Source organism: Candidatus Nitrososphaera sp. 86-2, assembly GCF_056726185.1.
The window spans coordinates 768512-823413 of sequence record NZ_JBWZON010000001.1; the positions used below are offsets into that span (position 1 = coordinate 768512).

The following is a 54902-nucleotide window of genomic DNA, read 5'->3' on the forward strand; positions in this document are numbered from 1 at the left end:
GTACTATTCCTAATCTCTTGAATCCATCTAATCACGTGCGCTTCTTTTGCTTGATTGATGTATTCAGTATCTAGCAAATCATCAATTCTTCGGGCAACTTCAGTAATGATGCTTTCACTCATACCTGCTTTTTGAGCAGTCCTAATTATCATGCTAACTTTTGTCTTGATGTGAGGTGGGACATAGGGATTAAGATTAAGCATCTGAATATCTGCGCAAAACCCGAAGACAGTCTCAATGTCCACCTTAGGGAAAAGTAAAATCGAAAATAAGGCATGTAGATCGTGTATCAGATTTTGCCTGTAGTATTAATTCTCAGCTTCCTGCTGTATTCTCTTCTGATTTTCGACCTGATACGCCCAAATTGCGATATAGACTGTCAGCCAAACGGAACTAATCGTGACAAGGGTTCCAAAATATGTTAGTGGTGTTTCGCCACTATCATAGAATATTGCCACATATGCTATCAGGAAAATAACATACGTAGAAACAAAAGCGAGAATTGTCTTTCGGTCGCTAATAGATATGACAGAAAACGCTTCTTGTATAGCCAGCATGTCTGCAATCATCATAAATCCCGAATTGCAGATAATGAACCATCTTAATATAATTCACGAAAATTGTTCTAGACTCGCATCTTAATCCAACAGCTATCCTTACCGTTTGCCAGCCAGCTAAAACCCTGTACTCTCAGAATGTCGTGAATTTCTACCCCGTCCTTCTTGTCCAGCCAGCCTTTCTGCCTGACCTTGATGCAGTCTTTTTCATTCAGGACTGTTACCTTGTGGATTCTAACACCTAGACCCTTTACAACCGGGCTAACTATCTCGTCTTTTGCATGAACTGCTGCTTGCCTCATTAGCGATTCCGTCTTGTTTTCTTTCAAATTCAGGTTGATGCTCGCTGCCTCTGCTGGTGTCTGGTCTCCTATGGCCTGATTCACGCGTATGTTAAAAAACATAATCTGTCAACGTCTGATCCCATTGAAAGGACAGAGACTCAAACGCCTTATCGTTACGCGGCAAGATAATTCAAATTGTTTATCAGTCCTGATGGAATCAGGACCAGACTTGGCAGCACCTGATTCCTGTGTTTCTTGAGAAGAATCGTTATCCTCTCTACGAAATCCAAAAGTTCGCTATCCGATGGATTGGAAAGCCGGATTGCTGACACATTGATGCCATAGCACCATAGCAAGACATACAAGCGTAAATGAAAACGCGTAGTCGCCTTGTCGTCCTGCATGGCAATGCATTAGTTAGCGGCGGATGTATTTCAATTCTTTGGAAAATAGTTACCTATCTTCTTTTACTGCTAGTTTGTTGCTCAAGTTCTTTGCAAAGGCTCTGGTTTTCTGGCAATTATGAACAGTTTTGTAAAATTGAATACCTTGCCCTGGGGCAGCTTTTCATGCTGGGAGACTATTTCAAACCCATTTTTTGATAGTAAACCAAAAATCTCTTCTTTGGCGAATATGTTGAGGAATACCTGATCACCTGGAATCAAAGGGTGAGAAAAAAATCCTTGCGTGGAATTGCCAGACTGGACGGACAGATAGATTATCCCGCCCGGCCTTAGGATTTCATAGAGTCTTGCCAATACCGAAGCAACCGCGTCTTTTGTCAGGTGTATCAAGGAATACGAAGCAAGTATGCCGTCAAAGCTGCTGGCTGGAAATGGCAGCTTTGTCATGTCACCTAATCGAAATTCAATATTGGGATACCTGCTTTTTGCATACTCGACCATCTTTTCGGACAGGTCTATCCCGATGACTTGCAAGTCCCTTGAATGCATGTATCCTGCGTTGACGCCCGGCCCGCTGCCGAGGTCAAGGACGACTTTGCCATTGCCATTCTGCAAGTATTCCAGAAATTCATCTATAAAGTCTGCCGGATTTTGATTGCTCTCCGAATAGCTCTGGGCATTTCTATCATAGTAGCTTGCAGACTTCTCCGCAACATCAGAGAACGAGGAGCTATCATTGTCGCCTTTCATGCTGTCACTGCCGCATGTTAAGGGTGAACTCGCTGTTTCTTATCTTTTCGAGTTTTCAAACCCTGTCGCGTACATGCTGCTGATAAAGATGCAAAGCTATGCCCTGAAACTTGGCGCTCCAAGGCCGTTAATTTCCAGCCCTACCTGTAGGGTAGCCCGTGTTATTGACCCCGAGAAGGCCAATGGTGCTGACGGCGGGGGGCATTCGAAGGCTGGCTGTGCATCAAGGGTACGACTGGGGCAAACAATAGAAAGAATACAAACGCGGCTACAGCCACAACCAAGAATTCTATCCGCATTAGTTGTTTCAGGATAGGCGAAACGTGCATTTTACCTTTTATCAGATTCTCTCACAGACGCAAACATGCAGTACTCTGCGAGAACCACCAGCTCTGCAGCAGAACTTTTCATTAGTTCTTCTGCAAACGCGGTGTGCGAAATGACGACCTTTTGCGCGTCGATTGCTACTGCCTTGTGGTTACTTTTATCTATGAAAAATGTGGTGATGTCATGCTTGCCAGCTTGGTTGGAAAAAACTGCCAAAGTTAATAGCTTTGATTTCTAAAGATTGGCATGAGCAAAGCGGCAGCTCATCAACCATCAGAGTTGTTGGAAAAGAACAAGCAGCTTGTGCGCGACTTTATCGAGGATACGTTGAACAGACACGACGTTGCAGGCGCTGACAAGTACTTTGGACAAAACCCGATAAGGAATAATCAAAATGTGATGAGAGTAGAGAGCTTTAAAGAACACCGGCAAAGATTCTTTCAGGAATTCCCAGATTCGCACACGACAATAGACCATATTGTTGCTGAAGATGACAGAGTGTTTGTCATGCTGACTACGACTGCTACTAGCAAGCAAACAGGCAAAAGAGTTACCACAAGATCTGCCGACCTGTACAGGATTGAGGACGGCAGGATTGCAGAGCACTGGGATGTAGTGGACAGATCGGGAATGGCCCAAGTTACCTCGCCGTTTTCTCCCAGAATCTAGGTTGATCCCTGCAGCTGCTTTCCGTACGTCTTTCTTTCTCTCTCTAAATCACGTACGGCAGCAGTATCGACGCCGCTACGATTGCCACCATCACTATCGTGAGCATCATGGCGGCGTTTCTGGCAAGCACCTGCGACTTGACCTTCTTTTCGATGAGCGAGCTGTAAAGCTGGCCACCGTCGAGCGGGCCAATAGGTAGCGCGTTGAATATGCCCACGTTAAAGTTGACGAACCACAGCCAGAACAGCATGTTTGCAAGCGGCGACCACACCGGGCCGATAGACGATTCGTACTTTGGCGTCATCAGGTCAGAGTACGGAACTATTCCTTCCTGTATCGTCGGCGGAAGGAGTATCGCAAGCGGGTTTGAGCTGAACGCGCCCTTGTACCTTTCCAGGACCGCGCCGGCATCAGGAGTAAGTATCGTCACGCCGACGCCCAAGATGCCCTTGCCCGGCTCGACAGAGTCGGGAAGCGTCACTGACTTTGTCACCGTCGTGGGAGCGGCAGCATTATTGTTGTTGACGCCTGTCCTTTCGACCCACGTGATGTCTATGGTCTTGCCCAGGTTTGCCCTCAGGACGTTTCCAAGGTCCTCAAGCTGCTTTACCTGCTGGCCTGCTACCTCCTGTATGACTGCGCCCTGCGGTAGTCCTATAGACTGGGCAAGCGAGCCGGGGCTGACACTGACTACCGCTATGCCGAACCGGGGCTCGCCGGGAGCCGGCGGGAGCGGAGTGAGGGTGGACATTACCAGGAAAAGCGCGACGAGACATGCGGCTGCAAGTATCATGTTGTTGAGAGGGCCGGCAGTCAAAACCGCGCTCTTTTGCTTGAGGGTCGCCCTGGCAAGCTCGTCCCTTTCAATGTTGACAAACGCGCCTATCGGTATGCCGAGCAACAGCACGAGCCCAGTCGAGTCCACGCGTATGTTGTATACCCGAGCGACGATGCCGTGGCCGGCTTCGTGGATTATGATTGTTATTACAAGCGCCGCCCACCCGTACGTTATGGGCAGGTACGGGTTGAGGCCCGGTATGAGCAGGTTTGCCTGCGGACCGACGCCGCGGATGCCTGCCCTTGCTTCAGAGTTTGCAAAGAGCACCGCAAGCGAGCCTATAATGAGGAAAATCGCAAGGACGGTTATCAGGGGCATAAAGTACGTGTTTACCTTGGCCCACGCCTTTGCGCCGGGCATCTTTGCCACCCTGTCAAAGAAATCCAGACCAAAGGGGGTGTGGATTAGTATGAGTGGCAGCTTGACCTCTGCGCGCACCTTACGCTCTTGTTTTTCCAAACAGCAGGTATACCGCTGAATGCGTATTTAAATTAAGGGTTCGCTCAGACGCCTGAAGATTCTACCTTCTGTACCTCGATCGTGACCTTGTCGCCCACCTTTATCCCCATGTCCTGATACTCCTTCATGCTGGCTTTTATGATCGGGGTGTCGGTCAGGCCGCCTCCCAACATGCCGGGCATACTTGCCATCACCTTTGGCATGTTCTTCATCATGTCCTCTATTGAGGAAAACGCCATGGTGTTCTGGCCAAAGGGGCTCATCGGCCTGTCGGGCTTGTAGTCCTTTGGGTCGTTGAACGTGACATATACGTACGGGCTGCCATCCGTGGAAGCTTCAATGCGGGCTACTACAAACTCTCGTTTCATTTTGTGTGGTACTAGTTGGGAAATCGGGGCTTATTTGTATATCGACAAAGAAGCCAGGAGGCACCCTGCCAGGGCGTGACAGGGGCATCCCGGGGATTGGTCTGGTCTTCTTTTCTACGTAGGGCAGATGATATGTGTCAGTAGTTGGTCCTGACAGAGACATCTTTTCACGCCTTTGCTTAAAAGTCTCGTCGATAACCTGTCTATTGGCCGGCTCTAGGGTCAAAACCTCTAGATAAGAGCAGCGTATATCATCCATTGCTGTGCTTGCGATAGAGGCCGAGCGCGTTACAAAGGTGTACAAGGGGTCCAGCCGCCCTGCGCTCTCTGAAGTGTCTTTGAAGGTAGAGTCGGGCAGGGTCTTTACACTGCTCGGCAGAAACGGCGCGGGCAAGACCACGTTTGTGAGGATGTGCGCGACTCAGCTCATGCCGACCTCCGGCTCGATAAAGGTGCTCGGCTACGACGTGGTAAAGCAGGCAAAGGAGGTACGCAATCTGGTGTCTATCGTGCCGCAGGAGGGCAGGCCGCTGCGCGCCCTGACGCCGTGGGACCACGTCTACAACTGGCTGCAGATAAGGGGCGAGAGCAAGGCGTCTGCGAGGGAAAAGACTGAGGAGTTTTTGCGCAAGCTGGAACTATGGGACGCCCGGGACAGGCCAGCGATGAACCTGTCCGGCGGCATGAAGCAAAAGATACTGGTTGCGATGGCGATGGCCGTTGACACGCAACTGTTGTTCCTCGACGAGCCTACAATCGGCCTTGACCCGGTGTCGAGAAGACAGGTCTGGTCGGCGATTAAGGACTGGAAGGCAAAGGGCCGGTCGATACTCTTGACTACCCACTACATGGACGAGGCAGAGATGCTCTCTGACCATATCGTGATTGTGGACAACGGGTCGATAATCGCGCAAGGAACGATACAGGAATTGCGCAAAGTCCTACCACACAACACGCGGGTTGACATTGCCAAGGATGGGCTCGACAGCGACGCGCTAAAGACGTACGGCTCGGTGGTGGACACGGGAGCCGGCATGCTGCGCGTGTTTGCATACGAGTCTGCAGTACGCGATCTGTCGGAACTTGCGATGCGCCGGAACCTGCCGTTCACCGTTTCGCCAGTCACGCTCGACGACGTCTTTGTGTTCCTTGTCGGCAAGGAGGCAGAAGAGGAAGAATGAGCAACGCCATGATGCTCCCAGTCCGGCAGGCGTGCCTGATTGCATACTCTACCGGCATCCTGTGGCTGCAGAGAAACCCGATGTCGCTTGTCTTTACCGCAATAAGCCCGTTCTCGCTCCTGTTCGTGCTGTTTGTAGTCAGCAACGGCCAGTACACGCACTACGCGGTTGCCGGGAGTCTCGTCATGGCCCTCGTCGGCTACGGCCTTGCGCTAGGGCAGGACATCTCGTTCTACAAGACAGAGTACAAGATACAAGACATCTTTGTGGCTTCGCCAGTTTCGCCCCTGACGTACATGATGGGCCTTGCGCTTTCAGAACTTCTGTTCGGCCTGCCGGCTCTGACCGTCCTTGCCGCACTCGTGGTGTATTTTGGAGCGCCACTTGCCGCGATGCCACTTTTGGTAGCGACTATTGTGCTTCTGTGGAGCTCAATGTCTGCGATGGGCTTCTTTTTGTCATCGCACATGCTTCACATGCGCAACGCGACGCAGGTCATATCGTTTGTAAACGTGGTGCTTGCAGTGCTTCCTCCGATATTCTACCCAGTCACAAACCTGCCAAGCGACAGCCTGCGCTACCTGTCGTACGTGGTGCCGACGACGCACGCGTCACTGATGTTCCAGAGCATCATGGGTCTGCCCACTCCCTCAGACTGGTCGCTTGGTCTGGGATTTGCGGTGCAGGTCGCGTACCTGGTGGGGTTTGTGACTCTGGCAAAGACAAAGGCAATCTGGCGGGAAGCATGACAGGGAAAAAAGGTCACGGTGGGATTTGGACCCACGACCTGCTGATTACAAGTCAGCCGCTCTGCCAGGCTGAGCTACGTGACCACTACTTACGTTAGGGCAATTTCAGAACATAATTAATAGCTTTGTGAGTCTCGAAGGTCGACATAAACTGCTTCTTTTTGCGCTCGATTATTTGTAAAAAAAGATGGATGGCGCGGTTATGGATGGTTTTGAGTTGTGTGCTATTGTCTGGCATCTTTTCAAAAGAACCTCGCCATCTGCCAAGACAGTTTTTGGAGGAGAGACACTGCGACAATGTTTTTCAGAAATGTAAGTCTTTACTAACTCGTATGCCGCCGCAGAGATGCGCCTGATATGCTGCTGCAGCAACTTGCTCCTCTTCTCGCATGTTCTCATCGGGATACGTACATACATACACAAGCGATAAGACGTAAGCGCAAACTTTGTTAATTCTTTGCTTTATGTATCATAAACTAACAAAATCAAGAAAATATGTTTTTAGAATCACAAAAGGTAGGAAATATGCTTATAACCAACTGCTGTAAAAATAAAGAGGAAGGCGGGCGAGCGCGGGAACAACTGAGGAAGAAAAGTCTAATTCGCATCATCATAATCATAATCGCCACCACCAGCGTAATCATAACCTCAATTCAAATCCTTACTTTAATCTTGACAACGAGTCGCATAACATACATGACTCTGTCTTTAACTGCAGGGCAATTATAATCAACGAAAGGTTCTGGTTCAGGATTCGCGCAGAGCTTCTTGACCTCTCAAGGGATTCTGGCCCCCTCATAATGTACCAGCTCGGCCTTAGCTACGGATGGGAAGTTGGCAATCAGAGCAAGTCCCTTACCAAGGACGCCGCGGCTGCAGTCAAGTTGCTGGAATATTACGGTTTGATGGCAGGCTGGGGACGCTTTGAAGCGCCCGACCTTGAAAAGAGCGTAAGAGAACAAGAGCTACTGCCGCCTAAAAATGTCATCGTAAAGGTGTTCAACAATTTCTTTGCACGCGCTGCCAAAAGCGAGACCGGCAACCCAAGTTGCTTCTTTTTTTTCAGGCATAATCGCAGGCGTAATGGACGGATTGTTTGGTGGCCATCATAATTGCTTGGAGAGCCAGTGCATCGGCTCCGGCTCTGAACACTGTGAGTTTGTTGTTGCACAAGTGACATCCTAAAAAAAGGAAGAGCCAATCTGCTAATAATAATAATAACAGTCAGGCAGCAGTGTTGCCGTATCTTCCGTAATATACTAGCTCGTTCAGAGGCACGCGACTCTTTTTGCCTGCCAGTTTCTTGGCGGGATATCCAAAGCCGATGACGACTGTGGCGTTCAGCTCTTTCGGAATCCCAAAATCCTTGCGCAGTTTTTCGTCCTTTACTCCTGTGAAAATCCCTGACGCTACGCCGTGATTCCATGCCGCAAGCTGCATGTTCTGGAGCACCCTTCCTGCGTCTATCATGTGGAACTTGTAATCGGGGTTCGTCAGGACGATGACTGCGAAATTTGCTCCTGCAACCCACTGCCCACTCGTGCTGTCCTCTGCAAGCGTCGCGAGGCGGTCCTTGCCTTCTACCATGAGGAACCGCCAGTGCTGGGTGTTAAGGCCGGTCCCAGTCAGCCGCGCGGCTTCAAGGACGCTCTGCTTTATTTCCGAAGCAACGTCTTGCGGGCTGTATTGCCGTACGTCAAGTTTTGTTGCAATGCCGTCAAAAATGTCCATGTCTCAATCATAACTGGTGCGGCTCCAAATTTCATAAAGCTTTTGTGTCCTGTCGAGAGTGCTTGAGAGTATTTAAATTACCGCCGGCATTACAGGCAGGCAATGGCGCGAGCTAGCAGCAACCACAAATTCTTGGTGCAGGTCATAATAGAAAACAAGCCCTACATCAACGACCCGGAAGGCGAGACCATCCACCGCGACCTTGTGGTAAAGGGCGGCTATTCGGACGTCAAGGGCGTCAGGGCCGCCAAAATGCTAAAGATGATGGTAAGCGCCGGCTCGGAAAAAGAGGCCGAAAAGACCGTGCAAAAGCTCTGCGAGGAGCTGCGCATATTCAATCCCATAGTCAGCAACTGCACCATAAAGGCGCAAAAGGCAGACTAGCTAGTGCTTTTCGTCGTGGCCCATCGTCGCTATCACGTCGTCGATGCTTTCAGTATCGCGTAGCGCGCCTTCAAGCAACAGCGTCGTGCGCAGGTGCTTGGCGAGGTCTGTGACCGTGATTATTCCGACGACCTTGTTCCCTTCCATTATTGGTAGCCTGCGAATCTTGTGATTTACCATGCGCTGCACCGCGACTTCGATTGCGGTATCTGGTCCCGCCGTCGTCAGGATTTTCGACATGATGTCGCCGACTTTGACCTGCGATATGACAAGCTCCTTGGCGCAGATCTTTTTTATGAAATCACGCTCGCTTACGATGCCGATCGGGTTTCCGTCCTTGTTGACAATGAAAACCGAGCTGATGCCCCGCTCGGTCATCAGTTTTGCCGCTTCAAGGGCGCTCCTGTCGGCGTCGATAGTGACTATCTCCTTTGTCATGATGTCGCGGACTACGCCGGCTACCACGAGCGCTACATTGGAAGGCTGAAAATTTAATCCTTGCCGTGGCGTGACATATAGAGTCTCTGTCCCGGGACTCCCCTCAAGATATTAATACGAGCAGCGACGAGTCTTTTTTAAAGAATACAAGAATGAAGATCGGCATCGCCGTTTTCCCCGGAAGCAACTGCGACCGCGACGTCCACCACGTCCTGAACAAGGTTGTCGGGATTCAGGCCGACTTTATCTGGCACACAAAGGACCGCATCTCCGGCTATGACGCCATGATAATCCCCGGCGGCTTTGCATTTGGCGACAGGCTGCGCGCCGGAATCATCGCCGCGCACAGCCCGATAGTTCAGGAAGTAAAGAGGATGGCCAAGGACGGCACGCCTGTGCTTGGCATCTGCAACGGCTTTCAGATACTCGTAGAATCGGGACTTTTGCCGGGCGCGCTCATGATGAACGACTCGCTACGCTTTGTCTGCCGTTGGACAAAAGTCCGGGTAGAGAATAACAGGACGCCTTTTACAGGCCAGTTTGCCAGAAAACAGGCGTTTGACATACCTGTCGCGCACGGCGAGGGGCGCTATGTTGCCGATGCTGCTATTTTGAAAGAATTAAAGAAAAAGAATCAGATAGTATTGCAGTATTCAAACGACGACCCGAATGGCTCTACCGACCTGATAGCGGCTATATGCAACGAGCAGGGAAACGTTATGGGAATGATGCCCCACCCCGAGAGGGCAAGCGAGAGCCTGCTTTCCGCCACGGGCGCAAACGACGCAATCACGGTTTTCAGGTCGCTTGCCGGCTACCTTCAAAAAGAAAAAGAGCAAAGGGCGGTTGCATAGAGTGGGCGTACTTACAGAGCAAGAACTGGCCTACCTTGAGGGCAAATTAAAGAGAAAGGCAAACGAGGTCGAGCAGGACATCGTCGGTGCCGAGTGGTCGGAGCACTGCTCGTACAAGTCGTCAAAGAAATTTCTGCGCCTCCTGCCCACAAAGGGCAGGCGCGTCCTGGTCGGCCCGGGCTATGACGCCGGCGTCCTTGACGTCGGCGACGGCTATGTGCTCACCGTTCACATTGAAAGCCACAACCACCCATCGGCAGTAGAGCCCTTTGGGGGCGCCGCCACGGGCGTCGGAGGCGTCATCAGGGACATCATGTCGATGGGCACGCGCCCGATAGCGGTGCTTGACGCGCTGCGTTTTGCGCCCATAGACGGCAAGGGCAGGTCCGTCCCAAAGTCAAAGTGGCTGTTCAAGAACGTGGTCAAGGGCATAGCGGACTATGGAAACTGCATCGGCATACCGACGGTGGGAGGTGAAATAGAGTTCGACCCGTCGTTTGAGGACTATTGCCTGGTCGACGTCGCGTCCATTGGCCACGGCAGAAAGGAGGGCGTCATTTCAAACCGCGCAGAGGCCGGCGACTATATCGTGCTTGCCGGAGGCTCTACTGGCAGGGACGGGATACACGGCGCGTCGTTTGCTTCACGCGCGCTGGAGGCCGAGAACCGCTCGGCGGTGCAGATACCCGACCCGTTCCTAGAGAAATTGTTGCTGGAAGCGACGATGGAGGCCGTGCAGCAAGGGTGTGTCAAGGCGATAAAGGACTTGGGCGGTGGCGGGCTTTCGTGCTGCCTTTCAGAGACCTCTGACAGCCTTGGCCGCGGCTTTAAGATCGAGCTGTCAAAGGTAAACGCAAAGGAGACCGGGATGACGCCGGCGGAACTGATGATATCAGAGTCGCAGGAGCGTATGCTCTACGTCACAGACGCAGAAAAGATGCCTCGGCTGCAGTCGATACTCGACAAGTACGAGATCAGGTACTCGATACTCGGCAGGGCAGAGGGGCATCAGGATCTTGTAATCACGCACAATGATTCCGTGGTGGCAAATATGCCTTCAAGTCTCGTCGCACACGCGCCGCTTGCCGACAGGGCCGCAAGGAGGCCGGCGTACCTTGACCAGCTCAAGAAGGTGCGCGCTCCAAAAGTGCCGGCAAGTCTCGGCAAGACTCTGCTCATGCTTCTCTCAAACCCGACAATTGCAAGCAAGAGGTGGGTCTACCAGCAGTACGACCATGAGGTGGGTGTGCGCACCGTGGCAAAGCCGGGCGCAGCGGATGCCGCCGTGATGCGTCTTGACAATGGCAAGTTCGCTGCTGTGAAACTGGACGGCAACTCGAAGCACTGCTATCTTGACCCGTACCAGGGGACGCTCGGCTGCCTGTCAGAGGGTTTCCGAAACGTCATCTGTACCGGCGCCGAGCCGGTGGGAGTCGTCGACCACCTGCAGTTTGGAAGCCCGGAGGACCCTGAAATCTTTTGGACTTTTTCGCAGGCGGTAAATGCCATAGTCGACTATTGCAACTTTATGGAGGTCCCCGTGGTAGGAGGCAAAGTCAGCTTTTACAACGAGACTGCCAAGGGGCCAATAAAGCCGTCGCCCGTGATGGGAACGCTGGGGCTCATCGATGATGAAAAATGGATAACCAAGTCGGCGCTCGGCCCCGGCCAGTCTATATTCTTGGTAGGCGAGACGCGCCCGGAGATGGGCGGTTCTGAATACTATGAATACGTACACGGCATAACAGGCGGGCAGCTCCCGGCAGTCGACCTTGCGACTGACAAGGCAAACGGCTCTGCCGTGCTAAAGCTGATACGGAATGGCCTTGCGTCGTGCGCCCACGACTGCAGCAAAGGCGGCCTTGCAGTTGCGCTTGCAGAGATGGCAGTCGCAGGAAACACCGGCTTTCGCGTGCAACTGGACTCTGTTCCGAGCACATGTACCAGACTTGACGACCTGCTGTTTTCAGAGTCGCACTCGCGCTACCTTATCGGCACAACCAAACCCGAGCAGGTTGCCCGGCTGCTGCAGTCAGAAGGAGTCAGGTTTGCCCAGATTGGCAGGTCTATCCGAAGCAAGGCAGAATTTGTACAGGGCAAGAAAATAAAGATCTCACTGCCATTGTCAAAGCTGGAAGGCGCCTTTGAGTCGCTTGCGGAGATAATGGGACAATGAAAATGAGAGGAAGCAAGATACGTTTTTTAACGCATGACGTTCATTTAATGCCGGTCATGAGCATGTCTTGCTCGGCCTGCTTGTGCTTGGGGGATGAAAAACAACATTGGTACATGAAAACTGTGGCGTAGTGGGAATCTTTTCGCTTGCCGGACACAACGTCATACCGTTTGCCGTCGACATGCTGCGCGCCCTTCAGCACCGCGGCCAGGAGGCGTGGGGCATTGCTGTCCCAAACAAGCCTCCGTTCAAGAGGATCGGGCTTGTCTCGCAGGCCGCTCCTGACTTCCAGAATATCGTCCGCAAATACAAGTCAAGCGCGGCAATCGGCCACGTGCGCTACTCCACCTTTGGTAAGAGCAACCTGGAAAACGCCCAGCCTCTCAAGGTAAAAGACCTGTGCATAGCCCACAACGGCACGATTGCAAACGTCGAGCAACTGTCCGGCATGGTGGGCGGCTGCACCTTTACCCCGCAGACCATGAGTGACACATTGGTTGCCGCCCAGCGCCTCGTGATGCACATTGCCGAAAAGGACGACATGGCGTCGGCGATGTCAATCCTGAAAAGCGAAATGGTCGGCTCGTTCTGCTTTACGTTTCTCACCGACGAAGGTTCTGTGTATGCTGCACGCGACACGCGGGGCTTTCGGCCACTCGTCCTTGGCTTCCACAAGGAGACTAGCACTTACATGGTTGCGTCGGAATCGTGCGCCCTCTCGGCAGTCGGGGCGCAGCTCGTACGCGACGTCCAGCCCGGCGAGCTGGTCAAGATGGGAAAAGCAGGGGTCGAGTCGCAGCAGTTTGCGACCGAAACGCCGCACGCACACTGCGCTTTTGAATACACGTATTTTGCGCACCCTTCAAGCATCATGGAGGGGATAAACGTCTATTCTGCAAGGAAAAAGATAGGCCAGTTTCTGGCAAAGAAATTCCCGATACAGGACGCAGACGTGGTCGTGCCAGTGCCAGATTCAGCGAGGCCCGCGGCGCTCGGCTACGCGCTAGAGTCCGGCCTGCCGTTTGAGGAGGGCCTTCTGAAGGACAGGTACAGCAAGAAGGGCTCGATGCGCAGTTTCATCGAGCCGTACCAGAACGACAGGGTCGAGATAAACAAGGGCATAATCCCGATACGCGAGGTAATAGAGGGCAAGCACGTGGTCGTCGTAGACGACAGCATTGTGAGAGGGACAAGCTCTGCCTCGATAATTAGCACGCTGCGCAGTGCAGGCGCAAGGAGGATTAGCCTGGTAGTCACGTACCCGCCCATACGCTACCCGTGCTATGCCGGAATCGACTTTCCGTCGCAGGAAGAGCTGATAGCGTACCAGCATGGCGCGGAGGAGCAGGCGAACGAAAAGGTTGCAGGCAAGGTCGCAAGGGTTATCGGCGCAGACTATGTCGCGTACAACGACACTGCAAACCTTGCAAGCGCAATCGGGATGCCAGAAGAAGAGCTGTGCTTTACGTGCTCGACAGGCAACTATGCGCCCCTTGGCATAAAGCCCGTCTTTAAGACGCGCGCCCAGATAAAGGGCGAATGATGAGCGATTAACGATCGCCCTTATATTTGCGGTCGCGGATCACCTCTTGTGCGGATCGCCTTTGTGGCCGCAATCGCAGGCGGCATCATTGTCGCCGCAGTGCTGGCCATGTACCTGTCGCAGGTGCCCACCAAGGACTATTCTCTCAGCGTCGACGCGCTGAAGGACGAACAGACGCTTTTTACCAACGCCCGCGTGGTCCTTTCAAACACGGGCAGGATGCCGCTCACAAACGTCGTGGTCAACTATGGCGGCAACGCGACAGATGTTGTTGGCACTATGGAGCCGGGGCACAAGACCACGGTGTCGCCGCCGGATGGGGCGCAGCTGTCTAGCGTGACGGTGACTGCTGACCCTGACATCAAGATAGTGCAACCGTACCGCGCGCCGATAAAACTGCCAGGGATGATAGGCTCCTGATTGCGTTTAAATAACAATCATCCGAAATCACATTGTGAACACGGACTCGTTCTCTGACTCTGAAATCCGGGAATTCTACAAGCTGAAAAACATCGCGGTGGTGGGCATGTCCAAGACCGACGGCAAGCCGGCAAACTATGTCCCGAGATACCTGATTGAGCAGGGCTACAATGTGATGCCCGTGAACCCGACTGCGCCAGAGATAATGGGCAGAAAGTCGTACCCGAACGTCTCTAGCGTCCCAGACCAGATAGACATCGTCGACGTTTTCAGGCCGTCAGACGACGTGCTTCCGGTGGTGATGGATGCCGTGAAAAAAGCCGGCATCAAGGTGGTGTGGATGCAGCTAGGAATCTACAACGAGCAGGCCGAAAAACTTGCCAGAGAAAAGGGCATCAAGGTGGTGTTCAACCGCTGCATGCTAGAAGAGCACCAGAGGCTCTTTGGCGACTGATACTATCCTATCTGCTATTGTTCGCAGTCATAGTACCGTAACTAAAGTCCGGATCACACTTAAATAGTCATTCTTGGAAACAACCCTGTGACGTTTTCCTTCGGAACAGTAGGGAAATCCGTCCTTTTGCTTGCGTTAATCGCTCTATCTATTGTAATCAGTGCCGATTTGGAAACAAAACAGCCTTTTATCGGCAGGGCGTTTGCCGACGGTTTCAGCACCGAGATAATACCAGGCGCGTCACTTGGAGACCGCAAACCTGCCCTTTTTGTACAGGTCAATCCGCCCGTCCTTACCAGCGAGTCTACGCAGGACACGTTCATGCGCTTTCGCTTTTTCGACCTGAACACAAACCAGACAATAACCCACACCAGCTACCTCTTGACCGTTACAAAGGACGACAAGACGCTGCTTCTGGACCAGTTCCATTCCCATAGCGGGCTTTTGACCATAAAGGTCCAGCCCAACAACGACCAGCAGGTCACGGTCTATGGGGATCAGGACCCATCGATACCGGAGACGTGGATTGCCGACCCTTCTGGCGTCATGAGCATCAGAGGGCCGCTCTTGCTTGAGGGTGGCATGTACCATTTCCATGTGGTGATCACCGGAATAGACAACGACAAGTACCTCTTTGTTTCCGGCACCGAGCCCACGTTTGATTCCTGGCTGAGCGTCGGCGACGTTTTTCACGAGAACCTGGCTTTCAACGGCCAGCCCTACAACGTGACCCTCGTTTCGTATTATGACAAGATCCGGGATTTCAAATTCGACACTTCTGCCAAGGCTGTCTCGTGGGCCATGCCTTTTGATTACAACACGACCCGCATAAACCAGCAGAACATCTTTGTGCACGAAGAGATCAAAATCCCCAAGTCGTTCCACGACTTTATCGACACCGGGTCTTTTGCAGGGACGGTAAACGGCTCGCCGATATCAAAAAGCAAGATTTCCATAGACCCGTACTCGTCAAACGATGCGCTCATCCTGCACTACCTTTTGAACAAGAACGACATACTCTCCATTGCCGGCAGGGCGCCTTCCGGAAAAACCGTGATGGACTTTACGCTGTCGCCGGATGAAAATCCCGTAGAGGAAACCAGCGGCGAAATGACAACGGACACGGGTAACATACTCGTCTCTGCAAGCTGGACTCCTGCGCAGCTGGGCGCCAATTCCGAATCGACGCTTGCAATGGCTTTTTTTGACGGGCTGTCCGGCAACAGAATCAACGACAACGTCAGGTACGACCTGAAAATTCTGGATGCAAAAGGAGGCGTCGTGTACGAAAAGTCTGACCTTCTGGCAAAAGGCGGGACCGGCAACCAGACCGTGACGTTTCCAAGAAACGAAACGTACCACGTCGAGGTGAATGTCAAGGCACTGATGAGGGACGGCCAGACCCCTGACACTGCCAGAAACGGCATTGCCCGGGGCATCGTGGTGGTGCCAGAATTCGGACCTGTCGCCGGAACAATCATGGCGCTGTCCTTTGTTGCTGCAATACTTTTGACCCGACGCAATTGCAGGCGGTAGGATTATTACTCCTATTGCCAAGAATTTCTCCATTAACTGGATGGCAAGGTTCTGTGTACGCCAGCCACAGAATCTCTGGCTACGCACCTTTACTTTCTCTTGTATTGTCCGAGTTCTTTGAGGGAAATGTCCAAGGCAACTTCCGCGCCATTAAACCCCTCGACCTTTGACTTGGGGATCACATATTCTGCCGTTGGTCCTCTCTCAAGGGTTATCGTGTCTTCCTCTACTTCAATTACGTTGCCGGCGTCCCCGCGGTCGCTTGTCCTCGCATTCTTGTGAATTATCGATTCCCAGTTTATTATAGTGTCAGACACTCCAATTCACTGCTCTATAATGCTGTGCGAAATAATTAAGCACTTGGTAAATTGGTTCCAGTAACTCTGTTATCGCTAATTCATTCGTAAAATGCATTTGGCTTTGGTTATATTTCTTTTAAGGCGCGACTGGGTGTGCATGGCAAGCTAAGCAATGTCGATCTTGCAAGCTGCAATGCACAATTATGCGCAGCCGTGCTCAAATTATGCATTTATGCACGCTCGAAAACAGCCTTATGCAACAGAGAGGCTTGCAAGAATAATAATATAATCATCATGCCTGCTGATCCGTAATGTCCGAGGAGCCAGACCGGAACGTTTCGCAGGTGGCAGAGAGAGTAAAGTCCGCGCTTTCCGACCTTGAAAAGGACGGCATAATGACAAAGATCGGCATAGACCGGGACGCCGGAATAGTCAAGGTCTATACAGAAAAATCCGACGCGCTGAAAAGAGCGTCTGCCGGCCTTGCAGAGATACTGGAACTTGCGTACACCACCGCCGAGCACCACCCGTACTGGGGGATGCTGTACCACGCCACGGAGGTCTCAAAGATACTGCTTGAAAAATGGGACTCGGATCTGTCGCAGGACAACGTGAGCGAGATAGGCTGGCGCCTCGACGAGATAAGGATGGCACTTTCCCGCGCCGGCGACATGCACCGGCATGATGACTAGAAACTTTATCCGCATGTTATGCGTCAATATATCTCATATGGCGCAAGTCCCGACGACAAAACGCGTCCAGGAAAAGAAAACAACACACAACTACTTGTTTGCCGTCCACCTGTCAATGCTCGGCGGCTTTGTCGGCCTCGTCGGCTATCTCGGCATGACGTGCCACCACATGCTGCACTGATCCAGAGTATATAAATAATAACAGGGGGAGGCTAGAGCATAATATGATCAAAATCGGCCTGATAGGCAAGACCAACACGGGCAAGACGACGTTCTTTAATTCTGCCACGCTTGCGTCGGCCGAAATATCGAACTACCCGTTCACGACCAAGCAGGCAAACATCGGCAACGCGCACGCAATCACCGTGTGCGTCCACAAAGAGTTTGGCGTGCAGGACAACCCGAAAAACTCGCGCTGCATAGACGGCTGGCGCTTTATCCCTATTGAACTCGTGGACCTTCCCGGGCTCATCAAGGGCGCATGGGAGGGAAAGGGCCTCGGCAACCAGTTCCTGTCGATAGCCGCACAGTCCGATGCGCTCTTGCATATCGTTGACGCGTCCGGCAGCATCGACGCGTCGGGCAGGATAGCCGAGCCGGGCTCCGGCGACCCGGTGGCAGACGTGGGCGACATTGAAGAAGAGCTCGTGATGTGGTATCTAAAGCTGTTCGAGGCAAACCGCGACAAGATATCGCGCAACATCGACTCTGGGATAGAGCCGGTCGCGGCCATAACGGAGGTGTTTCGCGGAATCGGCGTGAGGGAAGACCACGTGCAGATGGCCCTTGCGCAGAACAACCTTGCCAGCGTGCCTCTGGACGACTATGGGCCGCAGCAGAGCAAGGACTTTTGCTGGAGCCTGAGAGACATATCAAAGCCGACCCTGATAGTGGCAAACAAAGTCGACCTGCCGACTGCAACTGACAATTTCCGCCGGCTACGCGAAGAGTACAAGGACATGATAGTGGTTCCGTCAAGCGCGGATGCGGAACTAACACTTAGGCGCGCCCAGAGCCGCGGGCTCATCAGGTACATACCGGGCGACGAGCGCTTTGAGATAAACGAGCAGACACCACTGAACGACAAGCAAAAGTGGGCACTCAACTTTATCCGTAAAGACATCCTGGGCGAATACATGAGGACCGGCGTCCAGTTTGCGATGAACGTCGCTGTGTTCAAGCTGCTAAAGATGAACGCAGTCTACCCCGTAGCCGACGCCAAGAAGATGTCCGACAAGCACGGAAACGTGCTCCCGGATGTCTACCTGATGCGCTCCGGCTCGACGGTGGAGGACCTTGCAAGGGAAATACACAGCGAGCTGGCAAAGGGCCTGCTGTACGCGCTTGACGCCCGCGACGGCCTGCACCTGCCAACCAACTACCACCTTAAAGACCGAGACGTGCTTTCAATAGTGTCGGCAAAGAAAAAGAAATGACCAAGTCCAAACAAGCGTTGCAGCAAGAAATTCTAGAGATGCTGAAAAAGCATCCCGAAAGGATGTACTCCCGAGAGGAGATACTGAACCTGCTTTCTGAAAGCCAGAGCGACTCTGAGGTGGAAAAGCTTCTCGCAGAGCTTGAAGTCGCAAGCTCTATGAAAGAGTCAAAGTCAGACGTGTACGCCACCTGTAGGGGCGGGACCGTCTACTACAAGTGGAACCGGTGACAATGACGGCCCGTACCAGGCAGCAGCAGGACTATAGACGGCTGCAAGAATTCCTCGAACTGTTGAAAAAGTCGCCGGGTTTTGCCTCCGGCCAGTCGCTTGCGAAAAGTGCCAGAATATCAAGAAGCGCCGTGTGGAAGCACGTGCGCAAGCTGCGCCAGTGCGGCTATTCGATTGAATCCGTGCACGGCAAAGGCTACAGGCTTGCCGGCGGAACGACACACCCTGTGCCGTGGGAGCTGGGCAAGGTTTTAAAGACGTCGTTTGTGGGAAAGGGCAGGATTGTCTACCGTGACAGCGCCGACTCTACCCAGAGCATCGCCATTTTGCTTGCAGAAAAGAACAAAGAAGACGCCCACGGCGCGGTAGTAATTGCGGAGCAGCAGAGCAGCGGCCGGGGCCGCATAAAGAGAAAATGGCTCTCGCCGCGGGGCGGAATCTGGGTGTCTGTGGTTCTAAAGCCGTCGATACCTACTGCCGCAAGTACGATACTCCCATTTGTGGCGGCTCTTGCCGTGTGCGACGCGGTGCGCCAGGCTACCGGCCTTCCGGCAACCTTGAAGTGGCCAAACGACGTGATGGTAAAGGGCAAAAAGGCCGCTGGCATTCTGCTTGACCTGAGCGCCGAGGCAGAGACCGTAAACTATGCAGTCATCGGGATAGGGATAAACGCAAACGTAGACACGTCGCGGATGAATATCGACAGGGAGGGCAGGCCCGCCATAACCTCGTTAAGAGAAGAACTTGGCGGTCACGACGTCAACCGCCTTGAACTGACAGGATTGCTTCTTGAAAATCTGGAGCGGTTTTACAACGTGCTAGAAGAAAGCAGCGGGCCGGAAAAAATAGTCGCGGAGTGGCGCCGGCGCTCTGACATGCTCGGCAGGAAAGTATCAGTCGTGCTGCAGCAGCAGGGCAGGACAAGCGACGGCATAGCAGCCGACGTCAACGATGACGGCTCGCTATTGGTAAAGGCCAAATCCGGCGACGTAAACGTGGTATCCGGCGACGTCCACATCAGCTATTGAGCGAGCCTCAGCGCTATTGCAATGTCGTTTGCGTTAGTGCCTGTATAGCCCGTGAACACGAGGGATTCCATCTTTTTCAGCGCGCTATAGCTGTCGTGGCCGCGCAGGTGCCTGCGCGCATCAGCCGTATCTATCTTGGACTTGTCTGAAATTATAGCACCGGCAGCGTCGGAATTGCCGTCTATTCCGTCGGTCCCTACAAACGCCGCCGTTATGCCTTTTTGGTTTTTGAGCGCAAGGGCGCAGGCAAGGGCCGCTTCCTGGTTTCTCCCGCCCCTGCCGGCCGCATTTCCAAGCTTCACGGTCGTCTCCCCGCCTGCGACCAGCGCAAACGGGCCGGGCCTTCCAGACGCGACCTTTGCTATGAACCTGCCAAAGTCCTGCGCTTCTCCGCCAAATTCCGACCCGAGGCTCTCGACTGTCTGCACGTGCCGGGCAAGGTACCTGGCGGCGCCTTCGCAGGCGACGCGATTGTTTCCTATCAGGACATTTCTGATGCGGCGAAACAGGGGGTCGCCCGGCTTGGGCGTCTCTGCAATCTCGCCGGCCGCTCCTTTTGCAAGGTGCCTTGCTATCTTGGCGTTTCCAACCCTGTATCTTTTGACTATCTCTAGCGCGTCAGAGTACGTAGTCGGGTCTGGGAACGTGGGGCCGGACGCAATGACTGCAAGGTCGTCGCCGACTACGTCCGACAAGACGAGCGATACCGCCCTGCATCTTGCTCGCCGTACGAGCTGGCCCCCCTTGACTGCCGACAGATGTTTTCTCACCGCGTTTATTTCATGTATGGACGCGCCGGACGCAAGCAGGTCTTTGGTGACTTGTCGCTTGTCAAGAAGCGATATGCCCTCTGCAGGAAGCGGCAAGAGCGCCGAGCCGCCGCCGGATATGAGGATCAACGCAAGGTCGTCTTTGTCCGCTCTCTCTAACATCCTTGCTATTTTTGCCGCTCCTTTGACGCCACGCTCGTTGGGGACAGGGTGGGAAGCGTACGTGACAGAAACACTGTCGATTGCAGCTGCATGCGTTCCTCTGGGGACGTTTATCGCGCCTGCAGTTATCTTTCCCTTCAACATCTTTGACAGTGCCAAGGCCATCGGAGCTGCCGCCTTGCCGGCGCCAACAACATAGACGTCTTTGAAATCCTTTATCGTAAACGACCTGCCGTAAATGTCGGAAAACGTTATCGAGCTCTTGTTTGTCTTGACTGCGCGTCTTACAAGAGCGCCCGGCTCGACGCTTTTTATGGCGGCCTCGACTGCGCCAAGCGCAATCCTTGCACCCCTGCCGTGCACCCTTTCAAGGTCAGCGCGGTTTTTTATCAATTTGTGTATATGAGTATGAACAACGGACCTTTGCTATTTCTTCTTTGTTGATGATGACAAAGGAGGCGCTATAGTAAAAAAATCAAGTCCGTGCCCTAGATATAGACACTTTTTCTATCAAACAAAAATAGCTGGAAAACGAGATCTATGGTGAATAGAAAATGGCATCAGGTAAATATTTCAACAAGGGCGTAAAGGCACTGGACGCCCCGCACATTGGTCACGTAGTGAGAGAAACGGCCGACAAGGTGGTGGTATTTGGAGAAGGCGACGACAGGTATGATATTCCAAAGGACAAGATCCGCTTTGCGGCGGCCAACGTGCTTGTGGATCTTCCGTTCTACGAAATTGTAAAGAACTACAAAGTGAGCAGAAACGAACCTTTGCCGACTGACCGGGAACATGTCCACGCGACTGACCTGCCCGAACCCATAGACCTTGCGGCATACGAAGGCAAGTATCCGCGTTCGCTGTTCAACAAGGGCGTCAGGACGCAGGACGAAGAGCACGTCGGCCACGTGATGAGGGAGACCGACGACAAGGTGGTGATATGGGGCCACTATGACTGGCGCTTTGATGTCCCCAAGTCAAAGATAATCGCAGTCGGCAGGAACATCATCCTTGGAATGGACTACAAGGATGTGTTCAAGTACAAGGTCAGCAGGGACGCGCCGCTGCCGACAGGCGAGCCTGTGGAAAAGATCGCAGAAGGATAAGGCGCGTCCTTATCTCTTTATCGTGTAGAGGGTAAAGTCGCACTCTTGGCAGGTATAGTACAGGCTGTCAAAATCCGAGCACAGCGCCATCGAGTCGTGGCAGCGCGGACATTCAATGTCCTGTTCAAGTAGCGCCACGCTTTTCTTCTCTTTTACTTCTTCAAGCTCTTCAAGCTTAATATCTGCCACAAAGCTGTCGTACCATCTGCGGCATTTAAGGTGTGAAGCACCGCAGGGAGAGGGAGGGGTACTCTACTTTAGCCCGCCGTACCTGAAAAAGGTCTCGACCTTTTCTCGCAGGTTTTTCGCAAATTCCTCTATGGGGATGGTGCTTATTGGCTCCATGACGGGAAATTTCTTGCGGTAGTCGGGCTTTTTGTGCCCCTTTGTTGCGCCGGACATGTGCGCTATCTGGTCGTCAAGCCCTTCCTTGAGGTCAGGCGGGCATATCCTGCTCCCTGCTATTGTCGCAAGCGCGGCTTCGAGCATCTCGTTGAGGTGCGTCTTGCCCTTGTCCTCGTGAAAGTGCGGGTTGCGCGTCTCTATCTGGAATATCTCGACTCCCTTTTCTATGGCGTTTGGGTAGTTCGACGGCAAAAGGCCCCCGAACTTTTCAAAAATGTCGACAAACTCGTAGGGCTCTATAGAATATCCACTGGAGTAGTGGAGAGACTCTGCAAGCGGCATCGAAAGCGCGTGCTCGCCGGAATTGCCCGTCTTTATCACCTCAGTCTCAAAGCCCGTGATCCCAGAGAGCATCGAGTTGAGGTTCTTGTTTGTGACTTCAGACACGCGGCCCCACTTTGAGAATTGGAGCGAGTTGTTGCGCACCTTGGGCTTGAAGACCCACGAGACGCGGATGTTGCTGTATGGCGTGGCCGCCATGCCAAAGCCTGCCGCAAATATCTTTACGTACTCGTTGACGGCGCCGGGCACATAGTTGTCGCTGTCGATAAAGCCGACATAGTCCTTCTGGTACATCTTGGCGATCAACATGCCGATGACCATGCCCTCGGCCTTGCCGCTCCTCACGTTCCCGTCGGGGGCAAGGATAGAGTCATAGCCGAGCTTTTTGAAAATGTCGCCAAGCGCCGGGTCGCGCTGGTACACGACGACTATGCGCTTGTCCATGAACCGGCCCAGCTGCCTCACGGTCTCGGCCTCCATCGTGAACCTGTCGACTGGGGTTCTCGGGCTGTTTGATGTTATTATCACCAGGCACTCGTTTGGTATGCCCGAAAGGACACCTTCGAGCAGTTTCAACTTCTCGTCTTTCACCGGCACCACGATTGCCATGTCGTGGAGTATGTTGGATATCTCGTCGTAGTCGAATTTCTTTATCGTCTGGTGGGACGTGAGAAAACCCTTGGACTTGCCCGAATCAAGCTCGTAGATCCTCTGCACCCCGTGGATGCTCACGGCCCCGAGCCTCTCTGTGTATCTGGGAAAGTCCAGCTTCATGCCATGCGTATGGCTTGACTGTTTAAAATGGTTACGCAATCTCGGCCGAGTACGCGAAAAGGTTTCAAATATGCGTGCGTACTTTCAAGAAAGGACGCATGACGCGTGCACTTGACTCTATACATACGTCCCTTTCCTACGTCAAGGGCAGTCTAAAGAACACAACCGTAGTTGTCGGGGGCGAGGAACACAAGGCGTTCTCGTTTTCCCTCCTGAACCCACCTGTGCCCCTTGGAGGAAACGTCGTGTCGCTTGACGTCTTTGTCGACGACCTGCCGGTGCAGAAAAAGACCGTGTACGTGGCGACGCAGGAAAGCATAGTCAACGCCTCGTCGCTTTCAGACAGCCGGCCACTTGCGTTCAAGCCGTTTCAGAGCGCGAGGTTCCTAGTGATAAACGACTCGTGGCTCGGCAGGGGCAGGCACAGGATAACACTCGTGAGCAAGATGGAAGGGTTTGAATTAATAGCCATCCCGTTCACTTTTTCCGACACTGCTGGCCGGCAGAAAGAGCGAATAGTGCTCCCGTCGGACTTGTCGGTCGACCTTGTAGCAGTCTCTGACTCGGTCTTTCGCAATTTTTCTACGCCGCTTGCGCTTTCTGGCAAGAGGGCGTACATACTCTGCTCGTCAAACGGCTCGCTTTCGGCCCCCTGGGAATGGATGGGAGTAAAGTACGACAACGGCGGGCTATACGTCCCTCCCGCCCGCGTCTTTGGCAGGGTAATAGTCGAGATAAGCATGGATGACGGCGTGAGAAAGCGCCTGCCCAACTTTGTGGTGTGGTCAAGGCACGAAAACGGCGTGCTTACCACCCGGCACGAGATGGGTGGCCTCGAGGTCCAGCGCAAGCTGTTCGTGCCGCCGGAAAGCAGGGGCTTTGTCATTGCAATGGAGATGCGCATGAGCAGCGGCAGCAACCTTTCAAACGGCAGTCACAAAAAGCGCAAGCTGCGAATCCACTTCATCATCGACGGCAACATCACAAGCTACGGACTTGCGGCAGTCTCACAGAGCAATGTCACTCGCTTTGACGCCAAGAATCAGTGCCTGCACATCAGGACGGCTCATCAGAAGGCGGCGCAGTACTTTGGCACGATCGGCATAGCGCCAAAAAGGCTTGCGCCGTGTAACAGACTCGTCAACTCGTTTGACAACGACATTGAATTATCCTATGATGTCGAGGTCGGCGACAAGGAACCGATACAGGTCGCACTTGTAGGTACAGGCAGCTTTACAAGTGCAAGGAGTTCACTAGCTGAATTCTTGCATATGCGCCACCACTACCAAGAGCTATTGCAGGAAACTGAACAATCATTCCGGGACTATGCGTCGTCTACCGTGGTGGTTTCAAGGCAGTCCGGGCAAAAACAGGCAAGCGACATGGCGCGCCTTTTGGGCGCATACGAGAAGGCCAAGGCGTCGCTGCAGTATCTAAAGGGAGAGTACGACGGGCTCGGCGAGGGCATATGTGCCGGCCTGCCGCGCTTTCCAAACTACTGGGCCCGGGACACCGGCTGGTCGCTCCGGGGATACCTTGCAATCGGCGACCATTCCTTTGCCAGGGCTGCAATCGACAACTTTCTCTCACACCAAGCAAGAAACGTGCCGGGAGTCACGAGGGGCGAGCTTCCAATGATAATTAGCGGCAAGGCTTTTCTGCACTCTACCACCTACGGCTCGGCCGACTCAACCTTCCTCTTTCCCTGGGCCATCCGGGAGTACGTGCTTGCCACCGGCGACCTTGCGTACCTGAAGAGGCGCTGGAGGCAAATAGTAGACCTTGTCGACTGGGGCCTGCACAAGGACCTCGACCACGACGGCTTTGTCGAGCACGGCTTTTCCGGCACCGCCATGAAGCTTCCCATACAGGACTCTACCTGGATGGACCACATCGACAGGCGCAAGAGCGCAAACGACGTGCAGGGACTCTTTTACGAGAGCCTCGTGGTGGGAAGCGACCTTGCGCGTCTTGCCGGCGACTATGAAAGCGAGGGGAGGTGGTCAAAAAGGGCGGCAGAACTAAAGGCAAAGATAAACGAGGAGTACTGGAGGCCGGACGCCGGCTTTTACTTTGACACGATAAGAAAGGACTGGACCAAGGACGCAAGCATAAGGCCAAACGCGCTGGTGCTTGTCCTTGCCGGCGTGGCGGAGGAAGAGAGGGCAAGGCTGGTAGTGGAAAGGCTTGAAAAGGACGACATCACCACCCCGTGGGGCGTCAGGACGCTTTCAAGCATAGACCTGAAGTACCAGCCCACGCTCTACCACGACGGCGCGGTGTGGCCCCTTGTGACAGGGTGGATGGCGCTTTCTGAACTGCTCCTCGAACGCAGGGAGCAGGCGCACCGCTACGTCCGGATAATGGCCGACAGGATACTTGAGGAAAACGGCATGTTTGCCGAGACGTACAGGGGCGACAGGCCGGAGCCGTTCAACTCGTGCATACTGCAGGCTTGGTCCGCCGGCATGTACGTCAGGGCGTTTCTCGACATGGCACTTGGCATGAAGGTCGATGCGATTTCCAACACGGTCAGCATCAACCCGCAGATTCCCGACTCGCTAAAGGCTGGCTCCGGCAAGATGGAGTTTTCTAGCGCGCTTTATTCAGAAGGCAAGCCACACAGGTTTTCCGTGACAGTCGACGTTGAAAACGAGAAACTGTCGGTGGATTTTGGCAACAGCCTGCCCAAAAAACCGCAGGTGCAGAGCAGCAATTACAGCGTAATGTGAGTCCAGAAGAGTTATCTCACCCTAGCGCGGAAAAGAAAAAGCCGTGGCCGCGGAAGAGCTCTTTGTCAGCGTAATAGTCATACTCGTAGCGGCGAGGGTGCTTGGAGAGTTGTTCCAGCGCATAAAGCAGCCGCCGCTCATAGGAGAGATTCTTGCCGGCGTGCTGATAGGGCCCTCCGTCCTTGGAATAGTGCAGCACGGCCCAAGCCTTGACGTCCTATCCGACTTGGCAGTGTTTTTCCTGATGCTGCTTGCCGGGCTGGAGATGGACCCAAAGGAGATAAGAAAGGCAGGCAAGTACGCAATAGTCATCTCTCTCATCGCGTTTTTCATACCACTCGTGTCAGGAACCGTAGTGGCACAGGCGTTTGGCCTCGGACTTGCCCAGTCGCTCTTTATGGGCCTCTTGCTTTCAATAACCGCGGTGCCTGTGAGCGCCATAGTCCTGATGCAGTTTGGCATACTGAGAAGCAGGCTTGGCAACATCGTGATAACCGCGGCGGTCGTAAACGACATACTGTCGCTTGTCGTGCTCTCTATCGTCCTTCAGATAAGCGCCGAAGGCGCGTCGGCAGCAGGACAGCAGGCCATAGACATCGGGGCCATTGCGTGGTCGGGAGCAAAGATAGCCGCGTTCCTTGCGGGGATATTCCTGTTCGACCTGCTTTTACGCGGAACCAGCCACTGGCTTCCTGCCCGAGTTGAGCCCTACTTTAAAAAGCTGCAGACAAAGGAGGCGGCGTTTGGCATACTCTTAATAACCACGATAGCAGTGTCTCTCATCGCGCAGGACATCGGCCTGCACTTTGTAATAGGCACATTCTTTTCCGGCCTCATCATCTACAAGGAGATAATTGGCAGGCAGAACTTTGACAGGGTGTACGGCATCATTTCTGCCATCACATTTGGGTTTTTTGCACCCATCTTTTTTGCAATCATCGGCATCGACATCAACCTAAAGTCGCTTGCAAACGCGATACCTCTCTTTCTGGCGCTCCTTGCAGTGGCAGTCGCCGCCAAGATAGGCGGGAGCTACATTGGCGCGAGGCTCGTGCGGTTCCCAAAAGATACGAGCATCGCAATCGGCTTTCTGATGAACGGCAGGGGCATGGTGGAACTCGTTATAGCCTCTATAGGCTTTGCCGCTGGCATCATTGACATTACTTTGTTTTCCGTGGCAATCGCCATAGGCTTTGCGACTACGATAATGGCACCCATCACCGCCAAGCCGTTTGTCGCAAGGGCAAAGGAAAAGGACGCGGCATCTGTCAAGGTCGAAGGCGACGGCGACGGCAGCCACGCCACGTACGGCGTCTGACTGCTCTGCTGCTGACGACTGCGCTAGGCATAAATTAATGCTGGCTGCTCTCAAACACGAGAGAGAGATGTTTACGCTCTATACGCCCCAGACGGCTAACAAGGCATTGCCGGAAGTAAAGCGCATGTTCTCTGGCATCGTCGTGCAGAAAAACCGGGTGATGGTTCTGCAGCAAGAGCTCCAGGTAATAGTCGATTCGGGCAGCGATTTTGAGCGTTTTATGAAAAAAAAGCAGGAGCTGAACACCGCCGTCACGAACCTCTACAAGGCCATCGAGGCGCTGGAGGCGACAGGCGTGATGCTAAAGAGCGTGGACGAGGGGCTGCTCGACTTTCCTTCAAAGCGCTTTGACGAAGAAGTATGGCTCTGCTGGAAGGCCGGCGAAGACGAGATAAAATTCTGGCACGGCAAGGACGAAGGGTTCATGGGCCGCAAGCCGCTTGAAACTACCGGCGTAATAGAGCCATAAATCGGGGGTAGCCTGTAGAACTCCAATCGGGGGATTGGGAAAAGAGTTGGCAACGTTCTACAGGCAACAGATGCTTATTGAAACGTGTTTAAAAGAAGTAGAGCACGGTGGGGGGAGGAAGTGCTGCCTGCCTAATTGCCCTGCCCTTCTATTACCATCATGGTGAGGCTCGACTTGATGCCGTGGTGACCGCGGATCTTGCTGACGGCCTTTTTCAGCTCTTCGTCGTTGGACGCGTTCACTCTGGCGATAATGTCATAGACCCCAAAGACGCCCTTTACTTCCGAGACGCCCGATATTGCCTTCAGTTCCTTGATAACGTTGTCTTCAGAACCAAGTTCGCAATTGATGAGAATGTATGCCTCTGCCATCGGAAATGCTTGCAAGACTATCATTAATGAACCTTTTCAAAAGACATAGAAGGCGCCGCGTCCGCTCTAACCTGTAGTTAACATTGCTTTCCAGCTGGCTTCGGGCCATACGCATCAGGTTCCTGCTTGCGTCGGTCATTGCCGTGTCAAACGGCCTTGCGATTGCCTATTGGAAGTTTGGGACCATAAACCCGCTGTACGCCGGCCTGACGTACGCCGGCGTCGTGTGCCTGCACGCAAGCGTCGACCTACTCAACGACTACTGGGACCACAAGCGCGGAATCGACTCGGCGACGACTAGGACGAAATTCTCCGGCGGCACCGGCGTGCTACCTGAAAACATACTCGCCCCAAAGGCGGTCTATGCTGCCGGCATAATGTTCCTTGTGTTGGGGGGCGCAGTCGGCGCGTATTTTGTCGCAATACGCGGCGTGACAATCGCAGTCATACTCGGCTTTGCGGTTGTTGCCATTTACTTTTACTCGACTTCAATTGTCAACTCGGGCCTTGGCGAGCTGTTCGTGGCGATAAAGGGCGCCATGATAGTGCTGGGCACGTTCTTTGTGCAGACTGCACTAATCGACCCCGCCGCGATTTTTGTCGGCGTGATTGCCGGCCTCTTGTCGGCGACTGTCCTTTTCGTCAACTCTTTTCCAGACCACGACGCCGACAGGTCAAAGGGAAGAAGGACACTTGTCATACTGATGGGCAAGAAAAAGGCGGCCTCTGCATTTCCGTTTTTCATAATAGCGGCGTATGCCCTGATAGTCGCAGGCATTTTCCTTGGGTTTACAAAGGTCTGTTCCCTTGCAAGTTTCGTGTCATTGCCGTTTGCAGTCAAGGCAATTGCTGCAATTAGGAAAAACCCTGCTAGCGCGCAAGAGTTCGTGCCGGCCATGTCTTCTGCCGTGACGTACTCTCGCATAACCGGCTTTGTGCTTGCAGTCAGCCTCTTGTTCTAGAGGCCGGCGCTTTCTATGAGCCGCGTCAATTCGTCGTACTGCTCGACGAATTTTTTCCCCTTTGCAGTGATCGCGACTAGGCCGCTCACTCTGTGGATCATGCCCTTTTCCTCAAGTTCGGAAAAATGGTTCATCATCTTGTCGTACGAAAGCCGCGTCGAGTGCTGCACGTGGGTCGGCCTAGCGACCTCGTTGTGCGCCACGTCGTCCTCGATGGCGCAGAGGATCTCGTAGAACAGTTGCAACTTATGCCGCTTTTCTTGCCTCAATCTCCATCCTCCTCCTTGAAGTCGCGCTGTGCATGACATAAGCAAAGAGCGCAAGCCCCCCTATCCTTGCGATTATCGAGCCGGAAAACGCAAAGACGCTGTTGTCAAAATACGCCATCACCAGCGAATACTGCTCTAGCCACAGGAGCGCAAACGCGGCAGGCACGTACAGCATCTTGGCCATGCCGGACTTTACAAGAGACGACACGGTGTTTGTGAATATGTACGCAAGCACGGCCATGTTGAACACGCGCATGTAGAGGCTGAAATCCGCAAGCTTGGCGTAGTTAAAGTAGGGCTTGCTTGCAATCTCTGATGTTGGGAGCAGAAACGGCACCGCAACCATGACAAGCGGGAGCAGTATCATGCCTGCGTCCTTTATGCCGAACCTGTGGTGGCTACCCTGTTCGCCGGCGTTCTTGAAGTAGTACGAAATGGCAATGAGCGCAAGGGCTTCCGACTGGAGCGCCAGCTGCAGCCAGAAAAACGCAGGGTACAGGATAGGATCTGCGCTGTAGGCAAAGCCTGCCTGCTCAAACGCAAACGATGCAGCGAGAAACACGAATCCCGCCGGCAGGCCGAGCAGGTACCCAAACCCTGCAAACCTGTACGAGCGGAAAAAGTATCGAGATATGACGAGCGAAAGCGCAATGGATGCGGCAGTGAATACGGCGATGGCGACCGGCGAGACTGCCGGGTCCAAAAGCACGTACGGGTTCAGCACATTTGGGTCCAGCGCCACGTTTTGTATTAGCTCGATTGCGAAGATAAGGGTTGCTCCCCTGAAGGGAGCACATTTATTATTGCCGCAATGAGAAACAAGTGCGTGTCGTCTGACTTTAAGGTTATAGAAGGTCACGCCACGCCGGAAGGGACGAAAAAATACGCAAACTATGGCGTATCAAAGGGCCTGCCGGCAGCGCATTTCCGCGAGTTTTCTGGCCTGCACCTGTCAAGCATCGGAATGGGCACGTACCTCGGCGGCCTGACAAAGGAGGACGATATTGCTGTTGAAAACGCTGTGCACGATTCTGTCGCTTCGGGTGCGATAAACGTCATCGATACCGCGATAAACTACCGTGCCATGAAGTCGGAGAAAAGCATCGGCCGGGCGCTCCTGCGCCTTGCAAGCGAGGGCAAAATATCGCGTGACCAGATTTTCATATCCACAAAAAACGGCTACATCACAAACGACGGCGACTTTGCAAACGTCGACGTGATGGAATACCTGCATAGGATGTACATAGCCACCGGCGTCATGAGCGCAGATGACATCAGCTCCGGCTACAACGTGATGAACCCGAACTACCTCGCAAGGTGCATAGACAAGTCGCTTGCAAACATGCACCTTTCGACCATCGACCTTGTATACATTCACAACGCGTTTGAGAGCTGGCACGAAGACGTCGACAGAAAGACGTTTGCAGAGATGCTTGCCAAGGTCTTCGAGCTGTACGAAAAGTACCGCAAGGAAAACAAGCTGCGCTACTACGGCATGGCCACTTGGACGTGTTTCAGGGTTCCAAAGGGCGAAATGGAGCACTTTTCACTTGAAGACGCAGTCAATATAGCGCGCCAAGTCGGCGGAGAAAACAGCCACGGCTTTAGGTTCATCCAGCTACCGTATAACCTTGCCTACAGCGAGGCGCTCCTGCTAAAGAACCAGCAGGTGGGAACAGACACGATGATGACGATACTTGAAGCTGCCGGAAAACTTGGAATCGGCGTGTTCACCAGCGCGCCTCTGTTTCAGGGCAGGCTACTGCGCGCCCAGATACCAGACTATGCAGGAGTCACGGACAGCAACAAGGTGGCAAAACTCGTGCAGGTGATGCGCTCAAGCCCGGCAGTCGTTGCGCCGCTCTTGGGCCAGAAAAACCCCGAGCACGTGCAGGAGAACCTAAAGGTCGCCCACATTCCGCCTCTGACAAAGGACGAGTTTGCGCAGGCCGTCGACACGCTTGTCAACAGATCGATGTCTGGGTGAAAGAGTTGACCGATACCACGGACGTTGAGAAATTCGTTTTGCGGACGCCCGAGTCTGTAAGGGTGCTTGCGTTTTTCAGGGCCAAGCGTGGGAGCTCTTCTGAATTGCAGCGTATCCTATTGTCGCTTGTCGAGCCGACGAGAAAAGAGCAGGGAAACATTGCCTATGTCCTTCACGCGCACGAAGACGACCCGCACTACCTGGTGTTTGACGAGGTGTGGATTAACAGAAAGGCGCTGGAGGAGCACTTGCAGATGCCCTACATCCAGTCGCTTCACAAAAGAATCGAGCACCTGATAGAGGAGCCGCCTAGGATAGATGTCTACCGGGAAGTCCTTTCCTAGAGTTGCGCAATTGCCTCTTTGATGCTCTCTGCATCAAGGGCGCCCGGCGTCTGCTCTATGTATCTTGTCAGGTCTTCCTTTGCGCCGGCGTTGTTGCCGTTCTGCATCCTTGCCACCGCCCTGTTCTTGTATATTGGGCCGTAGCGGGCGGGATTGATGTTGATTGCTTTTGTATAATATGCCTCTGCAAGGGAGTAGTCCTTCTTTTTCAGGTAATAGTTGCCAAGGCCCCTGTACGCAAGGTAGTAGCGCGGGTTGGCCTTGACGGCGCGCTCGTAGCACGGCACCGCCTGCTCTGAGCCCTGCTCGTTATAGATGCCTGCAAGCTGCGACCAAGCCTGCGCGTTTTCCGGTTCTGCCTCGGCTGCCTGCCGCAGTTTTTCCACTGCCTTTTCGGCCTTGCCCTGCTGCCTGAGCCTCTCTGCCTCAAAACACGCCCTGTTGGACTCTGCAAATTTCAGGTCCTCATTTTTAAAGAGACCCTTCATGTCTGCAGGAATAAGGATAATCTCTGTCATGTCATCCTGCTCCCAGTCCTGCTCGAACTTTGGCTCTGGTATTGCGCCTATCGTGTCCGGCTCTGGCACGTATGTCAGGATTCTCCGCTCGTCAAGGTCGTACCCCGAAACTACTGTCGCGTGCTGGGCAATATCGTGGATGCCAGGCATCACCACTATCGGCGGTATGCCCTGGTCGATTCTTTTCTTGACGTCCTTGAGTGAGCCCTTGAAAATGTAGCAGGCAAGCCCGCGCCTTTCTGCAAGCTCGATTCCGTCTATCATGACGGTGCCCCTTGCTGACGATGCCTGCTCCTGGGACTCTGCTCCTATCAGGTCCTCGCCCCAGTATTTTGCGACTACGTTGACGGCAAGGGGAAGCCGCGGGCTTTCCTCGCTCTTGCTCACAAGCGGAAGCGAAATGAAATGTTCTGGCTGCGAAGACTCCAAACTACTGCCTTGTGCCAACCCTTGCAGGGCAAATAAATCATTCTACATTCTTGCGAATTTCTCAAGGAGGTCGAGGCCGTCGGGCCCGCTCTTTTCCGGGTGGAACTGCGTGCCGTAGATCTTTTTAGTGCCGTGCGCAAAAATCTCGTGATCGCAGTACTTGGACCCTGCGAGGCGCACAAAGCCCTCCGGCAGTCTGGCTATGCAAAAGCCGTGGCTTTCGTACACCGATATCGTGTTTTTTTCTGGGACGAGCGGGCTAGGCGATGTAACAACGTCTATCTGCCCGTGCAAATGCGAGGACATCCTGCGTATCGAGCCACCGAGAGTCAAGGCGATTATCTCTGCTCCGTAGCAGATGCCAAGCAGCGGAACATCCCTGTCGTGGCAGTACCTGACTATTCGCGAGTTTGCAGCGTTCACTGCCTGGTCGTTTTTGCGCCTCCCAGACAGGATGACCCGGTCGCATTTTTCAAGGTCGTCCCGAGTCACCTCAGAGTATTTCCTATAGACGCGTTCTGCGCCGAGCCTGTCAAGGCACGCAAGTATGTCCGGCGTGAATGGCGAAAGGTTGTCGACCACTAGCGTCGGCAAAATCATCAACTTACCTCGATTGCAATGTAGTGGTTCTCGACAATCCCGCCGGAGACCTTGAGCACGCCAAAGTTCACGTTGTTTCCATTCTGCCACTCGTACACTCTGCCGTTGTCCGGTGGGTTTGCCTGCACGAACTTGGCTATCGCGTCCTGCGCTAGTTTAAAGTCGGTGTCGGCCTTGTATGCGGCCCCTGCTTCTTGGAATTCTAGCGGCGCGGAAATGGCAGTAGGCTTTATCACCTGCAGGCCCGCGTCTGAAAAGACCCGCTCTACAGCGGCGATTCTGTCCTGCACATCCAGGGCCGGCGCCGGCGTGCCTCCAGTGCCCTGACTGGGCGTGACGTCGGTAGTCTGCTGGCCTGCGGCCTTTAGCAAATAGTTCTCAAACGCCTGCACGGGGTTGTCTCCGAGCCCGACGTTGAACGTGCCCGTGACGGACGCTCCGACTGCGGCAATGGTGCCTATCTGCGACACTACTCCTCCCGGGGTGTTTGCGGTGTACACGGGTATGAAATACACCTCCTGATCGCCTATTCTGTACAGTATGTTCTCGCCTACCCTCGGATTTCCCTGCAAGAGCGTCTTGACGTTCTTGTACTCTTTGTCCTTTTCAAGCGCCTCGCGGGCGGCCGAAGGTCCTATGAGTTTCGTCGCCGAGTCGAGCGGGACGGAATAGAACGTCATCTTGCCAAGCGCAGGCATGTCGTTTTCGACAATCATGTAGCCGACGAGGTTCTTTGTGGCAGAGCCGCTCAGTTCAAGCGACTGGAAACCCACGAACTGGGCGCTTTCAAAGCCCTGCGGCTTGGTCGTGATATAGTAGGGCGGTATGTCCTTTGAGCCGTCCTTTGGTATGTCGTAGAACTGCCTTGCCTCGATGAACGTCTTGGGGTCGGCGACGTGGTAGCGGTTGAATTTGGCTATCTTCCAGATGAACATCTCCTCTGGGTAGCGGATCTGCTTGTCGAGCCACTGCGGGACTTGCCGCGTCGCGCCGAGGCTCTTGTACTGGTCGTAGAACATGTCTGAAAACTTGTCGTTTCCAGTCACTATCACTTGCACGCTGCCGTTGTACGCGTCTATCAGCGAGTAGCCTACCAGTTTTAGCATGAACGGCGAGCCCCAAGGTACGTGCGACGTGTCGAGCGCTGCTATTAGCGGCATCAGCCAGTACGTGTTCTTGCCGTCGGTTACGGGCAATACTCCTACTTTCTGGAAGACTGGTGCGGCCGCATTGCTGTCGTTGCTGAACGCAAAGTCGTACACGAAATACGGGTACAGCAGGTCCATCCTGTCGTGTATGTCCTTGTACCTCATGATGTGGATCGGAGTGTCTGGGTACGACAGCATAAAGTTAGGCTCAAACATCCAGCTAAGCGGAGGCGCCACGTCGATGCCTCCGGTGCCGTTGTAAAAGAACTGGGATATTTCGTCGCTTGAAGTCCTCCCATCGGGATATGCGGCCCAGCTGCGGGAGAACAGACCCTCGTCGCCGCTTTCGCCGTAGTAGATGCGCTTTTGCGGGAAGAACTTGTCTTCGTTGACGACACTTCCTGTGTCTGCTTCTAGCATCTTGAAGCCGGGGTTTGCGTGCGTGTACACCAGGTGCTGGTTGAACCATTCAGTTCCCTGCGCGACCGTGTCTGGCAGTTTCGGGGTGGTCGCTCCCGTCCAGTACATCGTGCCGGAAAAGCGCAGCATGTCCGTGTCTGCAAAGGCGATGTCGTTTCTCTGGCCAAGCTCAGGCTTTAGTTTCTGACTTGCCGCATCTTTGTCCCACAGCCGTATGTTGTTCAAAGTGTCGCGGTTTGCGTTTACCATCTGCGGTATATTCGCCGGCGCGACAGAGGGCGGCTTGACATCATAGTTCACTACGCTCACCTTGTCAAGCTCTGCCATGTTGCGGTTGACTGCTATTTCCTGCGCTATGTACGGACCGCGCCACTCTACCTTTTTCGCCTCCGCTATGCTAGTGTTCACCGCTACTATCGAGCCGACGATTGCAACGACTGCGACGACTGTCATCAGGCGCAGGTAGACGTGCCTTTTTTGCGGGTAGATGATGACCCGGGCGCGCCTTTTATCCATGAACCCGTAAAACATGAGAGCTGCGCCAAGCGCAAGGGCGCCGGCTATCAGGTATTTCGTGTTAAAGTCAATTCCGGAGCTGAAAAACAAAGTAAAGCCGGCCCAGAATATCGCCGCGCCCACGATTACCTCTACTGTGGATATGTACGAGAGGAACTTGGGCTTGTGCTCTGCCGCATCGAGCATGTACTGCGACACGACGTTGACTGCGCCTGACACTCCCACGTAGAGAAGCAGGCGTATGCCGACGGCACTCAGGAGCGCCGGCATCAAGAGCGCAAGGGCGGGTATCGCCGGGACGACGTTTTCCTGCGCAAAAGCGCCGTCTGCCGGCACGGTGGCAAACGGGATGGAGAAGATGGAGCCGATGCTTGAAACGCCGACATCGTTTCCTTCCGCCATGTACGCGATTGCCATGCCAAAGCCGATGTTGGCAAAGAGCGGGGCAAGCACCACTACCTTTGTCGCCTGCCACAGCCCAAAGCTGAGCGGGCTCATGTGAAAGTCCGAGTAGCGACCCGCCGGCTTTGACTGCGCCTCAAAGTCGTTTCTCTTGACGAACCTGACTATTAGGCTGACTGCGTACCAGACCATGGAATGCCTGCTTGCGGCGTTTACGCGGACAAGCGCTATTGCGGCAAGCGCCAGCCCTGATACGATAGAGTAGTAGAGCGTCTTTGAATATGTGTTCCCAAATTCTGACAAGTTGAGGAGCAGGTTGACTGCCTGATTGCTTGCGACTGCAAATATCACGATGCCCATCGCTGCAAGGATGCCCCATTTTACGAGCCTGCCGAGGTCGGCGCGGGGTGCCTTGTCTTCACCACTGTACGTATCCCACAAGCAATTCTGACGTACGCGCTCGGGTCTTATAACATGTCAGGTCGCTTCTGCAAGGCCCTTGCAGATAAAATACGCGGCAGCGTAAGCCGGGAGCTCGGCCGTTTCCTTTGATATGTTGTAGTTCTCGCCCTTTAGCCGGACCTTGGCGTGCGCCTTTAGCCTTACCTTCAACTTGGAATCGCCAAGCAGGCAGGCGTCGGTAAACGGGTCAAACGACTCCAAGTCGCCGACTCTCACCTTTGCAAGGCCGCTCTTGCTGTTGAGCGTTCCAGGCATACGAAAGACGCGGTGGACGTCGGTCGTGACCTGAGGGTCTATCCTCACGCCCATCTCGCGGGTCATCGCGTCAAGCTCTGCCTTGAATCCCGCGTATCCGCCTTTTTCCTTGACAATGTTTGTCAGCCGCAAAGTCGAAGTCGTGTCTATCTTTAGTTTGTCGGCGACTTTTTTTCGCCACCCAGAGCCAAGGCCGCTCCTTGGGAACTTGACAAAGGCAAGGTCGCCGCCCCCGGGCGGCTTGCGCACGCCGACGCTTTCTGCGAGGAGACCGACGCCTGCAAGGTATCCCACAAGGTCAGAACGCGCCTGCGAGTCAAGCGGCCTGTACGCGTCGTCATGTACGTGGAAGTGAAAGCCGTTGTTCCCTGAAAAGTAGGTGTGGATATTCTGCCGGTCGATGCCAAGGTCGCCGGTCAGAAACTCGATAAGGCGTCTTGCCTCCTTTTTTGATCCGTCAATGCACTTGGCGCACGGGATGACGATGTGCTCCGCCTTTTTGTTGCCACATGCGCCGCATGCGTATTCGTTGTCTTTGTCTGATGAAAGGGGAGATGAAACGTTTCCACAGTTTGCGCAAACTGGGTACGAGTGCAACGGCACGCAGGGAAGATGCAGGTCCTTGCCGTCAATGTCAAATATCAGGTCGGCCCCGAGCCACTGCTTTTCCTGCATCGAAAGCGTGGGAAATCTGTAGAGCGCGTTTGAGCAATAGACGTCCGACGGGACCTGCGTGATGAGCGTGGCTATCAGCTCGCCCGTGCTCTTGAACGAGAGGTGGCGCACCATGCCGTGGCCCCCAAACTGCATGTAGCCAAACTCGCGCTTTTCAATGTCGCCGGGCGGCTCTATCATCCTAGCCTGCTTGAAGTAGTATTCACGGAAAGCGGCCCTTACCGCGTCTGCCGCTTTGCTCATTGTTGTTTCCTCCTCTTTCTGCCAAACTGCATTGGGTTGATTATGCCGTTGCAGTCAGCCGTCGCAAAGCACAGGTTCTCAGTACGCAGCTTTTCGCACGACGGCACCGAGTATTTTGTCCTGCTGCCCTTTGTCCCTGCGAGGTGTTCTACCTGATAGCGGGTTATGCGCTCATTGAAATCCGGCGCGTTTTTGAACATCTCTACTATCTCGTCTATCGGCTTGGCTATCGCAAGCATGTACGTCGCAAGCATGAGCCGGGCAGAGTGTGGCAGGTTTTCGCCCCTGCCCATAACCTCCAGCGCGTGCTTGACGCACGGAGGGTAGTCGGTCACTGCGACAGCCCTGTACTCGTAGCGCGGGGCAAGCTCTTCCCTCAATTCGTCGACTTTTTGCCTCACAGACTGCGGGAGCGCCGGCAGGTTCATGGCCCTCACCCTGCCGGTTATGAGGACTGCCAGCTCGTTTCGCACCAGCCTCACGGTCTCGTCGGCGTCGAGGAACACCTGGCCGTCCTGCACCAGCCTGTTTATCATCTTCCACTCTTGTTCGTGAAAGTGCGACGAGCGCGTCAAGTAATCGGTGACTCTGACCTGAAAGAGCCTGCCGTCTCTTGTCACGTCTATTTTCAGCTTGAAAAGGTCCTCAAATATCTTGGAAAATAGTGCGCGCTTTTGCGCGTCGCTCTGCCTCTTCAAGTCCTCAGTCAGGAACTTTTCTGCGCGCCTTGCTTCGGCAAGGGCGTATTTCCTCAGTACGTGCTCTAGGCCAACCGACTTTACCATTATCAGAGTGACTATAAAGGTCAGGATCTCTGTCTCGTACCGCTCCAGCTTTTCATAGACGTTTCCTGCCGCTGCCGTCCTAACCCGCTCTGCGGCCCTGTCGATTATGTCCTTGGCGTCTGGCCTGTCAAGCTCGTCCCAGCCAAACCCTGACTGGCGCAGGTACTCACCTGCCTCGTTAAGAAAGGGGTACTTGGCAAGATCGCCAGTGCCCATCTTGATGGACAACTCTATTACGGCTAGCTGTTTGCGGAACTGCAATAAAACGACATCGCAATAACTTTACTAGCCGGCGCACCGGACTAGCGGGCGTATATGCACATGAACGCCGGCTACAAGGTGGGCTTTCACGTCTCTATCGCAGGAGGTATTTCAAACTCCGTGGACAACGCCAAGGGCATTGGCTGCAGCGCGTTTCAGATATTCAGCAGAAACCCTCGCGGGTGGGTGGCAAAGCCGCTTGCATCTGACGACGTGGCCGCGTTCAAGAGCAAGATGGTGGCAAGCGGCATCGACAGAACATCAACGGTAGTTCACATGCCCTACCTGCCCAACCTGTCAGGACCTGCCGGCGAGATGTACACAAAATCCGTCGACACGCTTGCCGGCGAGATCCAGCGCGCAGGCGAGCTTGGCATCCCGTACCTTGTCATACACCTTGGAAGCCACCTTGGCAAGGGTCCAGAGGCCGGCGTAGACCAGCTGGTAAACGCCGTGAACACTGCTCGCGACAGGGCAGCAAAGAAAAAAGGCGAGGGCGTGACCGTTCTCTTGGAGAACAACGCGGGCCAGAAAAACAGCATCGGCGCGACGTTTGAGGAGCTGCGCGCCATCCTCGACAGGCTGGGGGGCAGCGGGATCGGAATTTGCCTCGACACCTGCCACGCGTTTGCGTCAGGCTATGACCTGCGCACAGAGAAGGATGTCGAAAAGACGCTGGGCGCTTTTGACAAGGCAGTGGGACTTAAAGAACTCAAAGTGGTGCACCTGAACGACTCTAAAGGCGCCCTTGGCTCAAACCTGGACAGGCACGAGCACATCGGCCTTGGAAGCATCGGCAGGGAAGGCATGGCGGCCTTTCTTGGCCACAAGGCAATTACGCAGCTGCCGATAATAATGGAGACTCCGATTGACGAAAAAAGGGACGACGCCAAGAACCTAAAGGCGTTCTGCGAGCTAGTTAGTTAGCTAGCCAGTCTGTGCGAGTCTATCGCCGCGCTGTTCTTGCTATAGGTGATAATCACGCGGTCGCCCACGTTGTACGGACAGTCTTTGATCTCTCGTGGGTGGTCGGGCGTGTCGATGACGCATACGCCGTCCTGCTTTATGGCAATGGCCCCCTCCTCTGTTATTTTCTCCCTTATCAGGACGTCGCGGAGGGGAAAGCCCTGCACCATCTGTATGAGCATGAACGCGCCAAAGAACACCAGTCCGAACAGGATGGCCAGCCTCTTGCCAGAAGTCCTGGCGAACATGCCGCCACCATTATCGTCGTCCGGCTCGTAGCTCATTGAAAGTCTTGCCGTCATTCATTCTAAAAAACCTGCTCATGATTTCTTTTCGGACGGCTCTGCTGCTAGTACGAGGACGAAGTTCTTGCGACTATGAACTTACAGCATTCCGCGCCTGCGGAGATGCACTCTTCTTCAAGGCAGTTGTGGTGGCCGCCAAACAACCCGTCAGTGATTCCTGCCAGCAAGCCCGAAACGAAAAAGCAGCTTGGGTTTCCCGAATTGTTATGAGAAGTGTGCGCAAAGAAATTATCAAATATCCTCACTACCGCCGGCTCGCCCAGCTGCCCTTGGACTAACCGCAGCTTTGACGTCTCAAAGCGCCCCCAGCCGGCCAGCAGGCCGTAATATTCTAAAAAGCTGATTGCGGCCGCCGAGTCCTTTACTGCCTCTTTTCCCTTTATGCCGACATCGACCCCGTAACTGAGCCCGAGCTGGTACAGGATGACAGGGCCCGCCTCCTTTGTCAGGTCCATCAGCTCATCTCTGATTCTGTTCCAGAACTTTTCGTTGATTATTATGCCCCTGCAGTTGAAAACTGAATCTTTTATCTGCTTGGATTGCGGGTCGAAATGAAAATAAGGGTTCAGTTCGGCGTTGTAAGAATCATTATTATTCTTTATCTCGCGCAGATCTCGCACCAAAAGATTCTACTCTTCCCCTTCCCTCCGATAAGAGACATACATCGACTATAAACGACTTATGGTGTACGTTCCGGAATGATTATTCTAGAGGCCAATCTTCTGCATCCTGAATCGCCGCCAGGACAAAAAGATGTTTTATAAGTAGGACGTAAAGATTCAATCCCTACCTAGAGATATGGTGTTTGGCAGGGACGTAAGGCTTGGCAGGATACTAAAAGACGGCAAGATGCTGTGCATCCCAATGGATCACGGGATAAGCAACGGGCCGATAAGGGGACTTGAGGACGCGCATGGCATGATCTACCAGTGCGAAGGCGCCGGCCTCACCTGCGTGCTTGTTAACAAGGGCATCATCAAGACCATGCCGAGGCCGACACGCATAGGTCTCATAGTTCATTTCTCGGGGAGCACGTCGCTTGGCCCGGCGCCAAACCGCAAGATGCTCATGGGAAGCGTTGAAGAGGCGTTGAGGCTCGGAGCCGACGCAGTGTCGCTCCACATCAACATCGGTGCCAAGGAGGAGCCTGAGATGCTACAAAAGCTTGGCATGATTGCAGACAAGTGCGACGAGTGGAGCGTCCCGCTCGTTGCAATGATGTATCCCCGCGGCGAGGGGATAAAGAACCCCCACGACCCGGAAATAGTGGCGCACGCCGCAAGGGTCGGGGCAGAGGCGGGTGCCGACATTGTCAAGGCAGTTTACACCGGCGACGTTGATTCATTCAAAAAGGTGGTAAAGAGCGTGCCTGTTCCGCTTGTAATAGCCGGCGGTCCAAAGGCTACAACAGACCTTGAGATACTAGAGATGTGCGCCGGCGCTATGAAGGCAGGTGCAAAGGGTGTGACCTTTGGCAGGAACATCTTCCAGCACAAGAACCCGCCTGCGATGGTGCAAGCCCTGCACAAAGTGATATTTGAGGGCAAGGGTGCAAAAGAGGCTGCAAAGCAACTTGGTTGAAGCGGCAAAGAGCAAGGAGCTTATCGTCAGGCCGACGGTCGCAAAATCGGGCCTTGAGAAATTCCTGTCCAAGATAAAGAACGTCAACATGCTAAACGTCGACCCAAAACTCGTGGCCGGCACGAAATTCCAGACGATATTCGAGTCAAACGACGCCAATTTGGTGATATGCAAAACGTTTGACCAGATGAAGGCGGCCAAGGCTGCGGGCAAGACCTTTGGCTACTACAAGAAGGTGCTGAGCAACGCCGACGTCGACGAGATAGAGCGCGCGTCGCAGGCAGGAGCCTCGTTCGTAGTCGTAGACGCAAGCGACTGGAAGATTATCCCGCTAGAGAACATTATCGCAAAACTGCACAAGTCCAGTACCAAGGTCTACACCACCGCATCGTCGTCAAAGGAGGTCAAGACCATGTTCTCTGTGCTGGAACTTGGAGTCGACGGCGTCATACTCTCGACGGACAGCGAGGAAGAAGTGGAAAAGGCAGGCCAGCAGCTCTCGACCGTCCGGTTCCCGATAAAAACTGCAAGGATAACCGAGGTAAAGGATGTAGGCACTGGTGAACGCGTCTGCGTCGACACTGCCTCGATGATGGGGATGGGCGAGGGTATGCTCATCGGGAGCAGGTCCAATTTCATGCTGCTCGTGCACAACGAGTCGGTCGGCTCGTCTTTTACATCGCCAAGACCGTTTCGGGTAAACGCCGGCGCAGTATACTGCTACACGATAACTCCTGACGGCAACACGCACTACCTCTCGGAGCTTGAATCCGGGACGGAGGTGTGGATAGTCAACAAGGACGGCCAGTCAAGGCGCGCAACCGTCGGCAGGTCAAAGATAGAGACGCGCCCTCTGCGCCTCTTGCGCGCAGAAATCGACGGCGAGACCGGGACGGTCATCCTGCAGAATGCCGAGACGATACGCCTGATGAAGCCGGACGGAAAACTCGTCTCGGTGACAGAGGTCAGGCCCGGCGACGAGGTCATGGGCTACGCCAAGCCCGCAAGCGGCAGACACTTTGGCATGGAAGTAGACGAGTATATTGTCGAAAAGTAATAGCTAACCTGCTTTTCCCTCTATTATCTTCTCGGGTACAAGGTTTGGCCTGCCGTCTTCTGCCACTTCAGACACCCTGAGCAGGCTCACCTTGGTGCTGGTGGCGGTCTTTTCCTGCAGCATCGCCACGAGCGAGTCTTTTTGAATTTTGGCCGGATCGTATTCGTGAATGTCCTTGTCCCTGACGCCGTCTCTTGCAAGAGCCTTTCTGATGTGGCCAGCAAGTTCACTGTTTGCCTCGTTTATGAATACTCCCTTGGAGGTATCCATCCCTTGTTAGCGAGTTATCTATGTTGCTTATATCAAGTGTGAATCCTCGCTCCGGAACAATACAAAAAGCTCAAAAAGTTAGCTGGAGCTATAGCGCGTTTTTAGTTGCGGGTCTATTACTGTAAAGTATGCGGGATATGGACGAACTAGACAAGCGTTGCTGTTCGCTAAATGCTTGCTCAGGAAGAACAGCTGACAAACCAAATATTTCTCGGAAACTGCAAGGACGTTTTGGACAGGCTTCCTGAGAATTCCGTCCAGTTGACGATAACATCGCCCCCGTACAGAAACGCCATCAACTACGAGATGCACGCGTCCGGAAGCGGAGGCTACTACCGTGGAAACGCCGGCGTCGAAACGGCAGAATACCTGGACGAGATGGCAAATATTTTCGGCGACAAGGTCTACCGCATCACAAAGGACGGCGGCTACTGCTGCATAGTCATCGCAAACGAGGTCGTAAACGGCACGATACTTCCGCTGCCGCACATGCTGCTTTCAAGGCTGGTACAGCCGTTTGGCAAGTGGCAGCTGCACGAGGAGATAATCTGGCACAAGGTCACGGGAGGCACGAACCGCTACGGTTCGTTCGTCCTCAACCCGTACCCGAAATACTACCGCGCAAACGTCATGCACGAGTTCATACTCGTCCTGAGAAAGGGAGACGTCAACAGCGGAAGAAAGCGCAAGGAGGCGCTCCCTGCGACGCACGAAGAATGGACAAAAGAGATAGCAAACTCGGTGTGGCACATTGCCCCTGTCCCGCCGGGATACATCGACCATCCATGCCCGTACCCCGAGGAGATACCATACAGGCTCATGAAGGTCTACTCGTACAAAGGCGACGTCGTGCTTGACCCGTTTAACGGGAGCGGCCAGACGACAAAAGTGGCGCACCACTTTGGCAGACGCTACATGGGAATAGACATGGTAAAAGAGTACGTCGAGCTTGCACGAACGCGCATAGAAAGCGAGCCGATACACATACGCACCGAAGCACTCATCGCCAACTGGAAAAAGATACCGTCCCACTACAACAACAGCGTCTAGTTGGGGCGCGTGTTGCGCTCCTTAAGAAGCCTGCCAAGCGCCTTTTGCCTTATTGCCGCATCAACGTACGCCGCGTCGCAGTCGGTACAGACCGTGTATATGGCCGCGCTGTCCTGGCTTGGCGTTATCACCTTTTCCCATCTGAGCGGAAAAGACTTTTTCGAGCAAATGACGCAGCCTGCCTTGTCCTCAAGTGCAGAACCGTCGGCGCCGGTGTACATCGCGTACATGTCATAACTCTCATCAGCGAGCGGCTGCCACATCTTTTCAAAAGACTCTATCGCCGCACCGTCAAAGCCGAGCGCCTTCAGGCGGGAAATGTGGTCTTCCTTTAACATTTACACTATCTCCGAACCAGAGGGGCATAATAAATCCTCTCGCAGGATTGTCCTGTTGCGCATGGTTTTTCTGTCAGGCCGTAATGGACATACTGTTGCTACTCCCAAGGAGCCTGCTGGTTGTGGCAGTCGCGGTGGGAATCGCGTCTATCTTGGCAGTCGTTTTGTTCCCTAGCCTGAGCCACGCCTCGACAAAAGAGCCTTTTGTAAAGGTGGCGATTGACGGCCTCAAAGAGACATACAAGGCCGGCGAACCTGTTGATTTTGTCGTCACGGTCGAAGGTTATGGCTGCGACAGGGGCTTTCCGACAGTGAGCATAATAAAGGTGGACAGCAGCAACAACCAGACGCAAAACGTGGTATGGTCAAGGATGGGCGAAATCCGCCTGTTTGCCGTCGGCTCTGTGTGCGAATCAACAGACTTTTACAAAGAGAGGCACATCGGCGACGTACAGAAATACAACAGCGACGAGCAGGAGCGCTCCAGGACCGACGGCAAGGTGCCGATAACCCTGGGAGAAGGCAGATACACGGCCATGGTGGAAAGCATCGTTCCAACCACTACAAAAGATTTCTCGGTTGTTTCAGCAGGGTAAAAAAAATCCTGTATTGCTAATCTTTAATACCAGAAGCGTCAAGTATAGTTCATGTCTACCGCATCTTCGTCTGCCAAAAAAGCGGAGAACAGGTGCAATCTATGCGGCAAGGTTTTCACGACACCAGAGCTTTTAGAATCGCACAAGAAAATGGAGCACAGCAAGCAAGGGCATCCTCCCGCGGGCGTGAGCTAAAGAAATAAGGGGGCATACGCCTGATGGATGCCGTTGGCCAAAATATGCGCCTCCCTTGCGGCTGAAAACGCAAGCGACCTTGCAGCGCAAGCAAAAAATGCGTTTGACCTCGGGGCGGACTTTATCGAGGCCCGCCTCGATTTTATCGCTCCAGAGCATGTGATGCAGGCCGCCGACGGGATTGACAAGGACCGCGCAGTTTTTACGCTGCGCTCAAAGAATCAGGGCGGTAGGTTTTCCGGCACGGAGGAAGAGCGCGTGAAACTGCTCCGAAAACTCGCAGAAAAGAGGCCGATGCTTGTCGACGTAGAGCTTGAAACTTTGCAGGCAAACGACAACCTGGCAGACTATTTGGAACTTGCAAGCATCCCGACGCTTGTCTCGTGGCACGACTTTGAAAAGACTCCACCAAACGACGAGATTGCCGACATTATCACAGAAATGCGCCTCTACAGCAACTACGTCAAGGTAGTCACGACTGCAAAAAGCGTCGAGGACTCTGTCAGGTTGATGTCGCTCTATGAAAACTCTCTCGGCCTGCACCCGATAATATTTGCAATGGGCGAAGCCGGCGTCGTGACAAGGGTGCTCTGCGCCCTGTACGGCGCCCCGTACACGTACGCCGCTTTAGAAAAGGCTGTGGCGCCTGGTCAGTTGACGATAGCGCAGATGAAGCAGCTGTTTAGCAGCATAAGGAGTCGCTAGAGATAGGAATGGAAAGAGCACCGGCAAAGACCTACTGCATAATCGGCGATCCGATAAGCCATTCGCTTTCGCCGGGTATGCAAAACGCCGCGTTTTCCGCGCTGAACCTGAACTGCACTTATCTCTCTTTCCGCGTGCCTGCGCAGGAGCTGAAAGAGTCTATAGAGTCGCTCGGGGCGATAAACGTCGCCGGGTTTAACGTCACTATACCACACAAGGTGGCCGTGATGGAGCACCTTGACGAGCTGGACGCCACCGCAAAAAAGGCAGGGGCGGTAAACACGGTCAACAACATAGAGGGCATATTCAAGGGGTACAACACCGACATCGCCGGCTTTATTGAACCTCTGCGCCGGCGCAAGTTCGACTTTAATACCACAGTCTTGCTCCTTGGCGCCGGCGGAGCCGCGCGGGCGATAATTGCCGCACTTGCTGAGGAAAAAACCGGCAAGGTGGTGATAGCAAACCGCGACCAGAAAAAGGCAGGAGAGCTTGCCAAGACAGGAGGCGACCTCGGGTTATTGTGCGAGACTATTGCACTTGAAGATGCAACCAAGGTCTCTCCAGAGGCAGGTCTGATAGTAAACGCCACGTCCATCGGGCTTGACAGCGAACCTAGCCCAATTGACTCTGATCACATTAAAAAGGGAAGCGTCGTTTACGACATCGTGTACAGGCCGGTGGTAACGGACCTTCTGGAACAAGCCAAGTTTGCAGAGGCGCACGTAGTATATGGCTATGAAATGCTGCTTGAGCAGGGTGCAAGGGCGTTTGAGATATGGACCGGCCTGCCGGCGCCCCGGGACGTTATGAAAAAGAACCTGCTTGGGATATTTGGAGAGCCGACATGACAAAAGTCAGGGCGACCATGCACGGCGCGGTTTCCATAGTGAACGCAATAGCGACCGGCAACGGCTCGGCGCTTGGCATCTCGCTCAAGGTCATGGCAGAGGTCGAGATGACAAAGGGCAAGGGCCTGCGCTTTCTGACGGGCAAGAACGACGATAGGCTGCTCAACAACATCATCAAAAACACGCTGCCTGCCGGCACGCTTGAGCGCAACCAGTTGATAGTAAAGCTCCGGTCAGAGATCCCGATAGGCTTTGGGTTGAAAAGCTCCAGCGCGGTGTCAAACGCAGTCGCCCTTGCGTGCAGCAGACTGGCAGGCGAGAAGGCCGACGACTATGCGGTCCTCGACGCGGCTGTAAGGGCGTCGCTTGACGCCAAGGTCACAATAACCGGCGCGTACGACGACGCCACTGCGTGCTACTTTGGCGGGTTCGTGGTGACAGACAACTATGCGAAAAAGCTGCTAAAGAGGGAGGAGGCGCCGGACAACCTGCACGCGGTGATATTTTTGCCGCGTAATACGCCGCGGGGAGAAGTGCACAAGCTGAGCGACCTTTCCGATTTATTTACGGACGCGTTTCGGCTTGCAGAGGCCGGCGAGTACTGGAAGGCCATGAAGCTCAACGGCGTCCTTGCCTCCGCAGCGCTTGGCACAACCTACAGGCCGGCGCTTGCGGCACTAGAGCAGGGCGCACTTGCCGCCGGCGTATCTGGAAACGGGCCATCGATAGCGGCCGTGGCGTACGACGACAAGGTGGAGGACATAAAGAGCGCTTTTTCAAAATTCAACGGCAGGGTGCTGGTGTCTAAGGTTAATAACCAGAAGGCAAGCGTGGAGGTCCTGTAAACATAAAATGGTCAAGATTCAGGTACGGCGCTCAAAGGTTGACGGAACAGTCCGGTGCCCTTCAAGCAAGAGCTACACCCACCGCGCCCTTGCAATAGCGTCGCTTGCCTCCGGTGGCCAGTCGACGATAACAAACGCGCTGCTTGCCCGAGACACGCTTGCCACGCTTGCCTGCTGCAGGGCACTTGGGGCAGAGGTGCAGGAAAGGCGCGGCATAGTACAGGTGCAGGGCAGGCATGATTTTCAGCCGCCTGAAAACGTGCTCAACTGCGAAAACTCGGGCACAACCATCAGGATAATGACTGCCATGTCCTGCCTAGTCAAGAGCGGCCACGTGGTCCTCACAGGCGATGAGAGCCTCAGAAGGCGCCCGATGCAGCCGATACTTGACGCCCTTGGCCCGCTTGGTGTACAGGCTTATTCTACAAAGGGCAACGGTACTCCTCCTCTCATAGTCCGGGGCGGAGGCATAAAGGGCGGGACTACGATAATCGACGGCAGCATATCCAGCCAGTTCATATCCGGCCTTCTTGTCGCCGGCATTTACGCCGACTCGGAAATCACGCTAAAGATAAAGGGCGACCTAGTGTCCAAGCCGTATGTTCGTGCGACTATTGCGACGATGGAGCATTTCGGAGTAAAGATCGACTGCGAACAGGACATGCTGGAATACCGCATCAAACAGTCAGAATACAAGCCGGCTAGGTTTGACGTACCAAGCGACTTTTCCACCGCGGCGCTCATACTCTCTGCGGGCGCGCTTGTCGGAAAAAAGCTGAAGGTAAAGGGGCTCAACTTTAACCTGCCGCAGGGCGACTCGCAGATAGTAGAGATAATGGAGCGTATGGGCTGCACGATAAAGGCGGACAGGCCAAAGGGCGAGGTCATAGTGCAAGGAGCAGAATCGCTTGAAGGAGGCGAATTCAACCTCGCAGACACGCCGGACCTTCTGCCCGTAGTCTCGATACTTGCGCTCAAGGCAAGGTCGCCGGTCAAGATAACTGGAGTCGCGCACGCCCGCGTCAAGGAAACAGACAGGGTCGCAAACATTGCGCACGAGCTTGCCAAGTTCGGCGCCAGTGTGGACGAGTTCCACGACGGGCTGACCATTTCCGCGCCCAAAAAGCTGAAAAACGCGTCGCTTGAAGCCTATAACGACCACCGCCTCTTCATGGCATTCACGATAGCGGCTATGATGACAGAGAAATCAGTGGTTGAAGGCGCCGAGTCGGTGGACGTCTCGTACCCGCACTTTGTAGAGGACATGAAGGGCCTAGGCGCAAGGCTGTCGTACGCCGGATAATCCAAAAAGCCAATATACCGAGCGCAAGCCAGCATTACCATAACATGGGTGGTGGTAACATTCTCGGCGAGCGCTTTGTCGCCATGAGCTTTGGCGAAAGCCACGGCCGCTGCGTAGGGATGCTGGTCGACGGATGCCCCGCAGGGCTCCGTCTTTCAGAGGGCGATATACAGGGCCAGCTTGACAGGCGCAAGCCCGGCCAGTCTGCAGTCACCACCCAACGCAAGGAAGAGGACAGAGTCGAGATACTCTCAGGCGTCTTTAACGGCTTTACCACGGGCGCGCCGATATGCATGTTGATATGGAACAAAGACGCCGACTCGCGCGCCTACGAGGCGATAAAGGACATACCGAGGCCGGGCCACGCCGACTACCCTGCGACGGTGAAGTACGGAGGTTTTGCAGACTATCGCGGAAGCGGGCGCTTTTCCGGCAGGCTGACTGCAACGCTTGTGATGGCCGGTGCAGTGGCGCAGAAACTGCTGCGAGAAACGCTCGGCATTGAAACTGTCGCCTATACGTCGGAAATAGGCGGTATTAAGGCCAAGAGAATTACCCCTGAAAACATTGCCCGTCGCTACGACAACGACGTCAGGTGCCCAGATCCTACCGCGGCTGAAAAGATGCGCGACGCAATTTTGACGGCAAGAAGGGACGGCGACTCGCTTGGCGGCGTAGTAGAGTGCACGACTACGAGCCTGCCTGTGGGACTAGGAGAGCCGATATACGCGTCTCTGGAGGCCGACCTGAGCAGGGCCCTCTTTGGGATACCCGCAGTCAAGGCAGTCGAGTTTGGCTCTGGCTTTGAAGGATCAAAGAGACGCGGTTCAGAAAACAACGACGCATACTACTTGAAGGATGGCGAGATAGTGACTAGGACCAACAACTCGGGAGGCATCCTAGGCGGCCTGTCAAACGGCATGCCGCTAATAGTCAGAGTCGCGTTCAAGCCGGCCGCGTCGATAGCCAAGACACAGGACACGCTTGACGTGTCGAGCAAGTCGCAGGCCAGGCTGACAGTCCCCGGCAGGCACGACCCGTGCGTGGTGCCAAGGGCGCCACCGATAGTCGAGTGCGTCGTCTCGATGGTGCTTGCCGACCACGCGATACGCGCAGGACTAATTCCTCCGGTCTTGAAGAAGAAAAAAGGGAGCGCCTGACTGGCACATTGGCATCCGGGGAAAAAGAGCTGGAAGAGCTGCGTGGGCAGATCCGCGCCGTGACTTCGGACATCATAAAGAGGGTGCAGGAGAGGATGGCCCTTGCAGAGCAGGTCGGCGATATTAAAGGCAGGCTTGGAATAGACATCAAGGACGAAAAGGTCGAGCAGGAGATCCGCCTCATGGTCATAAAGCAGGCGGAGGAAACGGGCATGAGCATGGAATTTGCGCTGCGCCTGCTCAACGTGTTGCTCACAGAATCCGAGGCTGTTCAGGCACAAAAGCGGCCGCAAAATAACAAGGCGCCGAGGCAGACTCATCTTGGCATATTCCAGAAGGCCAAGCAGCTAGAGGCATCCGGCAAGCGCATAATCCACCTTGAAGTGGGCGAGCCCGACTACCCTGCTCCCGCACAGGCAGGAAGCGCGCTTGCCGACTCTTTCAAGCAAAGGAAATACCACTATACTGACACCCGGGGGATACCGCAGCTGCGAGAGGCGATAGCGAAAAAGAGCAATGTGGGCGAAGAAAGGGTGATAGTCACACCGGGAGGGCGCTTTGCCGTCTTTGCGGCAATCGCGTCGCTTGTGAGACCCGGCGAGGAGATAATAACGATAGAGCCTGCGTGGCCCGCGTACAGGGAATGCGCCGACTTTATCGGAGCAAGGACAAAGGTACTGAAAACCACGCTTGAAAGCGGATGGACCCCGGACCTGAAGGAACTGGAATCGCTGATAACGAGCGGGACGAAGATGATCGCGCTAAACTACCCGAACAACCCGACGGGCAAGGTCCTTGACAAAAAGACGATGGACAGAATAGTCGCCTTGGCAAGGGATCATAACCTATACCTGCTGAGCGACGAGGTGTATTCTGACTACTCCTTCAAGCCGTTTGAAAGCGTGCATTCTTACAGCTACGAAAAGAGCATCATCGTGTCGTCGTTCTCAAAGACGTACGCGATGACCGGATTCAGGGTCGGCTATGCAGTCGCAAGCGCCGACTCTATAAAAAAGATGGCAAAGGTGCAGGCAGTAGGCGTGACAAGCGTCGCCGAGCCGGTGCAGTACGCCGCCCTTGCGGCCCTTGGAGCCGACCCGTCAGAAAACGTGGATCTCATGAAAAGGCGGCTGCGCTTTCTGTCCGGCAAGATGAAGGAGATGTCTCTCCGGTTTGTCGAGCCTGACGGCGCCATGTACGTATATCCCGAGCTTCCAGACAAAAACGAGGACATGCAGCTGGTCGAAAGGCTGCTTGAAAGGGGCGTGGCCATTGCCCCGGGAAGCGGCTTTGGCGACTCGTACAGGCGCTTTGTCAGGATTTCTGCGTGCAGGAACGAAGAAGAGATGGCAGAGGGGCTTGCCATAATGGCCGGCGAGCTGGGAAAGGCGCAGTAATGATGCAAGTAGCAATCATTGGCGCCGCAGGCAAGATGGGCGCATGGTTCTGCGGCTACTTTGCAAGGCAGAAAAGCGAGGTCAGAGCATTTGACGTCAAGCCGTTTCAGATTAAAGGCGTCAGAAATGCCGCAAGCATCGCCGACTGCGTGAAAAACGCGGACCTTGTAATGGTGTGCGTCCCGGTAAAACACACGCCTGCTGTAATAAAGTGGTGCGCCCCGGAGATGAAGCAGGCCGCCTTGCTTTTCGAGATATCGTCCGTCAAGGCCAGAACGCTTCCTGCGCTGAAAAAGACAAGAAAAGACATCGTCGCGCTGTGTGTCCACCCGATGTTCGGTCCGGGCGCAAGCGAGAAAAAGCAGCTAAAGATGCTTGCAGTCCCGGTGCGCGACAGGGCAAAGGAACTCGACGCGATAAACAGCGTTTTTGCAGGCATGGCAGTCAAGGTGCTGTCCGACGCCCGCACGCACGACAGGGCGATAGCTGCCGTGCTTGGCCTGACGTACTTTGCCAACGTGGCCTTTGCCGGCGTCCTTGCGCGCGAGGACCTGGCGACCCTGAATAAAGTCGGGGGGACCACCTTTACAATCCAGGCCATGCTTGCCCAGAGCGTCATGACCGACGAGCCGGAGCTCATAGCGGCGCTGATACGCGACAACCCGCAGGCATCGAGGTACATGCGCCAGTACCTAAAGGAGGCAGGCGCACTTGCGTCAGCCGGCGGCCCGGCACTTGAGGCAAAGCTGAAAAAGACAAAAAAGATACTGCAAAAGCAGGCAGACCTCGACGCAGCGTACAGACGCATGTACGGAATAATAGGACTCTTGGACAGGCCGTCGACGGAATAAAATTTACCACGCATATATACACGTCCTTACCTCAAGAATTTGTGACTCTTTTGTGGCGGGATTCGTGGCTCAAGCCACTCACCGACGGGGATGTCGGCACGGAAAACTGCGCCCTTTGCAAAAAAGAGTTTAGGGAAATAGAGTTTGTGACTGCGTGCGACTTTTGCGACATTGGCATAATGCACGACTCTTGCGCAAACAAGCACATACTGCAAAGGCACAGAAAGGACCTTGAGGCCAAGATCTCATCCCACAGGGACAAGCCGCTGCACGACTACCAGTAGCAAAATGTCAACAAATTTTGCGCTGCCGTCTTTTTAGAGATAGAATGCAAAGGTAGACGGATTGAAGCTCTTTTCATTCAACGCCAGCTCTTTTGCGCTTGATCCAAGCGTCGAGAGCCTGCTAAAGTCAAAGGGTGCAATAACGCTTGATTTCGGCACATCTGCGTACATCAACTCTGACGCTATGCCGGCGATACTGTCCGAGCTTGCGTCAGCGGCATCTCTGCAGTCGTCAAACAACAACGCTAACGAGGCGCTTGTAGCGCAGCTCAAAGTGGAACTTGCAAGGTTCGGGGCTGAGCGCCAAAAGCTGATGGATGAAAGCACGCGCCTTGCGTCGCAGTTGCGCACGCACACAAACGAGGTCGGCGCGCTCAAGGCGCAGGTTTCTGCGTCGGCAAAAACCATCGAGGCGCTAAAGGCGGAAAACATAAAGCTGCAGACCGCGCCAAAAAGCGCGCCCAGCGACGCGGCAAAACAGGCTTTGGAAAAACTGCGCCAAGAGTTCCAGGCGCTAAAGGCCCAGAACGCAGAAGCGATAACCTCGCTGAAGGTGCTCGAAGACGAAAACGATGAGCTGCGCGAAGAGGTCGAGATGCTCCGCAGTCAGGTGAAAAACGCACCGCCGGCTCCAAAGGCCGGATGATTTTAAAACTTATATAACCAAACAGGCGTGATTTTCTTAATGGTCGAAAAGATGACAGCCGTATGGCTGATTATACTGACTATTATCGTCTGCGCGGCAGTCCCCGGAGTGCTCATATACACAACTACAGTCCCGCACCCCAAGATGCTAGCAGGGCTTCCCCTGGTCGAAAGCATGAACCACGTGCTGGCGCTGAGCCAGTAATCAAACATTTTTCAAGCCCTGCAAAGATTTTTAACTTTTTGACACGCGCCTGTCCCTGATGGGTTTTGTTGGCGGTCAGGAGCCGGGAAAAAAGAGGCGTCTTGTGTGGTCGATGGCACTCCTTGCCGGAGTCGTCATTGTAGCCGGCTTTGGGACAAAGGCAGTCACAGACTATTTGCATGCCAAAGACCCGATATACCAGTGCATCAAAGACCCGCTTGCAGAGCCGTACCAGCTGACCGTGCACGTGTCGGCGACCGAGGACGGCGCGCCTGCGCTCATTCCAAAGGGCGTGGGCATGACCAAAAATTGCACGCTTCCGGTGCACACGCTGCAGGAAAACACCATCCACGTCGCCTACAAAGAGCCGTACGCGTTCACGCTGGGCCACCTTATATACAACTGGATAGGCCAGAACCTGACAAAGTTCGATACCAAGGTCTACGTCAACGGCGTCCAGCACACGAATGGCAGCTTTTTGGACATACCGCTCAGAGACGGGGACTCGATAAGGATCGAGTTTACCACGAGAAAGTAAATAACCTCCTCTTACGATGCAATTTCTGCTCAGGCTTGAAAGAGATCCATACAGAGATAGAGATTGCCGCAAGCACCCGGCGCGTGTGGGAGGTGCTTTCCGATTTTACAAGATACGAGGAGTGGAACCCGTTCATAAGGAAGGTCGGTGGCGAGCCGAAGGAAGGTGCAAAACTTGAAATCCGCCTGACGACGCCTGCAGGGAAACAGCGCACATACGAGCCCAAGGTGACCAAGTTTGAGCCAGAAAAGGAGCTGCGCTGGTTTGGCAAGGTCCCGGGGTTTCTGTCCGGCGAGCACATATTTGCCATTGAAAGCGTCGGCAATGGAAGGGTAAAGTTCGTCCACCGCGAGGTCTTTGGCGGCCTGCTGTCATCGTTTTTCAAGGACATGGATGACGTCCGGGCTGGCTTTGAAGAGATGAACCGGGCGCTTAAAGCGCGCTGCGAAAGCTAGAACCGCACAAAATACGACGCTATCGACACAGCGACTACGATGATGTTGGTGGCAAAGTGCAGCGCGTATGCGTGGTCAAGGCCACGCTTTTTGTACAGGTACTTGTAGAAAAAGCCAAGGGGCAACAGGGCGAGTGCGACATGCACCGCGACTCCCATTGCCACGTGCAAAAACGCCCAGACGACGGTGAGAAGCGCGGTCTTGCGAAAGTACATCTCTTCAAAATAGTTGACGTGGATAAGCATGTATATCAGCATCGGGACGAACGGGAGCACGCCCCATAGCCCCTGGTCGGCCGACGGCCCAAGGGCAATGTTGTAGCCCAGCCATGACCAGTTCAGGACGGGTATGTTGGATAAAAAGCCCGCTGCAAACACGACATACGCCATCAATATGCCTACTGTAAGGGGAAGGTAGACTAGCGACCGGAGGCCGTTTTTGAGGTTTTTCAGCCTCGGCTTGGTCTCCTTGACCAGAAGGAGCGTGGGGACGACCGTGGCCACGTAAAAGATGATGAGAAACGTGCTGTCCAAGCGCCGCAGTATTACGCGGCCCGGGAATATATGCCGTTGCAAGTTTATTTACGAGATCTTGGCAAAGTACCGGGTGCCAAACTACTACGAGGTGCTTGGCCTCAGGCCCGGGGCGTCGCAGGACGAGATAAAAAAATCATTCAGGAGTTTGGCCCTGAAATACCACCCCGACAAGAACAAGGGTTCCGAGGAGTCCAAGCAAAAGTTCATGAAGATAGTCGAGGCGTACGAGGTCCTGTCGGACGAGCAGTCGCGCAGGAAATACGACGAAAACTCGTTCTCGGTCCCAAGCCGCGC

Annotated in this window: 68 protein-coding genes, 1 tRNA gene and 1 pseudogene (1 of these 70 cut by a window edge); 43 read left to right on the plus strand and 27 right to left on the minus strand. The window is 54.1% G+C overall.

The genetic code is table 11. The features are described from left to right. The 5 genes from ACYOR7_RS04610 to ACYOR7_RS04630 form a co-directional block, all read right to left on the minus strand. Positions 1 to 245: the 5' portion of a hypothetical protein gene (locus ACYOR7_RS04610; protein ID WP_479913248.1), read on the minus strand. It extends 19 nt beyond the left edge of the window; 245 of the gene's 264 nt are visible here — the first part of the coding sequence; its start codon is at positions 243 to 245; its stop codon lies beyond the left edge, outside the window. 63 nt (positions 246 to 308) lie between these two features. Then, positions 309 to 572 (minus strand): hypothetical protein, encoded by a 264-nt coding sequence (locus ACYOR7_RS04615; RefSeq protein ID WP_479913249.1) that lies wholly within the window; start codon positions 570 to 572, stop codon positions 309 to 311. A gap of 53 nt (positions 573 to 625) precedes the next feature. Next, entirely contained in the window at positions 626 to 943 is a 318-nt protein-coding gene (locus tag ACYOR7_RS04620) for a hypothetical protein (RefSeq protein WP_294805714.1), read from the minus strand. A gap of 383 nt (positions 944 to 1326) precedes the next feature. Continuing rightward, positions 1327 to 1995 carry a class I SAM-dependent methyltransferase gene (locus ACYOR7_RS04625; protein ID WP_479913250.1) on the minus strand — a complete coding sequence of 223 codons (669 nt, stop codon included), beginning with the start codon at positions 1993 to 1995 and terminating at the stop codon, positions 1327 to 1329. A 330-nt stretch (positions 1996 to 2325) separates the two neighbouring features. After that, complete coding sequence (locus ACYOR7_RS04630) at positions 2326 to 2538, minus strand: hypothetical protein (RefSeq protein WP_294805712.1); 213 nt, start codon at positions 2536 to 2538, stop codon at positions 2326 to 2328. Positions 2539 to 2568: 30 nt separating this feature from the next. Here ACYOR7_RS04630 and ACYOR7_RS04635 point away from each other — a divergent pair, with 30 nt between their 5' ends. Further along, positions 2569 to 2991: an ester cyclase gene (locus ACYOR7_RS04635; RefSeq protein WP_294805711.1), complete on the plus strand. Its 423-nt coding sequence runs from the start codon at positions 2569 to 2571 to the stop codon at positions 2989 to 2991. 43 nt (positions 2992 to 3034) lie between these two features. Here ACYOR7_RS04635 and ACYOR7_RS04640 read toward each other — a convergent pair whose 3' ends face one another. Together ACYOR7_RS04640 and ACYOR7_RS04645 are read right to left on the minus strand one after the other, a co-directional pair. Continuing rightward, entirely contained in the window at positions 3035 to 4288 is a 1254-nt protein-coding gene (locus ACYOR7_RS04640; RefSeq protein ID WP_294805710.1) for a M50 family metallopeptidase, read from the minus strand. Between the two features lie 44 nt (positions 4289 to 4332). Next, complete coding sequence (locus ACYOR7_RS04645; protein ID WP_294805709.1) at positions 4333 to 4656, minus strand: hypothetical protein; 324 nt, start codon at positions 4654 to 4656, stop codon at positions 4333 to 4335. A gap of 263 nt (positions 4657 to 4919) precedes the next feature. On the opposite strand from ACYOR7_RS04645, the gene ACYOR7_RS04650 reads away from it, so the two are divergent. Both ACYOR7_RS04650 and ACYOR7_RS04655 read left to right on the plus strand, forming a co-directional pair. Beyond that, the gene (locus ACYOR7_RS04650; protein WP_479913251.1) at positions 4920 to 5837 is read left to right on the plus strand and encodes an ABC transporter ATP-binding protein; all 918 of its coding nucleotides are present in this window, start codon (positions 4920 to 4922) and stop codon (positions 5835 to 5837) included. After that, positions 5834 to 6586 carry an ABC transporter permease gene (locus ACYOR7_RS04655; protein WP_479913252.1) on the plus strand — a complete coding sequence of 251 codons (753 nt, stop codon included), beginning with the start codon at positions 5834 to 5836 and terminating at the stop codon, positions 6584 to 6586. Before ACYOR7_RS04650 ends, ACYOR7_RS04655 begins: the two co-directional genes overlap by 4 nt. 10 nt (positions 6587 to 6596) lie before the next feature. On the opposite strand, the gene ACYOR7_RS04660 is transcribed toward ACYOR7_RS04655, so the two are convergent. After that, positions 6597 to 6670 (minus strand) — tRNA-Thr (locus ACYOR7_RS04660). A gap of 716 nt (positions 6671 to 7386) precedes the next feature. Here ACYOR7_RS04660 and ACYOR7_RS04665 point away from each other — a divergent pair. Beyond that, positions 7387 to 7698, plus strand: coding sequence for a hypothetical protein (locus ACYOR7_RS04665; protein WP_294805706.1), 312 nt, complete (start codon positions 7387 to 7389; stop codon positions 7696 to 7698). Further along, positions 7670 to 7771 (plus strand): hypothetical protein, encoded by a 102-nt coding sequence (locus ACYOR7_RS04670; RefSeq protein WP_366137598.1) that lies wholly within the window; start codon positions 7670 to 7672, stop codon positions 7769 to 7771. Before ACYOR7_RS04665 ends, ACYOR7_RS04670 begins: the two co-directional genes overlap by 29 nt. Before the next feature lie 39 nt (positions 7772 to 7810). On the opposite strand, the gene ACYOR7_RS04675 is transcribed toward ACYOR7_RS04670, so the two are convergent. Then, entirely contained in the window at positions 7811 to 8317 is a 507-nt protein-coding gene (locus ACYOR7_RS04675) for a nitroreductase family protein (RefSeq protein WP_479913253.1), read from the minus strand. Positions 8318 to 8419: 102 nt separating this feature from the next. Here ACYOR7_RS04675 and purS point away from each other — a divergent pair, with 102 nt between their 5' ends. Then, positions 8420 to 8701 (plus strand): phosphoribosylformylglycinamidine synthase subunit PurS, encoded by a 282-nt coding sequence (gene purS, locus ACYOR7_RS04680; protein WP_294805704.1) that lies wholly within the window; start codon positions 8420 to 8422, stop codon positions 8699 to 8701. On the opposite strand, the gene ACYOR7_RS04685 is transcribed toward purS, so the two are convergent. Continuing rightward, positions 8702 to 9166, minus strand: a complete 465-nt coding sequence (locus ACYOR7_RS04685) for a CBS domain-containing protein (RefSeq protein ID WP_294805703.1) — start codon at positions 9164 to 9166, stop codon at positions 8702 to 8704. 125 nt (positions 9167 to 9291) lie between these two features. On the opposite strand from ACYOR7_RS04685, the gene purQ reads away from it, so the two are divergent. The 6 genes from purQ (at position 9292) to ACYOR7_RS04715 (ending at position 16122) form a co-directional block, all read left to right on the plus strand. Continuing rightward, a complete protein-coding gene (gene purQ, locus ACYOR7_RS04690) occupies positions 9292 to 9993 on the plus strand; it encodes a phosphoribosylformylglycinamidine synthase subunit PurQ (RefSeq protein ID WP_479913254.1) in 702 nt (233 codons plus the stop codon). A gap of 1 nt (position 9994) precedes the next feature. Then, the gene (purL, locus tag ACYOR7_RS04695; RefSeq protein ID WP_479913255.1) at positions 9995 to 12169 is read left to right on the plus strand and encodes a phosphoribosylformylglycinamidine synthase subunit PurL; all 2175 of its coding nucleotides are present in this window, start codon (positions 9995 to 9997) and stop codon (positions 12167 to 12169) included. A gap of 106 nt (positions 12170 to 12275) precedes the next feature. Next, a complete protein-coding gene (gene purF / locus ACYOR7_RS04700; RefSeq protein WP_294805700.1) occupies positions 12276 to 13712 on the plus strand; it encodes an amidophosphoribosyltransferase in 1437 nt (478 codons plus the stop codon). A 48-nt stretch (positions 13713 to 13760) separates the two neighbouring features. Next, positions 13761 to 14132 carry a hypothetical protein gene (locus ACYOR7_RS04705; protein WP_294805699.1) on the plus strand — a complete coding sequence of 124 codons (372 nt, stop codon included), beginning with the start codon at positions 13761 to 13763 and terminating at the stop codon, positions 14130 to 14132. A 34-nt stretch (positions 14133 to 14166) separates the two neighbouring features. Further along, positions 14167 to 14586 (plus strand): CoA-binding protein, encoded by a 420-nt coding sequence (locus ACYOR7_RS04710; RefSeq protein ID WP_294805698.1) that lies wholly within the window; start codon positions 14167 to 14169, stop codon positions 14584 to 14586. A 168-nt stretch (positions 14587 to 14754) separates the two neighbouring features. Beyond that, entirely contained in the window at positions 14755 to 16122 is a 1368-nt protein-coding gene (locus tag ACYOR7_RS04715) for a hypothetical protein (RefSeq protein WP_479913256.1), read from the plus strand. Positions 16123 to 16211: 89 nt separating this feature from the next. Here ACYOR7_RS04715 and ACYOR7_RS04720 read toward each other — a convergent pair whose 3' ends face one another. Further along, positions 16212 to 16439, minus strand: a complete 228-nt coding sequence (locus ACYOR7_RS04720; RefSeq protein WP_294805696.1) for a hypothetical protein — start codon at positions 16437 to 16439, stop codon at positions 16212 to 16214. A 293-nt stretch (positions 16440 to 16732) separates the two neighbouring features. On the opposite strand from ACYOR7_RS04720, the gene ACYOR7_RS04725 reads away from it, so the two are divergent. Genes ACYOR7_RS04725 through ACYOR7_RS04745 form a run of 5 tightly spaced genes read left to right on the plus strand, consistent with a single transcriptional unit; the run spans position 16733 to position 19807 of the window. Further along, positions 16733 to 17113 carry a hypothetical protein gene (locus ACYOR7_RS04725; protein WP_294805695.1) on the plus strand — a complete coding sequence of 127 codons (381 nt, stop codon included), beginning with the start codon at positions 16733 to 16735 and terminating at the stop codon, positions 17111 to 17113. A 37-nt stretch (positions 17114 to 17150) separates the two neighbouring features. Further along, a complete protein-coding gene (locus tag ACYOR7_RS04730; RefSeq protein WP_294805694.1) occupies positions 17151 to 17294 on the plus strand; it encodes a hypothetical protein in 144 nt (47 codons plus the stop codon). A 43-nt stretch (positions 17295 to 17337) separates the two neighbouring features. Continuing rightward, positions 17338 to 18549: a redox-regulated ATPase YchF gene (locus ACYOR7_RS04735; protein ID WP_294805693.1), complete on the plus strand. Its 1212-nt coding sequence runs from the start codon at positions 17338 to 17340 to the stop codon at positions 18547 to 18549. Beyond that, positions 18546 to 18779, plus strand: coding sequence for a hypothetical protein (locus ACYOR7_RS04740; protein WP_294805692.1), 234 nt, complete (start codon positions 18546 to 18548; stop codon positions 18777 to 18779). The genes ACYOR7_RS04735 and ACYOR7_RS04740 overlap by 4 nt, the downstream gene beginning before the upstream one ends. Before the next feature lie 2 nt (positions 18780 to 18781). Beyond that, positions 18782 to 19807, plus strand: a complete 1026-nt coding sequence (locus tag ACYOR7_RS04745; RefSeq protein ID WP_479913257.1) for a biotin--[acetyl-CoA-carboxylase] ligase — start codon at positions 18782 to 18784, stop codon at positions 19805 to 19807. Here ACYOR7_RS04745 and ACYOR7_RS04750 read toward each other — a convergent pair. After that, positions 19801 to 21132, minus strand: coding sequence for a glycerate kinase type-2 family protein (locus tag ACYOR7_RS04750; RefSeq protein ID WP_479913258.1), 1332 nt, complete (start codon positions 21130 to 21132; stop codon positions 19801 to 19803). The genes ACYOR7_RS04745 and ACYOR7_RS04750 overlap by 7 nt on opposite strands. A 161-nt stretch (positions 21133 to 21293) precedes the next feature. Between ACYOR7_RS04750 and ACYOR7_RS04755 the strand changes: the two genes are divergently transcribed. Then, positions 21294 to 21848, plus strand: a complete 555-nt coding sequence (locus ACYOR7_RS04755; RefSeq protein ID WP_294805689.1) for a hypothetical protein — start codon at positions 21294 to 21296, stop codon at positions 21846 to 21848. A gap of 9 nt (positions 21849 to 21857) precedes the next feature. Here ACYOR7_RS04755 and ACYOR7_RS04760 read toward each other — a convergent pair whose 3' ends face one another. Both ACYOR7_RS04760 and mpgS read right to left on the minus strand, forming a co-directional pair. Continuing rightward, complete coding sequence (locus ACYOR7_RS04760) at positions 21858 to 22037, minus strand: hypothetical protein (RefSeq protein ID WP_479913259.1); 180 nt, start codon at positions 22035 to 22037, stop codon at positions 21858 to 21860. 63 nt (positions 22038 to 22100) lie between these two features. After that, entirely contained in the window at positions 22101 to 23309 is a 1209-nt protein-coding gene (gene mpgS, locus ACYOR7_RS04765; protein WP_294806040.1) for a mannosyl-3-phosphoglycerate synthase, read from the minus strand. Between the two features lie 98 nt (positions 23310 to 23407). Here mpgS and ACYOR7_RS04770 point away from each other — a divergent pair, with 98 nt between their 5' ends. The 3 genes from ACYOR7_RS04770 (at position 23408) to ACYOR7_RS04780 (ending at position 27828) form a co-directional block, all read left to right on the plus strand. Next, positions 23408 to 26041, plus strand: coding sequence for an amylo-alpha-1,6-glucosidase (locus ACYOR7_RS04770; RefSeq protein WP_294806039.1), 2634 nt, complete (start codon positions 23408 to 23410; stop codon positions 26039 to 26041). Positions 26042 to 26084: 43 nt separating this feature from the next. Next, on the plus strand, positions 26085 to 27359 hold the full coding sequence (locus ACYOR7_RS04775; RefSeq protein WP_479913260.1) for a cation:proton antiporter: 1275 nt from the start codon (positions 26085 to 26087) through the stop codon (positions 27357 to 27359). A 67-nt stretch (positions 27360 to 27426) separates the two neighbouring features. Next, the gene (locus ACYOR7_RS04780; protein ID WP_479913261.1) at positions 27427 to 27828 is read left to right on the plus strand and encodes a DUF2203 family protein; all 402 of its coding nucleotides are present in this window, start codon (positions 27427 to 27429) and stop codon (positions 27826 to 27828) included. Between the two features lie 131 nt (positions 27829 to 27959). On the opposite strand, the gene ACYOR7_RS04785 is transcribed toward ACYOR7_RS04780, so the two are convergent. Beyond that, entirely contained in the window at positions 27960 to 28199 is a 240-nt protein-coding gene (locus ACYOR7_RS04785; RefSeq protein WP_294806034.1) for an Lrp/AsnC ligand binding domain-containing protein, read from the minus strand. A gap of 83 nt (positions 28200 to 28282) precedes the next feature. On the opposite strand from ACYOR7_RS04785, the gene ACYOR7_RS04790 reads away from it, so the two are divergent. Then, on the plus strand, positions 28283 to 29161 hold the full coding sequence (locus tag ACYOR7_RS04790; RefSeq protein WP_479913262.1) for a UbiA family prenyltransferase: 879 nt from the start codon (positions 28283 to 28285) through the stop codon (positions 29159 to 29161). On the opposite strand, the gene ACYOR7_RS04795 is transcribed toward ACYOR7_RS04790, so the two are convergent. Both ACYOR7_RS04795 and ACYOR7_RS04800 read right to left on the minus strand, forming a co-directional pair. Then, positions 29158 to 29430 carry a winged helix-turn-helix domain-containing protein gene (locus ACYOR7_RS04795; RefSeq protein WP_479913263.1) on the minus strand — a complete coding sequence of 91 codons (273 nt, stop codon included), beginning with the start codon at positions 29428 to 29430 and terminating at the stop codon, positions 29158 to 29160. The genes ACYOR7_RS04790 and ACYOR7_RS04795 overlap by 4 nt on opposite strands. Further along, positions 29408 to 30172, minus strand: a complete 765-nt coding sequence (locus ACYOR7_RS04800) for a hypothetical protein (protein ID WP_479913264.1) — start codon at positions 30170 to 30172, stop codon at positions 29408 to 29410. The genes ACYOR7_RS04795 and ACYOR7_RS04800 overlap by 23 nt, the downstream gene beginning before the upstream one ends. Before the next feature lie 84 nt (positions 30173 to 30256). Between ACYOR7_RS04800 and ACYOR7_RS04805 the strand changes: the two genes are divergently transcribed. Beyond that, positions 30257 to 31417 (plus strand): aldo/keto reductase, encoded by a 1161-nt coding sequence (locus ACYOR7_RS04805; protein ID WP_479913265.1) that lies wholly within the window; start codon positions 30257 to 30259, stop codon positions 31415 to 31417. A gap of 5 nt (positions 31418 to 31422) precedes the next feature. Then, positions 31423 to 31761: a putative quinol monooxygenase gene (locus tag ACYOR7_RS04810; RefSeq protein WP_479913266.1), complete on the plus strand. Its 339-nt coding sequence runs from the start codon at positions 31423 to 31425 to the stop codon at positions 31759 to 31761. Here the strand turns inward: ACYOR7_RS04810 and ACYOR7_RS04815 are convergent. Genes ACYOR7_RS04815 through ACYOR7_RS04835 form a run of 5 tightly spaced genes read right to left on the minus strand, consistent with a single transcriptional unit; the run spans position 31758 to position 38475 of the window. Continuing rightward, a complete protein-coding gene (locus ACYOR7_RS04815) occupies positions 31758 to 32708 on the minus strand; it encodes a tetratricopeptide repeat protein (protein WP_479913267.1) in 951 nt (316 codons plus the stop codon). The two genes, ACYOR7_RS04810 and ACYOR7_RS04815, sit on opposite strands and share 4 nt — an antisense overlap. Before the next feature lie 42 nt (positions 32709 to 32750). Further along, positions 32751 to 33302, minus strand: coding sequence for a type 1 glutamine amidotransferase (locus ACYOR7_RS04820; protein ID WP_479913268.1), 552 nt, complete (start codon positions 33300 to 33302; stop codon positions 32751 to 32753). A gap of 5 nt (positions 33303 to 33307) precedes the next feature. Then, positions 33308 to 36235 carry a UPF0182 family protein gene (locus ACYOR7_RS04825; RefSeq protein WP_479913269.1) on the minus strand — a complete coding sequence of 976 codons (2928 nt, stop codon included), beginning with the start codon at positions 36233 to 36235 and terminating at the stop codon, positions 33308 to 33310. 36 nt (positions 36236 to 36271) lie between these two features. Continuing rightward, positions 36272 to 37429, minus strand: a complete 1158-nt coding sequence (locus ACYOR7_RS04830; RefSeq protein WP_479913270.1) for a DNA primase small subunit domain-containing protein — start codon at positions 37427 to 37429, stop codon at positions 36272 to 36274. Beyond that, the gene (locus ACYOR7_RS04835; protein WP_479913271.1) at positions 37426 to 38475 is read right to left on the minus strand and encodes a DNA primase; all 1050 of its coding nucleotides are present in this window, start codon (positions 38473 to 38475) and stop codon (positions 37426 to 37428) included. The genes ACYOR7_RS04830 and ACYOR7_RS04835 overlap by 4 nt, the downstream gene beginning before the upstream one ends. A gap of 60 nt (positions 38476 to 38535) precedes the next feature. Between ACYOR7_RS04835 and ACYOR7_RS04840 the strand changes: the two genes are divergently transcribed. Beyond that, a complete protein-coding gene (locus ACYOR7_RS04840) occupies positions 38536 to 39402 on the plus strand; it encodes a deoxyribonuclease IV (RefSeq protein WP_479913272.1) in 867 nt (288 codons plus the stop codon). On the opposite strand, the gene ACYOR7_RS04845 is transcribed toward ACYOR7_RS04840, so the two are convergent. Both ACYOR7_RS04845 and ACYOR7_RS04850 read right to left on the minus strand, forming a co-directional pair. Next, the gene (locus ACYOR7_RS04845) at positions 39399 to 39725 is read right to left on the minus strand and encodes a hypothetical protein (protein ID WP_479913273.1); all 327 of its coding nucleotides are present in this window, start codon (positions 39723 to 39725) and stop codon (positions 39399 to 39401) included. The genes ACYOR7_RS04840 and ACYOR7_RS04845 overlap by 4 nt on opposite strands. A gap of 65 nt (positions 39726 to 39790) precedes the next feature. Continuing rightward, entirely contained in the window at positions 39791 to 40366 is a 576-nt protein-coding gene (locus ACYOR7_RS04850; protein WP_479914449.1) for a V4R domain-containing protein, read from the minus strand. 178 nt (positions 40367 to 40544) lie between these two features. Here ACYOR7_RS04850 and ACYOR7_RS04855 point away from each other — a divergent pair, with 178 nt between their 5' ends. Beyond that, a complete protein-coding gene (locus ACYOR7_RS04855; protein ID WP_479913274.1) occupies positions 40545 to 41327 on the plus strand; it encodes a 2-amino-3,7-dideoxy-D-threo-hept-6-ulosonate synthase in 783 nt (260 codons plus the stop codon). Continuing rightward, positions 41320 to 42384: a 3-dehydroquinate synthase II domain-containing protein gene (locus ACYOR7_RS04860; protein ID WP_294804352.1), complete on the plus strand. Its 1065-nt coding sequence runs from the start codon at positions 41320 to 41322 to the stop codon at positions 42382 to 42384. The genes ACYOR7_RS04855 and ACYOR7_RS04860 overlap by 8 nt, the downstream gene beginning before the upstream one ends. Before the next feature lie 3 nt (positions 42385 to 42387). On the opposite strand, the gene ACYOR7_RS04865 is transcribed toward ACYOR7_RS04860, so the two are convergent. After that, positions 42388 to 42654: a hypothetical protein gene (locus ACYOR7_RS04865; RefSeq protein ID WP_294804353.1), complete on the minus strand. Its 267-nt coding sequence runs from the start codon at positions 42652 to 42654 to the stop codon at positions 42388 to 42390. Between the two features lie 171 nt (positions 42655 to 42825). Between ACYOR7_RS04865 and ACYOR7_RS04870 the strand changes: the two genes are divergently transcribed. Then, positions 42826 to 43704 carry a DNA-methyltransferase gene (locus ACYOR7_RS04870; protein WP_294804355.1) on the plus strand — a complete coding sequence of 293 codons (879 nt, stop codon included), beginning with the start codon at positions 42826 to 42828 and terminating at the stop codon, positions 43702 to 43704. On the opposite strand, the gene ACYOR7_RS04875 is transcribed toward ACYOR7_RS04870, so the two are convergent. Continuing rightward, complete coding sequence (locus tag ACYOR7_RS04875) at positions 43701 to 44042, minus strand: hypothetical protein (RefSeq protein ID WP_294804357.1); 342 nt, start codon at positions 44040 to 44042, stop codon at positions 43701 to 43703. The two genes, ACYOR7_RS04870 and ACYOR7_RS04875, sit on opposite strands and share 4 nt — an antisense overlap. Before the next feature lie 95 nt (positions 44043 to 44137). On the opposite strand from ACYOR7_RS04875, the gene ACYOR7_RS04880 reads away from it, so the two are divergent. The 14 genes from ACYOR7_RS04880 to ACYOR7_RS04945 all read left to right on the plus strand — a co-directional run bounded on the left by ACYOR7_RS04880 (position 44138) and on the right by ACYOR7_RS04945 (position 54072). Next, positions 44138 to 44638, plus strand: a complete 501-nt coding sequence (locus ACYOR7_RS04880; protein WP_479913275.1) for a hypothetical protein — start codon at positions 44138 to 44140, stop codon at positions 44636 to 44638. Between the two features lie 51 nt (positions 44639 to 44689). Further along, the gene (locus ACYOR7_RS04885) at positions 44690 to 44833 is read left to right on the plus strand and encodes a C2H2-type zinc finger protein (protein WP_294804361.1); all 144 of its coding nucleotides are present in this window, start codon (positions 44690 to 44692) and stop codon (positions 44831 to 44833) included. 33 nt (positions 44834 to 44866) lie between these two features. Then, on the plus strand, positions 44867 to 45538 hold the full coding sequence (gene aroD / locus ACYOR7_RS04890) for a type I 3-dehydroquinate dehydratase (RefSeq protein WP_479913276.1): 672 nt from the start codon (positions 44867 to 44869) through the stop codon (positions 45536 to 45538). Positions 45539 to 45546: 8 nt separating this feature from the next. Beyond that, complete coding sequence (gene aroE, locus ACYOR7_RS04895) at positions 45547 to 46389, plus strand: shikimate dehydrogenase (protein ID WP_479913277.1); 843 nt, start codon at positions 45547 to 45549, stop codon at positions 46387 to 46389. Further along, positions 46386 to 47234, plus strand: a complete 849-nt coding sequence (locus ACYOR7_RS04900; RefSeq protein ID WP_479913278.1) for a shikimate kinase — start codon at positions 46386 to 46388, stop codon at positions 47232 to 47234. Before aroE ends, ACYOR7_RS04900 begins: the two co-directional genes overlap by 4 nt. A gap of 7 nt (positions 47235 to 47241) precedes the next feature. Next, positions 47242 to 48537, plus strand: coding sequence for a 3-phosphoshikimate 1-carboxyvinyltransferase (gene aroA / locus ACYOR7_RS04905; protein WP_479913279.1), 1296 nt, complete (start codon positions 47242 to 47244; stop codon positions 48535 to 48537). A 44-nt stretch (positions 48538 to 48581) separates the two neighbouring features. After that, positions 48582 to 49697, plus strand: a complete 1116-nt coding sequence (aroC, locus tag ACYOR7_RS04910) for a chorismate synthase (protein ID WP_479913280.1) — start codon at positions 48582 to 48584, stop codon at positions 49695 to 49697. A gap of 8 nt (positions 49698 to 49705) precedes the next feature. Continuing rightward, positions 49706 to 51094 (plus strand): aminotransferase class I/II-fold pyridoxal phosphate-dependent enzyme, encoded by a 1389-nt coding sequence (locus ACYOR7_RS04915; protein WP_479913281.1) that lies wholly within the window; start codon positions 49706 to 49708, stop codon positions 51092 to 51094. Further along, positions 51094 to 51945, plus strand: coding sequence for a prephenate dehydrogenase/arogenate dehydrogenase family protein (locus tag ACYOR7_RS04920; protein ID WP_479913282.1), 852 nt, complete (start codon positions 51094 to 51096; stop codon positions 51943 to 51945). Before ACYOR7_RS04915 ends, ACYOR7_RS04920 begins: the two co-directional genes overlap by 1 nt. A gap of 41 nt (positions 51946 to 51986) precedes the next feature. Next, positions 51987 to 52229 carry a hypothetical protein gene (locus ACYOR7_RS04925; RefSeq protein ID WP_294804377.1) on the plus strand — a complete coding sequence of 81 codons (243 nt, stop codon included), beginning with the start codon at positions 51987 to 51989 and terminating at the stop codon, positions 52227 to 52229. 61 nt (positions 52230 to 52290) lie between these two features. After that, positions 52291 to 52875 (plus strand): hypothetical protein, encoded by a 585-nt coding sequence (locus ACYOR7_RS04930; RefSeq protein WP_479913283.1) that lies wholly within the window; start codon positions 52291 to 52293, stop codon positions 52873 to 52875. A gap of 39 nt (positions 52876 to 52914) precedes the next feature. Next, positions 52915 to 53079, plus strand: a complete 165-nt coding sequence (locus ACYOR7_RS04935) for a hypothetical protein (RefSeq protein ID WP_294804380.1) — start codon at positions 52915 to 52917, stop codon at positions 53077 to 53079. Positions 53080 to 53137: 58 nt separating this feature from the next. Next, on the plus strand, positions 53138 to 53617 hold the full coding sequence (locus tag ACYOR7_RS04940; protein ID WP_479913284.1) for a hypothetical protein: 480 nt from the start codon (positions 53138 to 53140) through the stop codon (positions 53615 to 53617). 35 nt (positions 53618 to 53652) lie between these two features. Continuing rightward, complete coding sequence (locus ACYOR7_RS04945) at positions 53653 to 54072, plus strand: SRPBCC family protein (RefSeq protein ID WP_479913285.1); 420 nt, start codon at positions 53653 to 53655, stop codon at positions 54070 to 54072. On the opposite strand, the gene ACYOR7_RS04950 is transcribed toward ACYOR7_RS04945, so the two are convergent. After that, positions 54069 to 54605 (minus strand): hypothetical protein, encoded by a 537-nt coding sequence (locus ACYOR7_RS04950; protein WP_294804386.1) that lies wholly within the window; start codon positions 54603 to 54605, stop codon positions 54069 to 54071. The two genes, ACYOR7_RS04945 and ACYOR7_RS04950, sit on opposite strands and share 4 nt — an antisense overlap. A 73-nt stretch (positions 54606 to 54678) precedes the next feature. Between ACYOR7_RS04950 and ACYOR7_RS04955 the strand changes: the two are divergent. Then, positions 54679 to 54876, plus strand: a pseudogene (locus ACYOR7_RS04955) (J domain-containing protein); the annotation flags it as partial. Positions 54877 to 54902: the final 26 nt, after the last annotated feature.

Bases quoted from the DNA above. Each gene is read 5' to 3' on its own strand.
- ACYOR7_RS04615 (WP_479913249.1), bottom strand. From the start codon at position 572: ATGATGATTGCAGACATGCTGGCTATACAAGAAGCGTTTTCTGTCATA.
- ACYOR7_RS04625 (WP_479913250.1), bottom strand. From the start codon at position 1,995: ATGAAAGGCGACAATGATAGCTCCTCGTTCTCTGATGTTGCGGAGAAG.
- ACYOR7_RS04635 (WP_294805711.1), top strand. From the start codon at position 2,569: ATGAGCAAAGCGGCAGCTCATCAACCATCAGAGTTGTTGGAAAAGAAC.
- ACYOR7_RS04645 (WP_294805709.1), bottom strand. From the start codon at position 4,656: ATGAAACGAGAGTTTGTAGTAGCCCGCATTGAAGCTTCCACGGATGGC.
- ACYOR7_RS04655 (WP_479913252.1), top strand. From the start codon at position 5,834: ATGAGCAACGCCATGATGCTCCCAGTCCGGCAGGCGTGCCTGATTGCA.
- ACYOR7_RS04665 (WP_294805706.1), top strand. From the start codon at position 7,387: ATGTACCAGCTCGGCCTTAGCTACGGATGGGAAGTTGGCAATCAGAGC.
- ACYOR7_RS04670 (WP_366137598.1), top strand. From the start codon at position 7,670: ATGGACGGATTGTTTGGTGGCCATCATAATTGCTTGGAGAGCCAGTGC.
- ACYOR7_RS04675 (WP_479913253.1), bottom strand. From the start codon at position 8,317: ATGGACATTTTTGACGGCATTGCAACAAAACTTGACGTACGGCAATAC.
- purS (WP_294805704.1), top strand. From the start codon at position 8,420: ATGGCGCGAGCTAGCAGCAACCACAAATTCTTGGTGCAGGTCATAATA.
- purQ (WP_479913254.1), top strand. From the start codon at position 9,292: ATGAAGATCGGCATCGCCGTTTTCCCCGGAAGCAACTGCGACCGCGAC.
- ACYOR7_RS04725 (WP_294805695.1), top strand. From the start codon at position 16,733: ATGTCCGAGGAGCCAGACCGGAACGTTTCGCAGGTGGCAGAGAGAGTA.
- ACYOR7_RS04730 (WP_294805694.1), top strand. From the start codon at position 17,151: ATGGCGCAAGTCCCGACGACAAAACGCGTCCAGGAAAAGAAAACAACA.
- ACYOR7_RS04735 (WP_294805693.1), top strand. From the start codon at position 17,338: ATGATCAAAATCGGCCTGATAGGCAAGACCAACACGGGCAAGACGACG.
- ACYOR7_RS04740 (WP_294805692.1), top strand. From the start codon at position 18,546: ATGACCAAGTCCAAACAAGCGTTGCAGCAAGAAATTCTAGAGATGCTG.
- ACYOR7_RS04745 (WP_479913257.1), top strand. From the start codon at position 18,782: ATGACGGCCCGTACCAGGCAGCAGCAGGACTATAGACGGCTGCAAGAA.
- ACYOR7_RS04755 (WP_294805689.1), top strand. From the start codon at position 21,294: ATGGCATCAGGTAAATATTTCAACAAGGGCGTAAAGGCACTGGACGCC.
- mpgS (WP_294806040.1), bottom strand. From the start codon at position 23,309: ATGAAGCTGGACTTTCCCAGATACACAGAGAGGCTCGGGGCCGTGAGC.
- ACYOR7_RS04770 (WP_294806039.1), top strand. From the start codon at position 23,408: ATGACGCGTGCACTTGACTCTATACATACGTCCCTTTCCTACGTCAAG.
- ACYOR7_RS04780 (WP_479913261.1), top strand. From the start codon at position 27,427: ATGTTTACGCTCTATACGCCCCAGACGGCTAACAAGGCATTGCCGGAA.
- ACYOR7_RS04785 (WP_294806034.1), bottom strand. From the start codon at position 28,199: ATGGCAGAGGCATACATTCTCATCAATTGCGAACTTGGTTCTGAAGAC.
- ACYOR7_RS04830 (WP_479913270.1), bottom strand. From the start codon at position 37,429: ATGAGCAAAGCGGCAGACGCGGTAAGGGCCGCTTTCCGTGAATACTAC.
- ACYOR7_RS04840 (WP_479913272.1), top strand. From the start codon at position 38,536: ATGAACGCCGGCTACAAGGTGGGCTTTCACGTCTCTATCGCAGGAGGT.
- ACYOR7_RS04845 (WP_479913273.1), bottom strand. From the start codon at position 39,725: ATGAGCTACGAGCCGGACGACGATAATGGTGGCGGCATGTTCGCCAGG.
- ACYOR7_RS04855 (WP_479913274.1), top strand. From the start codon at position 40,545: ATGGTGTTTGGCAGGGACGTAAGGCTTGGCAGGATACTAAAAGACGGC.
- ACYOR7_RS04865 (WP_294804353.1), bottom strand. From the start codon at position 42,654: ATGGATACCTCCAAGGGAGTATTCATAAACGAGGCAAACAGTGAACTT.
- ACYOR7_RS04870 (WP_294804355.1), top strand. From the start codon at position 42,826: ATGCTTGCTCAGGAAGAACAGCTGACAAACCAAATATTTCTCGGAAAC.
- ACYOR7_RS04875 (WP_294804357.1), bottom strand. From the start codon at position 44,042: ATGTTAAAGGAAGACCACATTTCCCGCCTGAAGGCGCTCGGCTTTGAC.
- ACYOR7_RS04885 (WP_294804361.1), top strand. From the start codon at position 44,690: ATGTCTACCGCATCTTCGTCTGCCAAAAAAGCGGAGAACAGGTGCAAT.
- aroE (WP_479913277.1), top strand. From the start codon at position 45,547: ATGGAAAGAGCACCGGCAAAGACCTACTGCATAATCGGCGATCCGATA.
- ACYOR7_RS04900 (WP_479913278.1), top strand. From the start codon at position 46,386: ATGACAAAAGTCAGGGCGACCATGCACGGCGCGGTTTCCATAGTGAAC.
- aroA (WP_479913279.1), top strand. From the start codon at position 47,242: ATGGTCAAGATTCAGGTACGGCGCTCAAAGGTTGACGGAACAGTCCGG.
- aroC (WP_479913280.1), top strand. From the start codon at position 48,582: ATGGGTGGTGGTAACATTCTCGGCGAGCGCTTTGTCGCCATGAGCTTT.
- ACYOR7_RS04920 (WP_479913282.1), top strand. From the start codon at position 51,094: ATGATGCAAGTAGCAATCATTGGCGCCGCAGGCAAGATGGGCGCATGG.
- ACYOR7_RS04935 (WP_294804380.1), top strand. From the start codon at position 52,915: ATGGTCGAAAAGATGACAGCCGTATGGCTGATTATACTGACTATTATC.
- ACYOR7_RS04940 (WP_479913284.1), top strand. From the start codon at position 53,138: ATGGGTTTTGTTGGCGGTCAGGAGCCGGGAAAAAAGAGGCGTCTTGTG.